Source organism: Terrisporobacter othiniensis (genome assembly GCF_000808015.1).
In the GTDB taxonomy this organism is placed as follows: domain Bacteria; phylum Bacillota; class Clostridia; order Peptostreptococcales; family Peptostreptococcaceae; genus Terrisporobacter; species Terrisporobacter muris.
Window position 1 is genome coordinate 1 of the sequence record NZ_JWHR01000047.1, and the last position, 57,671, is coordinate 57,671.

General features: G+C 28.4%; 55 protein-coding genes, 1 pseudogene, 1 riboswitch and 1 other annotated feature (1 of these 58 running past the window's edge). Of the genes and pseudogenes, 7 read left to right on the forward strand and 49 right to left on the reverse strand.

The features are described from left to right. Positions 1 to 333 (forward strand): annotated as a pseudogene (locus tag QX51_RS21150) (IS3 family transposase); the annotation flags it as partial. Positions 334 to 422: 89 nt separating this feature from the next. Here the strand turns inward: QX51_RS21150 and QX51_RS04145 are convergent. Continuing rightward, positions 423 to 698: a hypothetical protein gene (locus QX51_RS04145; protein ID WP_039678653.1), complete on the reverse strand. Its 276-nt coding sequence runs from the start codon at positions 696 to 698 to the stop codon at positions 423 to 425. Positions 699 to 1,279: 581 nt separating this feature from the next. Between QX51_RS04145 and QX51_RS04150 the strand changes: the two genes are divergently transcribed. Further along, positions 1,280 to 1,918, forward strand: a complete 639-nt coding sequence (locus tag QX51_RS04150) for a DUF488 domain-containing protein (RefSeq protein WP_277613756.1) — start codon at positions 1,280 to 1,282, stop codon at positions 1,916 to 1,918. A gap of 93 nt (positions 1,919 to 2,011) precedes the next feature. Here QX51_RS04150 and hpt read toward each other — a convergent pair whose 3' ends face one another. The 7 genes from hpt to QX51_RS04180 form a co-directional block, all read right to left on the reverse strand. Then, positions 2,012 to 2,551 (reverse strand): hypoxanthine phosphoribosyltransferase, encoded by a 540-nt coding sequence (gene hpt, locus QX51_RS04155; protein ID WP_039678654.1) that lies wholly within the window; start codon positions 2,549 to 2,551, stop codon positions 2,012 to 2,014. Between the two features lie 69 nt (positions 2,552 to 2,620). Further along, positions 2,621 to 3,934 (reverse strand): L-cysteine desulfidase family protein, encoded by a 1,314-nt coding sequence (locus tag QX51_RS04160; RefSeq protein WP_039678655.1) that lies wholly within the window; start codon positions 3,932 to 3,934, stop codon positions 2,621 to 2,623. A gap of 213 nt (positions 3,935 to 4,147) precedes the next feature. Continuing rightward, a complete protein-coding gene (locus QX51_RS04165; protein ID WP_039678656.1) occupies positions 4,148 to 5,920 on the reverse strand; it encodes a sigma-54 interaction domain-containing protein in 1,773 nt (590 codons plus the stop codon). After that, positions 5,920 to 6,069, reverse strand: coding sequence for a hypothetical protein (locus QX51_RS20850; RefSeq protein ID WP_200886378.1), 150 nt, complete (start codon positions 6,067 to 6,069; stop codon positions 5,920 to 5,922). The genes QX51_RS04165 and QX51_RS20850 overlap by 1 nt, the downstream gene beginning before the upstream one ends. A 96-nt stretch (positions 6,070 to 6,165) precedes the next feature. Beyond that, positions 6,166 to 6,735 carry a class I SAM-dependent methyltransferase gene (locus QX51_RS04170; protein ID WP_039678657.1) on the reverse strand — a complete coding sequence of 190 codons (570 nt, stop codon included), beginning with the start codon at positions 6,733 to 6,735 and terminating at the stop codon, positions 6,166 to 6,168. Between the two features lie 103 nt (positions 6,736 to 6,838). Then, entirely contained in the window at positions 6,839 to 7,477 is a 639-nt protein-coding gene (locus QX51_RS04175; protein ID WP_052232871.1) for a single-stranded DNA-binding protein, read from the reverse strand. A gap of 86 nt (positions 7,478 to 7,563) precedes the next feature. Then, the gene (locus tag QX51_RS04180; RefSeq protein WP_039678659.1) at positions 7,564 to 8,334 is read right to left on the reverse strand and encodes a polysaccharide deacetylase family protein; all 771 of its coding nucleotides are present in this window, start codon (positions 8,332 to 8,334) and stop codon (positions 7,564 to 7,566) included. A gap of 257 nt (positions 8,335 to 8,591) precedes the next feature. Between QX51_RS04180 and QX51_RS04185 the strand changes: the two genes are divergently transcribed. Continuing rightward, the gene (locus tag QX51_RS04185) at positions 8,592 to 8,798 is read left to right on the forward strand and encodes an alpha/beta-type small acid-soluble spore protein (RefSeq protein WP_039678660.1); all 207 of its coding nucleotides are present in this window, start codon (positions 8,592 to 8,594) and stop codon (positions 8,796 to 8,798) included. Between the two features lie 140 nt (positions 8,799 to 8,938). After that, complete coding sequence (locus QX51_RS04190) at positions 8,939 to 9,475, forward strand: DUF4364 family protein (RefSeq protein ID WP_039678661.1); 537 nt, start codon at positions 8,939 to 8,941, stop codon at positions 9,473 to 9,475. Positions 9,476 to 9,478: 3 nt separating this feature from the next. On the opposite strand, the gene QX51_RS04195 is transcribed toward QX51_RS04190, so the two are convergent. Further along, on the reverse strand, positions 9,479 to 10,345 hold the full coding sequence (locus tag QX51_RS04195; RefSeq protein ID WP_039678662.1) for a YncE family protein: 867 nt from the start codon (positions 10,343 to 10,345) through the stop codon (positions 9,479 to 9,481). A 139-nt stretch (positions 10,346 to 10,484) separates the two neighbouring features. On the opposite strand from QX51_RS04195, the gene QX51_RS04200 reads away from it, so the two are divergent. After that, positions 10,485 to 10,730, forward strand: coding sequence for a TIGR03905 family TSCPD domain-containing protein (locus tag QX51_RS04200; RefSeq protein ID WP_039678663.1), 246 nt, complete (start codon positions 10,485 to 10,487; stop codon positions 10,728 to 10,730). Positions 10,731 to 10,815: 85 nt separating this feature from the next. On the opposite strand, the gene QX51_RS04205 is transcribed toward QX51_RS04200, so the two are convergent. The 19 genes from QX51_RS04205 to QX51_RS04290 all read right to left on the reverse strand — a co-directional run bounded on the left by QX51_RS04205 (position 10,816) and on the right by QX51_RS04290 (position 33,021). Further along, positions 10,816 to 12,105 carry a bifunctional folylpolyglutamate synthase/dihydrofolate synthase gene (locus QX51_RS04205; RefSeq protein WP_039678664.1) on the reverse strand — a complete coding sequence of 430 codons (1,290 nt, stop codon included), beginning with the start codon at positions 12,103 to 12,105 and terminating at the stop codon, positions 10,816 to 10,818. A gap of 242 nt (positions 12,106 to 12,347) precedes the next feature. Continuing rightward, complete coding sequence (locus QX51_RS04210) at positions 12,348 to 15,011, reverse strand: valine--tRNA ligase (protein WP_139045087.1); 2,664 nt, start codon at positions 15,009 to 15,011, stop codon at positions 12,348 to 12,350. Positions 15,012 to 15,139: 128 nt separating this feature from the next. Beyond that, positions 15,140 to 15,364: a binding site (T-box leader), on the reverse strand. Between the two features lie 85 nt (positions 15,365 to 15,449). Then, positions 15,450 to 16,094 carry a polysaccharide deacetylase family protein gene (locus QX51_RS04215; RefSeq protein ID WP_242842689.1) on the reverse strand — a complete coding sequence of 215 codons (645 nt, stop codon included), beginning with the start codon at positions 16,092 to 16,094 and terminating at the stop codon, positions 15,450 to 15,452. A 122-nt stretch (positions 16,095 to 16,216) separates the two neighbouring features. Further along, positions 16,217 to 17,092, reverse strand: a complete 876-nt coding sequence (locus QX51_RS04220) for an FUSC family protein (RefSeq protein ID WP_039678666.1) — start codon at positions 17,090 to 17,092, stop codon at positions 16,217 to 16,219. A 45-nt stretch (positions 17,093 to 17,137) separates the two neighbouring features. After that, positions 17,138 to 17,476 carry a hypothetical protein gene (locus tag QX51_RS04225; protein WP_039678667.1) on the reverse strand — a complete coding sequence of 113 codons (339 nt, stop codon included), beginning with the start codon at positions 17,474 to 17,476 and terminating at the stop codon, positions 17,138 to 17,140. 93 nt (positions 17,477 to 17,569) lie between these two features. After that, positions 17,570 to 18,226, reverse strand: coding sequence for a phosphate signaling complex protein PhoU (phoU, locus tag QX51_RS04230; protein ID WP_039678668.1), 657 nt, complete (start codon positions 18,224 to 18,226; stop codon positions 17,570 to 17,572). A gap of 30 nt (positions 18,227 to 18,256) precedes the next feature. Next, positions 18,257 to 19,021, reverse strand: coding sequence for a phosphate ABC transporter ATP-binding protein PstB (gene pstB / locus QX51_RS04235; protein ID WP_039678669.1), 765 nt, complete (start codon positions 19,019 to 19,021; stop codon positions 18,257 to 18,259). Between the two features lie 28 nt (positions 19,022 to 19,049). Beyond that, positions 19,050 to 19,874, reverse strand: coding sequence for a phosphate ABC transporter permease PstA (gene pstA, locus QX51_RS04240; protein WP_039678670.1), 825 nt, complete (start codon positions 19,872 to 19,874; stop codon positions 19,050 to 19,052). A 1-nt stretch (position 19,875) separates the two neighbouring features. Further along, on the reverse strand, positions 19,876 to 20,802 hold the full coding sequence (pstC, locus tag QX51_RS04245) for a phosphate ABC transporter permease subunit PstC (RefSeq protein ID WP_330376035.1): 927 nt from the start codon (positions 20,800 to 20,802) through the stop codon (positions 19,876 to 19,878). Positions 20,803 to 21,117: 315 nt separating this feature from the next. Continuing rightward, positions 21,118 to 21,594, reverse strand: a complete 477-nt coding sequence (locus QX51_RS04250) for a glutathione peroxidase (protein WP_039678671.1) — start codon at positions 21,592 to 21,594, stop codon at positions 21,118 to 21,120. A gap of 175 nt (positions 21,595 to 21,769) precedes the next feature. Beyond that, positions 21,770 to 25,015 carry a sensor histidine kinase gene (locus QX51_RS04255; protein ID WP_039678672.1) on the reverse strand — a complete coding sequence of 1,082 codons (3,246 nt, stop codon included), beginning with the start codon at positions 25,013 to 25,015 and terminating at the stop codon, positions 21,770 to 21,772. Between the two features lie 233 nt (positions 25,016 to 25,248). Then, positions 25,249 to 25,821 carry a xanthine phosphoribosyltransferase gene (locus tag QX51_RS04260; protein ID WP_039678673.1) on the reverse strand — a complete coding sequence of 191 codons (573 nt, stop codon included), beginning with the start codon at positions 25,819 to 25,821 and terminating at the stop codon, positions 25,249 to 25,251. A 1-nt stretch (position 25,822) separates the two neighbouring features. Next, a complete protein-coding gene (locus tag QX51_RS04265; RefSeq protein WP_039678674.1) occupies positions 25,823 to 27,172 on the reverse strand; it encodes a nucleobase:cation symporter-2 family protein in 1,350 nt (449 codons plus the stop codon). 142 nt (positions 27,173 to 27,314) lie between these two features. After that, a riboswitch (purine riboswitch) is annotated at positions 27,315 to 27,417 on the reverse strand. Positions 27,418 to 27,562: 145 nt separating this feature from the next. After that, the gene (locus QX51_RS04270; protein WP_039678675.1) at positions 27,563 to 28,393 is read right to left on the reverse strand and encodes a phosphate ABC transporter substrate-binding protein; all 831 of its coding nucleotides are present in this window, start codon (positions 28,391 to 28,393) and stop codon (positions 27,563 to 27,565) included. A 282-nt stretch (positions 28,394 to 28,675) separates the two neighbouring features. Next, a complete protein-coding gene (gene pepF, locus QX51_RS04275; RefSeq protein ID WP_039678676.1) occupies positions 28,676 to 30,454 on the reverse strand; it encodes an oligoendopeptidase F in 1,779 nt (592 codons plus the stop codon). Between the two features lie 97 nt (positions 30,455 to 30,551). Next, positions 30,552 to 31,223, reverse strand: a complete 672-nt coding sequence (locus tag QX51_RS04280) for an MgtC/SapB family protein (protein ID WP_039678677.1) — start codon at positions 31,221 to 31,223, stop codon at positions 30,552 to 30,554. 95 nt (positions 31,224 to 31,318) lie between these two features. Next, entirely contained in the window at positions 31,319 to 31,999 is a 681-nt protein-coding gene (locus tag QX51_RS04285) for a mechanosensitive ion channel family protein (protein WP_161791898.1), read from the reverse strand. Between the two features lie 284 nt (positions 32,000 to 32,283). Continuing rightward, positions 32,284 to 32,454, reverse strand: coding sequence for an aspartyl-phosphate phosphatase Spo0E family protein (locus QX51_RS19855; protein ID WP_074080148.1), 171 nt, complete (start codon positions 32,452 to 32,454; stop codon positions 32,284 to 32,286). Between the two features lie 39 nt (positions 32,455 to 32,493). Then, positions 32,494 to 33,021: a Gx transporter family protein gene (locus QX51_RS04290; RefSeq protein WP_039678678.1), complete on the reverse strand. Its 528-nt coding sequence runs from the start codon at positions 33,019 to 33,021 to the stop codon at positions 32,494 to 32,496. A 182-nt stretch (positions 33,022 to 33,203) separates the two neighbouring features. On the opposite strand from QX51_RS04290, the gene QX51_RS04295 reads away from it, so the two are divergent. Next, positions 33,204 to 33,437: a FeoA family protein gene (locus QX51_RS04295; RefSeq protein WP_039678679.1), complete on the forward strand. Its 234-nt coding sequence runs from the start codon at positions 33,204 to 33,206 to the stop codon at positions 33,435 to 33,437. Then, positions 33,438 to 35,354, forward strand: a complete 1,917-nt coding sequence (feoB, locus tag QX51_RS04300; protein WP_039678680.1) for a ferrous iron transport protein B — start codon at positions 33,438 to 33,440, stop codon at positions 35,352 to 35,354. Between the two features lie 47 nt (positions 35,355 to 35,401). Here the strand turns inward: feoB and QX51_RS04305 are convergent, their stop codons facing one another. The 21 genes from QX51_RS04305 to QX51_RS04405 form a co-directional block, all read right to left on the reverse strand. Further along, positions 35,402 to 36,244, reverse strand: coding sequence for a TylF/MycF/NovP-related O-methyltransferase (locus tag QX51_RS04305; RefSeq protein ID WP_039678681.1), 843 nt, complete (start codon positions 36,242 to 36,244; stop codon positions 35,402 to 35,404). Between the two features lie 163 nt (positions 36,245 to 36,407). Continuing rightward, positions 36,408 to 37,499 (reverse strand): serine protease HtrA, encoded by a 1,092-nt coding sequence (htrA, locus tag QX51_RS04310; RefSeq protein ID WP_039678682.1) that lies wholly within the window; start codon positions 37,497 to 37,499, stop codon positions 36,408 to 36,410. Positions 37,500 to 37,658: 159 nt separating this feature from the next. Continuing rightward, positions 37,659 to 39,005: a glucose-6-phosphate isomerase gene (locus tag QX51_RS04315; protein ID WP_039678683.1), complete on the reverse strand. Its 1,347-nt coding sequence runs from the start codon at positions 39,003 to 39,005 to the stop codon at positions 37,659 to 37,661. 185 nt (positions 39,006 to 39,190) lie between these two features. Further along, entirely contained in the window at positions 39,191 to 40,813 is a 1,623-nt protein-coding gene (locus QX51_RS04320) for a Na/Pi cotransporter family protein (RefSeq protein WP_039678684.1), read from the reverse strand. A 161-nt stretch (positions 40,814 to 40,974) separates the two neighbouring features. After that, a complete protein-coding gene (locus tag QX51_RS04325; RefSeq protein ID WP_039678685.1) occupies positions 40,975 to 42,576 on the reverse strand; it encodes an NAD(P)/FAD-dependent oxidoreductase in 1,602 nt (533 codons plus the stop codon). A gap of 174 nt (positions 42,577 to 42,750) precedes the next feature. Next, on the reverse strand, positions 42,751 to 43,128 hold the full coding sequence (locus tag QX51_RS04330) for a hypothetical protein (protein ID WP_039678686.1): 378 nt from the start codon (positions 43,126 to 43,128) through the stop codon (positions 42,751 to 42,753). Positions 43,129 to 43,296: 168 nt separating this feature from the next. Then, complete coding sequence (locus tag QX51_RS21155; protein WP_039678687.1) at positions 43,297 to 44,328, reverse strand: YecA family protein; 1,032 nt, start codon at positions 44,326 to 44,328, stop codon at positions 43,297 to 43,299. A gap of 267 nt (positions 44,329 to 44,595) precedes the next feature. Continuing rightward, the gene (locus QX51_RS04340) at positions 44,596 to 45,057 is read right to left on the reverse strand and encodes a hypothetical protein (RefSeq protein ID WP_039678688.1); all 462 of its coding nucleotides are present in this window, start codon (positions 45,055 to 45,057) and stop codon (positions 44,596 to 44,598) included. Then, a complete protein-coding gene (locus QX51_RS04345; protein ID WP_039678689.1) occupies positions 45,057 to 45,494 on the reverse strand; it encodes a hypothetical protein in 438 nt (145 codons plus the stop codon). The genes QX51_RS04340 and QX51_RS04345 overlap by 1 nt, the downstream gene beginning before the upstream one ends. Continuing rightward, a complete protein-coding gene (locus QX51_RS04350) occupies positions 45,495 to 46,001 on the reverse strand; it encodes a hypothetical protein (protein WP_039678690.1) in 507 nt (168 codons plus the stop codon). It abuts the gene before it with no gap. A gap of 24 nt (positions 46,002 to 46,025) precedes the next feature. Next, a complete protein-coding gene (locus QX51_RS04355; protein ID WP_039678691.1) occupies positions 46,026 to 46,220 on the reverse strand; it encodes a hypothetical protein in 195 nt (64 codons plus the stop codon). 155 nt (positions 46,221 to 46,375) lie between these two features. Beyond that, on the reverse strand, positions 46,376 to 46,726 hold the full coding sequence (locus tag QX51_RS04360) for a competence type IV pilus major pilin ComGC (RefSeq protein WP_039678692.1): 351 nt from the start codon (positions 46,724 to 46,726) through the stop codon (positions 46,376 to 46,378). A gap of 17 nt (positions 46,727 to 46,743) precedes the next feature. Beyond that, on the reverse strand, positions 46,744 to 47,922 hold the full coding sequence (locus tag QX51_RS04365) for a type II secretion system F family protein (protein WP_052232874.1): 1,179 nt from the start codon (positions 47,920 to 47,922) through the stop codon (positions 46,744 to 46,746). 12 nt (positions 47,923 to 47,934) lie between these two features. Beyond that, complete coding sequence (locus QX51_RS04370; protein ID WP_039678693.1) at positions 47,935 to 49,320, reverse strand: GspE/PulE family protein; 1,386 nt, start codon at positions 49,318 to 49,320, stop codon at positions 47,935 to 47,937. A gap of 147 nt (positions 49,321 to 49,467) precedes the next feature. Further along, on the reverse strand, positions 49,468 to 50,544 hold the full coding sequence (locus QX51_RS04375; protein ID WP_039678694.1) for a PRK06851 family protein: 1,077 nt from the start codon (positions 50,542 to 50,544) through the stop codon (positions 49,468 to 49,470). 140 nt (positions 50,545 to 50,684) lie between these two features. After that, the gene (gene yihA / locus QX51_RS04380) at positions 50,685 to 51,296 is read right to left on the reverse strand and encodes a ribosome biogenesis GTP-binding protein YihA/YsxC (protein WP_039678695.1); all 612 of its coding nucleotides are present in this window, start codon (positions 51,294 to 51,296) and stop codon (positions 50,685 to 50,687) included. Further along, positions 51,286 to 53,643 (reverse strand): endopeptidase La, encoded by a 2,358-nt coding sequence (gene lon, locus QX51_RS04385; RefSeq protein ID WP_039678696.1) that lies wholly within the window; start codon positions 53,641 to 53,643, stop codon positions 51,286 to 51,288. The genes yihA and lon overlap by 11 nt, the downstream gene beginning before the upstream one ends. A gap of 276 nt (positions 53,644 to 53,919) precedes the next feature. Next, positions 53,920 to 55,167, reverse strand: a complete 1,248-nt coding sequence (gene clpX / locus QX51_RS04390) for an ATP-dependent Clp protease ATP-binding subunit ClpX (RefSeq protein WP_039678697.1) — start codon at positions 55,165 to 55,167, stop codon at positions 53,920 to 53,922. A 16-nt stretch (positions 55,168 to 55,183) separates the two neighbouring features. Continuing rightward, positions 55,184 to 55,771, reverse strand: coding sequence for an ATP-dependent Clp endopeptidase proteolytic subunit ClpP (gene clpP, locus QX51_RS04395; RefSeq protein ID WP_039678698.1), 588 nt, complete (start codon positions 55,769 to 55,771; stop codon positions 55,184 to 55,186). Between the two features lie 66 nt (positions 55,772 to 55,837). Further along, entirely contained in the window at positions 55,838 to 57,133 is a 1,296-nt protein-coding gene (gene tig / locus QX51_RS04400) for a trigger factor (RefSeq protein ID WP_039678699.1), read from the reverse strand. Positions 57,134 to 57,264: 131 nt separating this feature from the next. After that, on the reverse strand, positions 57,265 to 57,671 hold the 3' portion of the coding sequence (locus QX51_RS04405) for a metallophosphoesterase (protein WP_039678700.1). It continues 82 nt past the right edge of the window; 407 of the gene's 489 nt are visible here — the last part of the coding sequence; its start codon lies beyond the right edge, outside the window; its stop codon occupies positions 57,265 to 57,267.

The window sequence follows — 57,671 nt, forward strand, 5'->3', positions numbered from 1 at the left end:
TTTGGAGTAATAATAAATAGAAAGAAAATCCAAAGAATAATGCGCAAATATAATATTATTTGTCCAATACGTAAATCTAATCCTTATAAACGTATAGCTAAGGCAACTAAAGAGCATAGGGTTGTTCTAAATAAATTAAATAGAGAATTCAAGTAAAATATACCACGGAAATTATTGTTAATAGATATCACGTATATGCCTTATGGCAATGGAAAAATGGCATATTTATCTACGATAAAAGATTCATCAACTAATGAAATATTATCACATTATTTATCAAAAAGTTTAGCTATAAAAATTGCTACTAAAACTATTGATATATTACTACTTTCTTGATACCACTTATAAACCTCATTCAATTTATCATTCATATCAGCATAATTTAATATAAGTTGTTCTAAAGCCTTGTTATTTACTTGATCTCACCGTACTACTATTTTACTACTTTCTTGTTTTTGTGTATTTGTGGTGATTATTTCTTTATCTTTTGGCTTAACTATTTCAATAGTATTTTCATACTGATTACTTCCCTTATTTAATTCATATCCCACTTTTTTAAATCTATTTGATACAGTTTTTCTCGAACTAATTATATTTTCATTATCTAATTTTGATAAGCTATATCCTTCTTTAAGTTTTTTATTTACAAATGCTATTTGATCCATAATATCTAGTTTATTAAATATATCCTTATCCATTTTATCACCTCAAATAAATTATAAACTACTTTTTTATTACTTTTGTAGTAATTAATATATAGATCTACTTTTATGTAAATCCTTATCTCTCACCCTTTGTAAAATTTGACACTTTATCTTTAAACTTGTTATCTGATATATCTGGTATTTCCATATCCCCCTCAAATCCAGATGTATCTTCCTTAGAATATTCATGTAATTCGTATTCATACTCAAAATCTTTTAATGATTTTTAACTTTATCCATAGAAATTTATTTAAATGGTTTATTTATCAATTCACCAAAATAATCTTCTAGACTAACATCTCCTTTTGCTGTGCATCCAGTCACAGACATTATAATTACCAACCCCATAATTATAATTTTTTCATCTTCTGTCCCACTCGTCTTTTGCTTACCATATTTTAGCTATAAATTATCTTATCATATTGCTCAAATATAATATATATTGCCAAAGTATAATTCAAAATATTTTTATATTAATTTAATTAATGGATTATAAGTTAGTTTTTAATTTCAAATAAATATATTTTAAATATTTCATAAGAAAATTAGGGTATTATATTTATATAATCAAACATATGAAGGAAGTGATTGAAATAGAAATATATACACTAGGTCACTCTAATTACCCTTTTGATAAATTAATAAAAATTCTACAAAAATATAACATAAATTGTGTTGTTGATATAAGGGCTATTCCTTATTCCAAGTACAATACCCAATATAACAAAGAATTATTCCAGGAAAATCTAAAAAAACTTGGTTACACATACATTTATATGGCTGACGAATTTGGAGCCAAGAGAAAAACTAGAAAAAGTTATAACAAGGAAGGCTATGCTGACTTTGAAAAAGTTATTTTAGAAGATGATTTTAAAAAAGGTGTACAGAGATTGAAAGTAGGTTGTGACAAAGGATACAAAATAGTTCTACTTGCCGCCATGCAAGATCCTATTAGATGCCCTCGAGCTATATTAGTCGGTAAACAGCTGGTAAAAGAAGGCTTTAATGTAAAGCATATAATGCACGAAGGTAACTTAAAATCACAAACTGATTTGGAAGAACTTTTGTTAGAAAAATACTTTGATAAGAGAAATCAACTTACAATAGATGCTTTATTAGGTAATGATATGAGTAAAGATGATATGATTAATGAAAGTTACAAACTAGCTAATAAAGAAATTGGGTATAGAATAGAAAAGTTAAATGATAAGTAAACAATCTAATCATTATTTATATAAATCTTTTTAAAACAAATTTATACAAAATTCAAGGAGGATAACAAAAATGTTACCCCCCCTTTCATCTTATTATCTATCTTGATCTGTTACTGCAAATACATATGGTATATTTCTATAATAATCGCCATAGTTTAATCCGTATCCTACAACGAATTTATCTTCTATTGTAAATCCACAGTAATCAGGCACTAAGTCTACTTCTCTTCTACTTGGTTTATCCAGTAATACACAACATTTTATGCTTGCTGGGCTTTTAGATCCTAAATGATTCATAACATGAGCCATAGTATGAGCTGAATCTGTTATATCATCAACAACTAATACATCATATCCCTCTAAATCAGATTTTATGTCATTTACTATTTGAACTCTTCCTGAAGAAGCTGTTCCATGTCCGTAACTTGAAGTTGTCATAAATTCTATTCTTACTGGTATATCTAGTGCTCTAACTAAATCAGAGCAGAAAATGAAGCTACCTTTTAATAGAGATACAACCATTAATTTTTTACCTTGGTAATCTTTTGAAAGTTCTTCTCCTAATTCTTTTATTCTATTTTTTAATTGTTCTTCCGAGCATAGAACTTCCCATACTTTTTTATCAATATCCATTGATTAACCTCCTAAATAAATGATGATATTTCCATTTTATAAAAGATTAACTTCTTTTGCAAGATAGTTTTAATCAACCTTGTTCATATCATTCATTACATTTAATATTATTTCGTCTGTTATTTGCATTCCTTTATCACTAACTCTACCTAAATTTTGTATAGATTGTTCAACTTGTGTTCCAACTATACCATTAAGTGGTGGTACTGCGTATCCTTGTTTTGCTATAACAGCACTTTGAACTGCTGCTGATGCTGCTGAAGATAATTTTAGTGCACAACCTGCTTTTGCTCCATCACAAATCATACCACTTAAGTCAGCTATCATATTTTCTATAGCACCATATATATGATTAATATTTCCATCCATTAACCAAGATATACCTGCACTAGCTCCTGTTGATGCTGCCACACCACAGCCACAAACTGCTGAAAGTCTTCCTGTATAGTTTTTAACATAAGCAGTTACTAAATGAGATATAGCAAGAGCTTTTGCCATTCTTTCATCACTTTGTGGGTATTTTAAGCCGTAAGCAACAATTGGAAGTATCGCTGTTAATCCATGGTTTCCAGATCCATTTGAACTCATAACAGGAAGTTTTGCTCCACCCATTCTTGCATCAGATGCTGCAGCTGTTAAAAGCATAGCCTCTGTCATTATTCCATCTCCTAATAATCCTTCTTCCATAGATTCTTTTATACCTCTACCAACACCTATACCGATTTCATTTTCTAATCCGTATTTTGCCATATCCATATTCATAGTTACACCATCTAATAAGAATTTAATATCTTCTAAATTCATATTCTCAACGTTTTTAACTATTTCTTGTATAGTTATAGTATCCATTATATTTTCTTTTTTCTCTATAGTTTGTACTTCAGCTTTTTCTGCGAATCCATCAGCTTCATCTAATAATACTAAATCGTTTGCTTGTAAGAATACAAAGTTATCATGTTTAGTTTTTATTATAACTCTTGATGTATTGTTTTTTCCTTCTAATCTTACTTCTATAACAACCTTTTCCTTAGTATCTAAAGGCTCTATACTTATTGGATTTTCATCCACATATTTTTCTGATTCTTTAACTTGCTCATCACTTAATCCTTCTAATAAAGTTAATCCGTCCTCAGACTTTCCTCCAACAAATCCCATAGCAACAGCTATTTTTAATCCTAATCTGTTAGTTCCTGGTATTCCAACGCACATTGCATTTTTGTAAACATTTGGGCTAACTAATACTTTATGTTTTACTATTTCTTCTCCTAATAGTTCTTTTGCTTTTGCACAAGCTAATGCTACGGCAACTGGCTCTGTACATCCTACTGCTGGTTTTACTTCAGCCTTTAATATATCAACTAAATTCGTTCTTAAATCTCTCATTTTATAATCCTCCTAGTAATTTAAAATAAATTATTATTTTTGTATTGCTCTCAAAATATAATATAGCAAATTTTGTGCCAACTTTTTAATATTTTATAAATAAAAAAATGAGATTAACAAGCCAAATTTATATACTTTTATAAGTTATTTAATTGCTAAGAATTATATAAATCTCAAAACCGCGAAAAAAAATCTCAAAATGAGATTTTAGTATCATTTTGAGATTAAATTATATTTTTCAAGTTTTCTATATAAAGTAGCCCTCGATATTCCCAATGCCTTTGCTACTAATTCCTTATCTTTTTTATAATGTTTATATTTATTAAAAGCCTTTCTTATTTCTTCTTTTTCTAAATCTTCTAGCGTTCTTATTTCCTCTTCTTTATGTGATTTTTCATCATAATATATGGCTTTTATATTATTAGGTATAATATCTAATGTTAATAAAGATGAAGTTGACATATTTATACTATATTCAATTATATTTTGTAGCTCTCTAACATTACCTGGCCATGTATAATCAACCAAAGTCTTGCTAGCATCATCTTCTATACCAATTACATCCTTGTTTAGCTTATGAGCATATTCTTTTATCATATAATCTATTAATAAAGGAATATCATTTTTACGTTCTCTTAAAGTTGGTAAAGTTATTGGTATTACTTTTAATCTATAATATAAATCTTCTCTAAATTTTCCGTTTTTAACTAAATCTTCTAGGTTTTTATTAGTAGCTGCAATAACTCTAACATCAATAAATATATTGGACTTTCCTCCAATTTTGTCTAGCTCTCTTTCTTGCAGCACTCTTAGAAGCTTTCCTTGCAAATGAAGACTCATATCTCCTATTTCATCTAGAAATATAGTACCTTTATGAGCCAACTCAAATTTACCTAGTTTTCCACCTTTTTTAGCTCCTGTAAAAGCTCCTTCCTCATACCCAAATAATTCACTTTCCAATAAATTGTCTGGTATAGCTGCACAATTCACTGCCACAAAAGGATAGTCTGTTCTATCGCTATGATTATGAATAGCCCTAGCGAAAAGTTCCTTCCCTGTTCCACTTTCACCTGTTATAAGTACAGTAGAATTAGACTTAGCTGCAATTAATGCCTTTTGTTTTGTATGCTCCATTATTTCACTATTTCCAATAATATTATCTAATGTGATTTTATAATCCTTATTAATTTTATTGTAGTTTTTTATTGCTTCTTTATTTTCAATGAAATCAATAACATACCCTTTTAATTTATTTTTAACTACTATTTCACTAATATTATATATTCCTTTTAAGTTTCTTCCTTGTTTCTTATAATAAAAAATACCAGTTTTATATTTTTCAAAATCTAAGGTTGATGGTTTTTTTATAAAATCTAATAATTGAAAAATATTTCCATTTTCTAATTCTTCATCCTCTATATTAAAAATATCTCTAAATTTCACATTGTACTTATCAATATTACCTCTAGTATCTATTGATACTACAGCTTTATTCATACCATTTAGCAATATCTCCAGCTTCTTCTTTTCTAGTTCTAACTCTTCTGTTTTATTTTGAGCTTTTAATTTATTAGATATTAGGTCAGCCATTTTGCCTAAAAAGTTTGTTAAATCTTTTGCGTTATTTGTTATTATGGAAGATTGCTCCTCGTTAAATGCTATAAGACCCACTACCCCATAAGCATAGCCATCTAGAGTGATTGGGCAGCATACCTCTGCATACTCTTTACAATTACCATTATTAGAACATTCTTTACAAATATCATTTTGCTCTGAATCATCGATATAAATTAATACTTGCTCTTCTAAACATTTTTTAAAAGCCGAATATCCATTTACTCTTTCATCTATTTTATCTAAATAAATTCCTGTTCCAGCTATTCTTATTAAATTTTCATCAACTATCGTAACATCAATGTCTAAAACCGAAAGCATAGCTTCAGCTATGTTTTGAATATCATTTTTTATATCTTTTAAGCCATTCATTATAATCTATCCTTCGTTTTTTTTATATTTAGTAAAGATCTTATGTCTTTTAGAATAACATATATTCTATTTAGTGTTATTTGTATAGTTATAAGAATTACAAATAACATTACAGCTCCTACAATTGTAAAATTAATACCTAATTCCACTCTTATCTCTCCTTATTATAATTTTTTCTTAATATATAATAAAAGACTAGGTTAACCTAGTCTTTTATTATATTATTTAATTATATTCTAACTCTTTTACTTTTTTTTTCCTATATAAATGTATCTTTTATTTTCTATTTCTTTTAGGGTTCCTTCAAATTTAAATTTTTTAAATATGTTTTGTATTTCACTAGGATAATTATAGTGTATATTATCTCCACAAATTCTATGTTTAAAATACTTTAATTTAACCTTTATATCCTTTAAATTTAAATCTTCAACTATTACTTCTCCATTACATTTAAGTACCCTGCTGATTTCCTTTACAGATTTATCACAATCCGCTGTATGATTTAAATAATCTAATACTATAATCTTATCAAAATAGTTATCATTGAAAGGCATATATTCTAATTGACCACTTACTACTGTACAATTTTCATTCATTACATGAGAAAAGCAAATCTCTTCTCTACGATTATGTTCTAAGATAGTCACCTGAACACCAAAGGCTCTAATTCTCTTACCTAGTTCTCCAACTTCCCCAACTAGTAAAACTCTACTACCAATATTATGTTTTATATTATTTAAAAATGATAGAACCTCTTCAGAGAATTCAAGTAATCCCGAACATGATTCGTATTTATGATATAGTAAACTTTCCACGTTATCCTCCCTATAAAGCATTTCGTATAATTCCAGTCATTATTAGATTATAATAAATCCTAATTAAGTATTCAATACATTATAATATTATTTATTATATAATTTATTCCTCATCTTCCAAATCAACTTTTTTTATCTTTGATACAGATACTTCATAGGCTGTTCTTTTAATTGAATTACCCCCTTCTAACTTTTTATCATAGACTCTACTTTGTACTCTTCCCCACATTTGAATTCTGTCCCCTACATTAAGATTTTTTGCAAATTTTGCATTCCTTCCCCATACTATTGATGGAATATAGTCCGACTTGTTATAAGGTCGATTAATTGCAACTAGTAGGTCTGTTATTTCTCTTCCAAGTGGTGTTTTTCTATATATAGGTGATTTACATATATATCCATCTAAGAATATACTATTAGGATCCTTTGTATCAATCTCTGATATAGCTTTCATTTCTCGAACAAATACTGTCAAAACAAGTTTATTTTTATTATCAACATTTTTATTATAAGATCTTAGTTGGCCAACAACACTTACCAATTTCTCATTCTCAACATCTATTTCTTGTAATAATCGTTCTGAGATAGTCATTGGAAGAACATCATAAGAATTACTTAGCCTATTAATTTTTATTTTTGTGCTGTAAAACTTTTCTCCAAAGATTTCATGGCTGAATTCTAATTCATCTTCTAGTTCACCTTTTAAATTTACAACATTTGTATCGTCCTTAACAATTATCATATTATTTATCCCCCCAAAATGGTTAATTATAACTTTATCTTTTCTTCTACAATAAATATATTTATAGTATTTACTTTTTATTACATTTAATCATCTTCCTGAAAACTTTGCTCTCCAAAAGAGTTAATTTTGTAATTATTTTTGTAAATTAGATTAGAAACTGTGACCATTGAGTAATCTTTCTTTTCTAAATTAGTTAAAGCATCTTCTAAATATGTACTAACATCCCTAACATTTGCATGAAATAATATGATTGAACCATAAGAAGTATTTTTACTTACTCTATCTACTACATGCACTGGACCAATATTTTTCCAATCGCCAGAATCCACATCCCATTTTATTGTGTAATATCCTAAAGATTTACAGGTATTCATGGTTTCTTTATCTACTTTTCCAAAAGGTGGTCTGAATAAATTAGTTTTTTCGCCTGTTAGATCTTCTATCTTGTTACCTGTTGATATTATTTCTTCTATTTTTTGTTTGTTTGATATGTCTGGAAAAGAACTATGTGTGTTTGAATGATTTCCAATTTCATGCCCTCTATTATGTATTTCCTTAACTAATTCTTCATTGTCATCAACCCAACTACCCACTAAAAAAAATGTAGCTTTTGCATTGTGCTTGTCTAATATGTCTAGTATTTCTTCAATATTCTCACTTCCCCAAGCAACATCAAAAGTTAATGCAACTTTTTTATCCTTTGTGTAAACTCTATTTATAGGTGTTTCATATCCTTGAAAAGCAGAGCATAGATTTTTTATTCCTAATACAAAACAACCTATAATAAATAAGGCTCCGAAGAACAATACTATACTTAAAACAAAAGCCTTTGTTCTTTTATATGCTGAGTTCATTTTTTACCTCCTATATAAAATACTCCTACAATATATTTATTTAAAAAAACAAAAAAAAATTACAAAAGCATTTACTAAAATTCGTCACTCTTTTATACAAGTTGGTGAAATTAATATGTATACTAATTCCGATTTTTTTGCTAAATTCGACTTTTTTGGATATATTTTTCAGAATATATATCTTGTATTTGGAGAAATTATAAGTAACATCAAATGATGTTAAAAAAATATATTTCAACTCAAGGAGGAATTTTACTATGTCAAATTCTAACAACAGACAAGTCGTACCTGAGGCAAGAGCTGCATTAAATCAAATGAAATTAGAAATAGCTGGCGAATTAGGAATGTCTAATTACGAAAATATTGACAAAGGTAATTTAACTGCAAGACAAAACGGTTATGTAGGTGGATATATGACTAAAAAGTTAGTTGAAATGGCTGAAAAGCAAATGGCAGGTAAATAGTTTTTATAAAAAAACAAGTAATATAAGGCTACCTAATTAGGTAGCCTTTATCATATATTTTTTTATTTTAAATACCACTTTTATTTTTTTATAATTTAGTTTAATATAGTAATATAAATAGTTTAGTGGAGGATAATAATATGTTTGAAAACTCAACTGAAGAGTTGGCATATCATAAACTTTTAATTTTATACATTTTGGACAAAATAAACATGGATTTAACTAACTCACAGATGACACAAGTTGTTTTAGAAACAGAAATGATGAATTACTTTTCATTCCAACAAATATTATCACAACTTATGGATTCTAAGTTTATAAAGCCATACAAAGACTCTGGCAGAGAGTACTATTGTCTAACACAAAAAGGCCTTGAAACATTAGAGTACTTTTTAAATAGAATACCAGAATCTTATGCAGTCAAAATTGACGAATACATAAAAAATAATAAAGAAAGTTTATTAGCTGATACTCAGGTTAAATCTAGTTTTGTAAAACAAAGTGAAAATGAGTTTATTGTTAATTTGAGAGTTATTGAAAACCAAAGTAACTTAATAGATTTAAATTTAAATGTTTCATCAGAAAAACAAGCAAAACAAATATGCAATAATTGGAATAACAATGCTTCTAATATGTATGCAGAGGTTATTAATTTATTGATCCGAGATATACACTAGGGCCTACATACAAATAATTGTTGTAGGCTCTTTTCCTACTTTTATTTCCTTGATTAATTGATTTGTAGAAGTATCATATACTTTTACTGAGTTTTTCTGAGTATCTGATATGAACAATCTTTCTTCATTTGGGGAGATTTCTAATCCCTGAGGTATACCATCTATATCTATATTGCCAATATACTTTCCTAAACTATAATCTAATATTTTTATATTTTTATATCCCAAATCTGCTACATATACCCTTTTATCCTTATAATTGAAAGATATCTGTACTGGAAGTAAAAATTCATCAAAAACTTTTTTTGTCATCAAAGTATCTTCATCAATAATCACTACTTTTCCATCTAAGGTTGATACGTAAATCTCGCTCTTATACTTATCTAATTGTACATGCCATGATTTAAAATCTATATCTATTTTACTTTCTATAACTTTATTAATAATATCAATACATGTAATTGAATCCATACAAGGAACATATAATTTTTTTCTAGGTAAATCAAAGCAAAAACCGTGAGGCATGTCATCCACGCAAATCATACCTATGGGGTCTAACGTATTTTTATCCATAAAATAAATGCTATTCGAATCCTCATTGGCAATAAACACTTCTTCCTCAAACATAGCTATTTGAGTTAAACTTCCTCCAATTGATGAAGAGTCTATTATTTTTTCCTCATTCATGTCTAAAACATACAAGATACCATTACTAGAACTGGGCAAATACATTTTATTATTGTCTTTATCTATACAAAAGTGATGTGGATATATATTTTCGTCTAGTTTAATTTCTTTCTCTAAAGTTAGAGTCTCATAGTCTATTATGCTAATGCTTTTTGATAGATAGTTTGAAACATACAGCTTCATAGATTATCCTCCCTTCTATGTTTTCTATACTATAATAATATATTAGATAAAATATATAATTATTCTATTATAGTTGCTTTATATTATTTCTATTGTTATCATATTCATTGGAATATTTTTTAACAAGGAGTGTAAGTATATGAAAATAGAATTTAAAACTAGCGGTGTTTGTTGCCGTCAAATAACTTTAGAAGTTGATGAAAATAATATAATACAAGAGGCTAACTTTGAAGGTGGATGTAATGGAAACTTATCAGGTATAAGCAAATTGATAGTTGGTCAAGATGCTAAGGATGTAGCTAAAAAGTTAGAAGGAACTACTTGTGGTTCTAAGAATACTTCATGTCCAGATCAATTATCAAAAGCAATAATTGAAGCATTATAAAGTTTAATAAGTTTGAGGCATATCTTGGTTAAAACAGTAAAAAAGGTGGTAAAAAACCACCTTTTTTATATTTTAAACCTAATTTTTATTTAACTAATTGTCTAACATGACCTATCATATATAAAGAACCAGCGGAAATTATTACATCATCTTCTTTAGCATTTTTTAATGCATATTTCACGGCATCTTCTATTTTAGGAATCGCAGTTACATCATTAACGTGTTTTTCTATCTTTTCTTTTAATTCATTACAGCTTATAGCTCTATCACTATCTGGAGTAGTTGTAATAACTTTATCAAACTTATCTATAAGTATTTCAAGAACACTGTCAATGTCCTTATCTTTTAGCATTCCTATTAATAAGATCATTTTTTTTCCTTTAAAGTGCTTTTCTAAGGCTTTAGATAAAGATCTAGCTCCATCTTCATTATGAGCTCCATCTATTATAAATATAGGATTATCCTTAATCTTTTCGATTCTACCTGGCCATCTAGTATTTAAGAACGCTCTTCTCATAGCTTCATTACTAATTTCCACCTGTCTCTCATCTCTTAATACCTTTATTACTGTTAAAGCCAACACAGCATTATTTACTTGATGCTCTCCTATTAGGCTTATTTCCATATTTTCAAATTTTTCATCTAATATTTTACAATCAAATACTTGTGAGTTTACATCAGATTTTTTAATTACTAAATGTTCAAAATCAGCTTCTATATATTTAGTATTTTTTTCTTTACATACATCTTTTATAACTTCTTCTGCTTCTGGCTTTTGTTTGTAAACAACAGCAATACTATCTTCTTTTATTATTCCTGCTTTTTCATAAGCTATTTTGCCTAAGGTATCTCCTAGAATTCCTATATGATCTAAGCTAAGAGAAACTATTACACTCGCTAGGGGTGATTTGATTACATTTGTAGCATCATATCTTCCTCCTAAACCAACTTCAAGCACTACATAGTCTGCTTGTTGCTCCCAGTAATAGTAAAATGCCATGGCAGTTTCTATTTCAAACTCAGTAGGATATGCAAAGCCATCTGATGCCATTTGCTCTATTTTTTCTTTCATTATAGTAATTATTCTTGCAACATCTTCCTCTGGTATGTTATTTCCATTAAGTCTTATTCTTTCTGTAAAAGTTTCCAAATATGGAGATGTATAAAGACCCACCTTATATCCTTGCTCTTTTAATGTATTTGAGATAAAAGAACATACAGAACCTTTTCCATTCGTTCCAGCCACATGCACAAATTTAAGCTTGTCCTGTGGATTTCCTAATAGTTCTAATAATTTAAAAGAGTTTTCTAAGCCTAATCTCATTCCAAACTTATGTGATTGTTCGATAAACTCTAATGCCTCCTGGTAATTCATTTTCTTTCCCCCTCGACTAAATTTAAGTGTTTATATATAATTCTTCCTTATTTTTTTCAAAATTTAAGTATCTATAGTTTATTATAATACATTTTGAGGTTTATCACATGATTTGAAATAAATTTAAAAGGTCATGTCTATAAAAATTTTACAGACATGACCTTCTTTATATTATTTTAAGCAAAGGAGTTAGCTGAAACGCTAGCAAAGCTAATTCATTGGCGCCATAATCTCGCTAGAGATTATTTTATTTTTGATTCTATATTTTCAAGTCTTTCAAGAACTGATTTCATCATCTCTTCGAATTTCTCTTTTTTGGCTTTCTCTTCGTTAACTAAACTTTCTGGTGCTTTAGCTAAGAAACCTTGGTTAGAAAGTTTTCCATTAACTCTTTTTATTTCGCCTTCTAATTTAGCTTTTTCTTTAGTTAGCCTTTCTTTTTCTTTTTCGAAGTCAACCAATTCATCAAGTGGTATAAATATTTTAGCTCCATTTATAACAACTGATACAGCGTCTTCTGGTATGTTATTTTCATTGTCAGCTATTTCTACCATTGAAGCTGATGCTAAAGTTACAAAGTACTCTTTAGTAGATTCTACTGCTGATTTTTTTTCTTCAGTTGGAACTATTATTACTTTAGCTTTCTTAGATGGTGGAACATCCATTTCAGCTCTAGCATTTCTTATATTTCTTATGCCATCCATAGCAAGTTCCATCATTTCTTCTTCACTTGCCATGTTATCTTCTTCTTTGTAGTGAGGCCAGTTAGCTATAACTATGCTTCCTTCTACAGTTGGAAGATAAGTATATATTTCTTCTGTTATGAAAGGCATATATGGGTGTAATAATTTTAATATAGTTTCAAGAACATAGGTTAATGTGTATAGAGCAGCTTTCTTAGCTTCTACATCATCTCCATATAATCTTGGTTTAACTATTTCTATATACCAGTCACAGTACTCTGTCCATGCAAAGTCATAGATTTTTTGTGCTGCTATACCTAAGTCAAACTTGTCCATGTTGTCTATAACTTCTTTAACAACATTGTTAGCTCTAGATATTATCCATTTATCTGCTATTGTTAAGTTAGCTTCTACAGATTCTCTAGTTACTCCATTCATTATTTCTTCATCTATGTTCATGAATACGAATCTAGATGCATTCCATAACTTATTAGCAAAGTTTCTAGCTGCTTCAACTCTTTCCATGTAGAATCTCATATCATTTCCTGGAGAGTTTCCTGTTACTAACATGAATCTTAAAGCATCAGCTCCGTATTGGTCTATTACTTCAAGTGGATCTATACCATTTCCTAAAGACTTACTCATTTTTCTACCTTGAGAGTCTCTAACAAGTCCATGTATTAATACGTGGTCAAATGGTTTTTCGTTCATACAGAACATTCCTGCAAATGCCATTCTTACAACCCAGAAGAATATTATATCGTATCCAGTAACAAGTACATTAGTTGGATAGTAGTATTCTAATTCTTCAGTGTTATGAGGCCATCCTAATGTTGAGAAAGGCCATAAAGCAGATGAGAACCAAGTATCTAGTACGTCTTCATCTTGTTTTAAGTCAGAGCATCCACATTTACATGCTTCTGGTTTTTCTTTAGCTACTATAACTTCACCACATTCTTGACAGTAGTAAGCAGGTATTTGGTGACCCCACCATAACTGTCTAGATATACACCAGTCTCTTATATTTTCTAACCATTGTAAATATGTTTTGTCATATCTTTCTGGTACAAATTCTAATTCTTTTGATTTTAATATATCTATAGCAGGTTTAGCTAATTCATCCATTTTAACAAACCATTGCTCAGAAAGTCTTGGCTCTATTACAGTATGACATCTGTAGCAAGTACCAACTGCATGTGGATGGTCTTTTATAGCTATAACATATCCTGCTTCTTCTAAATCTTTCATTAATTGTTTTCTACATTCGTATCTGTCCATACCTTGGTATTTACCAGCAAGTTCATTCATAGTTCCATCTTCGTTCATAACGTTGATTTCTTCTAAGTTATGTCTTTGACCAACACCAAAATCGTTAGGGTCGTGAGCTGGAGTCATTTTAACTGCTCCTGAACCGAAATCTTTATCTACATAGTCATCAGCAACTATTGGAAGTTCTCTTCCTACTAATGGAAGTATTGCAGTTTTTCCTACTAAGTGAGCATATCTCTCATCTTCTGGGTTAACAGCTATACCTGTATCTCCAAGCATAGTTTCTGGTCTAGTTGTAGCTATTTCTAAAAATTCATCACTATCTTTTAAGAAGTATTTTATGTGATAGAAGTTTCCATCTTTCTCTTCATGCTCAACTTCAGCATCAGATAAAGTAGTTTTACAGTCTGGACACCAGTTTATTATTCTGTTTCCTCTATATATTTGACCTTTTTCATAAAGTTTTACAAAGAAGTCAGTAACAGCTTCGTTACATCCTTTATCCATTGTAAATCTTTCTCTATCCCAGTCACAAGAGTTTCCTAATTGTTTCATTTGTTCTACTATTATTCCACCAAACTCTTCTTTCCAGTCCATAGCTCTTTTTAGGAATTCTTCTCTTCCTATTTCATACTTAGTTTTTCCTTCTTGCTCTTTTATTCTCTCAACAACCTTAACTTCTGTTGCTATAGAAGCATGGTCTGTTCCTGGTTGCCATAGAGCTTCATAACCATCCATACGTTTCCATCTTATAAGAACATCTTGTAAAGTATGGTCAAGAGCATGTCCCATGTGTAATTGTCCTGTTATATTTGGTGGGGGTAAAACTATGCAGAATGGTTTTTTATCTGGATTTGGACTTGACTTAAAGTAACCTTTTTCTAACCATTCAGCATAAAGTCTTTTTTCAAAATCTTTTGGATCATAAGTTTTCGATAAGTTTTTTATTGCCATTGTTTCTTCCTCCTTATATTGTTTATTTCTTATTTTTCAAATTAATTGGTATTTATGATTATAAAATTTATCCTAAAACAGATAAAATATAATTTTAATTAAATATAAAAAGAGCCTTTCATCCTATAAATAAGGACGAAAAGCTCGCGTTACCACCTTAATTCCATAATAGATATGATTATATACTATGGCTCTTAATAGATTTTAACGATTCTCACCGTCTAAACTTACTATTAGTTCAGCTTAGAAACTCCAAAGCTACCTTCTGTAGATATTGACTAAGAAAACCTTCCAGCTATGAGTTTTCCTCTCTTTTAGTATATTTACATACTCCTCTTTTTCACAGTTTTTATATGAAATTATTATTAATATTTATTATAACTAATTTTTAGGATTATTGTCAATTTAATTATATATTATTCTACACCTTATAAAAGGTTACCAAAAGTTCTTTGGCTTTAAATCTTCAGTTATAGGTCTTATGTCATATCCTCTTTCTTTTAATATAGCTATAATATTGTTTAAGCAATCTACTGTTCTTTGGTTTTCGTGTAACAATATTACTATTTCATCAGTTTCTCTTGCATAGTACAATATATTACTTACTATTTGGTCTTGTGATGATTTCCAGTCCTCTGTATCAATAGTCCAATCCCAAACTAAAAAGCCTTCATCAATAAATTTTTTATAGATACTTTCTAGCATATATGGTTTACTACCAAATGGTATTCTTACTAACCTTGATGTTTCGCCTGTTATCTTATAGAATGTTCTCTTACAAGTTCTAAACTCTTCTATAGCTGAATCTTCTGTTTTATATAATTCATTTATATCGTGAGTAACTCCATGGAATCCAGTTCCATGACCTTCAGAATTCATTCTCCTAACAACATTTTTAAATACTATCATATTGTCATTTACCATAAAGAATGTTCCTTTGACATCATTCTTATCTAATATATCAATTATTTGACTAGTATATTTAGACGGCCCATCATCAAATGTGATATATGCAACTTTCTCACTTTCTGCACCATTAACCACATCACTATTAACTAATAAAACACTTGCTGTAATTAACATAAAAAAAATAAATGATTTTATTATTATGTTTTTCCTTTTTCTTGTCATTTATAATCACTTCTTCAAATTATATTTTATACAGTCATTGTTTCCTTTATGTCATACTTTTATACGACTTAAAATTAATTATCTAAACCTATTAATTCTTCTAATAATTTTGTTTTTTCTATCACTTTACTTAAGTGAAAGTTAAATACAGGACTATCACTTTCTTTAACTTTCAATAAAATTGTTTCATTTTTATAAAGCTTCCTTAATTTTTTATAATTATCTTTAGTCAAAAATAATTCTTTCTCTAATAATTCTATGGACTTCATGTGGAAATATATTTGTCTACATAAGTCTAAAGATTTGTCTATAATATCCAGATTAAAATTTCCCTTACTATAGTTTAATTCATCTATAAGCTTTGAATAGAATACCTCTGATGTTTTTATATTATTTTCAATATAATCAATTTTTAAATCTTTCTTACCAATAGCTATATTTTTTAAACTTTCCTTACATTGTAATTTTATCTTTTTAAACTCATTCATAGTATTGTCATAATAATTTGGTCTTGCCACACTATAATTAATAATAAGCCCCATAATAACACCTACAGATGTATCTATTACCCTTTGGATAGAATATACTAGTGGCGCACTATTAATATATCCCAAGTATAAAGAGAAAAATGTAACACTAGATACTACTAAAGAAGATAACTTAAATACTTCGCAGAATTTTATAACTATCATAATTCCTATTCCACATAAAATCGGGTTTGCTGGGGATATTAATACAAGTAAAAATCCTACTATTCCCCCTATTAATGTCCCCAATACTCTTTGTGACCCCATTTTAAAAGATGTCTTTATTGTATCTTGCATAGTCACTACACAAGCTGTAGCACAGTAGAACATATTGTCCACAGCAAATCTAGTTAATATACAGCACAACATTACTGCTATTCCTGTCTTCATAGTCCTCATGCCTATAATATTTCGTAACCGCATTTTGTTCCTCCACCAATGTCATTTGTCCTTCTTAGTATAATATATTTAGTAGTAACATGGATAGTTTTTTAACAATTTTCTATTATCTAACAGCGTATTAATAAGAAGTATTGATATTAAATCTTTTATCGTCCTAGTCAAATCATCATTGCAAAAGTGCATATAATAAATTTGACCTTCATTCATATCTTTATAAACTTGTTCTTTATAACCTAAGTAAATTTTATCAACTAAATCATCAAAATTATCTCTACTTGGAAAAGGTAGCAATATACTTTGTGAAGTTTCTCTAAGTACCTTTTTTATTTCAACATTAATATCATTATAAATTTTAGGATAATAATTTATAGCCAAACCCCTACAATATTCATAGTAGTTGCTCATTTAATCACCTCATACATTTTTATTAAAATTAGCTACTATAAATATATGCTTAAAAAAAATAAAACTGCTTTAAACAGTTTTATTTTTTAAAATCTATCCAATTTCTATCATCTCACCATTTTTTGCATAGATAATTTTTTCACATATATTAGTTATATGATCTCCAATCCTTTCGAGATATCTTCCTATAAATACTAATCTCATTCCTTGATTAATATTTTCATCTGGATTATTATGCATAACTTGTAAACAATCTTGTCTTACTCTTTCATATAATTCATCTATTTCGTTATCTTTTTGTGCTATTTCATAAGCTAAATTTGCATTATCATCACTTAATGCATCCCATAAATCTTTAAGCATTTCACAGCAAATTTCTTTCATTATGGGTATGTCTATTAACTCTTTTATAAATACCTCTTCTCCAATTTCTAAACTTTCTCTACATATATTAGCTGCATAGTCACCTATTCTTTCTAATTCTGTAGATATATCACAAAGAGCATAAATATATCTTAAGTCCCTAGCTAAAGGTTGCTTTAATGCCATAAGTTCTATACTTCTATCTCTTATATACTCCCTTAATATATCAATATCATCATCTTCTCTAATTACTTTTTTTGTATTTTTCATGTCTTTTTTTATCATGTATTCTACTGATAAATCCACAGACTCCTGACACTTTTCAATCATTCTTAAAGTATATTCTTTAAGAGATTGTATACTTACATCTAAATTAGTAATAACCATTATTTGCCCCTCTTTCTTAAATAATTAATCTTAACCAAATCTTCCTGTAATATAATCCTCTGTTCTCTTATCAGATGGTACAGTGAATATTTCTTTAGTATTATTATACTCTATTAATTCACCATTTAAAAAGAAACCTGTTTCATCTGATATACGTGCTGCTTGTTGCATATTATGAGTAACTATTACAATGGTATAATCTTTTTTTAATTCAAAGATTAAGTCTTCAACTTTTGCTGTAGATATAGGGTCAAGAGCTGAAGTTGGTTCATCCATTAAGATTACATCTGGCTTCATAGCTATAGTTCTAGCTATACATACTCTTTGTTGCTGTCCACCAGATAAACCAAGGGCTGGAGATTTTAACCTATCTTTTACTTCATCCCAGATAGCTGCTCCTTTTAAACTTTCTTCTACTATTTTGTCTAAGCTTTTTTTATCTTTTATTCCATGCACTCTAGGTCCATAGGCTACGTTATCATAAATACTCATTGGAAATAAGTTTGGTTTTTGAAATACCATTCCTATTTTTGTTCTTAATTTTATTACATCATTATTTTTATAAATATCTTCTCCGTCAACTTTTACAATTCCTTTTATCTTCACATCATCTATCAAATCATTCATTCTGTTTAAAGTTCTTAAAAAAGTTGATTTTCCACATCCAGATGGACCTATTAATGCTGTTACTTTATTTGATTTAATATCCATATTAATTTTAATTAAAGCCTGCTTTTCTCCATAAAATAAATCTAAATCTCTAACACTTAATTTATTTGAATTATTCATACTCATATTATTATCTCCTTTTATATCATAACAACTATACATTACCCTTACTTAATTTTTTAGCAATTAGCTTTGTACTCGTATTTAAAATTAAGACTATTACAATTAATACTATACCTACACTAGCTGCTCCGCTTATATCACCCATTTCCTTTGTTAAAAGATATGAATGAACAGTCAATGTTCTCGCACTGTCAAATATACTTGTTGGCATACTAGCAACTGTTCCTGCTGTTAATAATATAGCTGCTGATTCACCAATTACACGTCCTATTGATAATATAACTCCTGATAATATCCCTGGAAGCGCACTTGGTAATATAACCTTATATAAAGTTTGGAACTGTGTAGCTCCCATGGCCAAAGATCCTTCTCTAAATTCATTTGGCACAGTTTTTAATGCTTCTTCTGTTGTTCTTATAATTACAGGAAGTATTATTATAGCTACTGTCAAAGCCCCTGCTATTATTGAATATTGCATTTTTAATGTTACAACAAAGAATATTCCTCCAAACAAACCATAAATTATTGATGGTATCCCTGCTAAACATTCTGTTGCAAATCTTATTATCTCAACTACTTTACCTTTTTTCGCATATTCATGAAGATATATAGCTGATAAGATTCCTATTGGTGTTGCTATTACGATAGAAACTAGTACCATATACACAGTACTTACTATCATTGGTAAAATTCCACCATCTCCTGATGCTGAGTAATCACTAAATATATAACTTAAATTAATTCCTTTGATTCCATTAACAAATATAAACCCTACTATTAACACTAATAATCCAACTGTTACGAAAGATGATAGATATAATAGAAAGCTTAAAAAATTATCTTTAAATTTTCTCATCTTACTGCTCTCCCTTACTAGTAAGTTTTCTTAATACTAAGTTAAGTATTAATATAAACATGAATAATACAACTCCAGTAGCAAATAGCATTTCTTGATGAGTTCCATATGCATATCCCATCTCAAGCGCTATGTTCGTAGTTAAAGGTCTTACACTATCTACAATAGAAGTTGGTATAACAGGTGAGTTTCCTGCAACCAATATAACTGCCATTGTTTCTCCTATCGCTCTACCTATCCCTAGTACTACTGCTGCTAATATTCCTGATTTTGCTGCTGGTAAAACAACCTTAAAAATAGTTTCTATTTTTGATGCTCCAAGAGCTAGCGATCCTTCTTTATAAGCTTTAGGCACTGCTTTTATTGCTGTTTGTGAAACTGATATTATCGTCGGTAACATCATTATTGATAAAACTAATATTACAGCTAATAAACTTTGACCTTTTGGCAAGTTTAATAGTTTTTGAATATTTGGTACTATAAATGCTAATCCAAATAATCCATATAATACAGAAGGTATTCCGGCAAGTAATTCTACTGCTGGTGATACAATTTTTTGCACAGGTTTTGGTGCAATTTCAGCTAAAAATACTGCTGTAAATATTCCTATTGGAACTCCTATTATTAAAGAACCTATTGTAGCTGCTGTGGAAGCTACTATCATCGGTGCCACACCAAATTTATTTGAATTAGGTAACCAATCTGTTCCCGTTAAAAAATCTACAAATGAATAACCTTTAAATAGGAATGGTGTTAAACCTTTATAAAATACGAATCCTATAATCAGTAATAAACTTATTACTGATATCCATGCACTTATCATAAATACGTTTTTTGATATATTCTCTATTAAATATTTTCTATTGTTGTTTTTATTTTTATTTTTGGCGACGATTTGATTTTTTCCTGTTATATGTTGATTAATCAAAACATTTCCCCCTTATTAATTTATTTATTTTTATTGTTCTTTGTATTCCTACAATTCAATGATACAAGTCGAAAGTTAAAATTATATTAGATTTAAGTTAAGTATATGTAAAATATATAATATTTTATTATTTTGTAGGAACACATCATTTTTTGTCGAGTGATTTGTTAAGAATTTGCAAACAATTTTTATCTATGGTTAATTTTTCAATTTTCTTATATAAACAACATATTTTCTCATTGGTACTTCAAATAATAGAAATCAATTAAAAAATCACTAGCATTCATTAGAATACTAGTGATTTTTATTCATTATTTATTTTAATATTTTTTCTATATCATTCTTTATTTTTGATGGTAATACAGTAGGTGCATATCTTTTAATCATTTTTCCTTCACTATCAATTAAGAATTTAGTAAAATTCCATTTTATTTGCTTTCCAAGTATACCTTTTGTTTCATTTTTTAAATATTTATAAAGCGGATGTTCATTCTCACCGTTTACATATATTTTTTGGAACATAGTAAATGTTACACCATAGTTCAATTGGCAAAATTCATGTATATCCTCATTGCTCCCAGAATCCTGGTTGGCAAACTGATTACAAGGAAAACCTAATATTTCAAGTCCCATATCTCTATATTCTTGATATATTTCTTCTAAATCTTTAAATTGAGGCGTTAATCCACATTTGCTTGCAGTATTTACTACTAAAACTACTTTTCCTTTGTATTGATCCATACTTACTTCTTGTCCATTAATTCTTAGTGCCGAAAAATCATAAAATTTCATATTATTATTCTCTCTTTCACATTGCTTATTTGTAGTTTTGTTTTAATTATAATTTATATAAATTTAATTTAACTCTATCATCCTCTTTATCAAATTTTTCATTAATAAAACAATAAAAATGAGCTATAGTACAACTTTTTTAATTCATTGTACCATAGCTCTATATCTAACTAGGTTATATATTTTTATTAGCCTCTATATTTTCTAATATATCAGGAAGTATTATTGTAAACTTACTACCCTTATTAAGTTCACTTTCAAGTCTAATATCTCCACCGTGAAGTTCTGCTATATACTTAACAAGAGTAAGGCCTATACCACTACTACTTACATTTATAGGTCCAGTACCCTCAACTTGAGAGAATCGTTTAAATATAAACTCCTGATCCTCTTTCGATATTCCTATCCCTGTATCTTCTACAGTTATCTCAATATTATTTTCAACTTCTTTAATATATACTCTAATTTCTCCACCTTCTCCTGTAAATTTAATTGCATTCGCTAACAAGTTAACTATACATCTTTGTATTTCAGTTTCATCACAAGATATTGTTTTTTCTTCTATATCTGGATCAATTATAAGGATTAAACCGTTTTCCTCAATAAATTTACTCATATTAAGTGCAGCTTCTTCCACAATATATACTATATCATTATTTTTTTTATGGATTTTATATTTTCCTGTCTCTATCTTTGAACTATCTATAATATCATTTATTATTTTTAATAAATTATCACAATTTTTACTTATGATATTCATATACTGATTTATCTTTTCATATGTAAGATTACTACCAAAAGAATTTATTAACTGTATTGTTGATACTATAATATTTATTGGAGTTCTAAGTTCATGAGATAAGTTTACAAAGTAGTTATTTTTAAATTTTTCATGCTCTATTATTTCCTTGCTTAGCTTTTTATTTTCTTCTAATTGCTTATTTAATTTCATTGTTTTTTGATCTACTAAATGCTGTAATATCTTAACGTAATTAAATATGTAAATGAATAATGCTAATGTCATAAATATATAAATTAAATAAGCTAAAGGTGTTTTCCATATGGGATTTTTTACCCTTATATTCATACTTATTCCTTTAGTTAATTCACCATGGGCACCTCTGGCTCTTATCTTTAAAGTATACTTTCCTGATTCTAATGATTTAAAGTCTATACGGCTGCGAGAATCAGCATATTGCCAGTCTGAGTCAATCCCTTCAAGCATATATTCATAAGTTATATGATTTATATTCTCATAATTAGGTAAGAAGTAATTAATAGATAAATCTTTATCCTTATATCCTAAAATCAATTCATTTCCGTCATAAAAAACTTTATCTTCTCCGATAAAAATATCACCAATTACTACTTCATTATCAATCTTTTTATAATTTTTTATATCATCTGGATCAAAGTATGTATAACCATCTGTGCTACCAAATATCATATTTCCATTTTCAAGTTTCAAGCTTGAGTTTAAGTTAAATTGAAACCCATATAAACCATCCTTTTGGGTAAAATTAATAAAATCTTGCTTTTTCACATCAAACTTATTCAAACCTTTATTAGTGCTTATCCAAATATTACCATTATCACTAATAAGAATTGAATTTATAAAGTTATTTGTTAGACCTTCAGCTGTAGTATAGGATGTAAATCTATTAGCTTTTATATCAAATTTGCTAAGACCTATATTACTACCTATCCATAAATTACCTTTATTATCAAATATCATGCAATTTATATAATTATTAATTAAAGAATTCTTATTTGAAGGATCATTAGTATATCTTTCTATAACTCCCTTATCCTTATGAAACTTTATTAATCCAACATCAATTCCACCTAACCAAATAATATTTTCATCTTTATAGTCCTGTAATATATATTTTATACGCCCTGGGTTTATTCCAAGTTCCTTCATATATTCACTATAATATACACGCTTTCCATCATCTATTTCAGTGCAATAAAAATCTTTTGCAGTTGCTACCCATATATATTTTCCATTTTCATATAAATAATTTAATTCTCCATTATAACCATCTTCAACTAGTACTTCTTCATAAGTATTTTCCTCTGTATCAATATACTTTATTTCCTTATTCGTTACGATAACAATATATTTATCATGTATATTATACAAACTTTTTATATATCTATTACTTAAATTAAAGTCACTCTCTTCATACATTCTTTTTACTAAATTTCCATTTTCTGAATCATATATATATATTCCATTAAACTTAGTAGCTACCCATATATAATTATTCTGTTGCACTATAGATACTATATCTTTACCTTGTTCTTTGTTAACATAGTTAAGTGGAATATCATCATTTAATATATTAGCTCCTTTATCAGTTCCAATCCACATTGTTTCATTAGAATCTTCATAAAAACATGTTATAACATTGCTAGAAATAGAGTTTTTTAAATTTGAATTCTTCTTGATTTTTTCAATCTTATATTCGTCTGCTTGGATTTTTACTACTCCAGAACTGCTAGATAGCCACGCGTTATTTTTGCTATCATTAAATATAAAATTATTATTAAGCTCTATTTCGCTATATCCAGTATCATAAACATTAGATATTTTTTTCTTATTTATATCATATTCTTTAATAACGTCATCAATTATCCATACAAAACCCTTTTCATATTCTTTTTTATTATATACAATAATACCTTCTTTAGTTGATATCCACACATTACCTGAATTATCTCTTGATATACGATAAATAAATAGATCATTTGTATATAGTTCATTTTTATTTCTATTTACTTTAAAATTCTTATATATTACATTTATTCCATGTTTTGTACCAACCCATAATGTTCCATTTTCACCCTCCTCTAAGTCTGTTATAGACGAATTGGTTAATGAGTTTGAGTCATTCTTATCATGATAAAAAGCTTCAGCTTTTTCACTTGCAATATCTATTCTAATCAAACCATCTTCTGTACCTACCCACATAATATTTTCATCATAATTACTTTTCAATAAAGAGGTGATTTTTAAGCTACCTAAATTATATTTATCATTTTCCAAATCCTTCATTCTAACAATACTATCTGTATCTGCGACTAAAAAGTCTAATCCATAATCAGTAGCTATCCATAGGTTCCCATCGGAGTCTTCTTCTACATCAGTTATATAAGTTGAACTTAAAGTATTTTTATCTTCAGTTTTACAATTATATATTTTTATATTTTCACCATCATATCTATTCAGACCATCCTTTGTTCCTATCCACATATATCCCTTACTATCTTGAAATATGGATGTTACATATTCATTTGAAAGCCCTTCATCAATAGATATACTTTCAAATTTTGAATCACTTAATATTTCTGCATATGATTTTATAGGGATTAAAATATTAAGTAAAATAAGAATTATTATTATTTTTAATTTCATATCTTACTACCTCTCATTAACAAATATATAATATATTTTAATTTGACGTCATATTTATATGTTAGTATACTTAATGCAATGATTTCAATAATTTTAGATATTTTGATTATAATATCAATTTTATCTACTCTTATTAAAATCTATTTCATGATTTTTAATTGCAAATAAAAATCACACCTATTAATTATCAAAATTTACTTCTGATAAAATTAAGGTGTGATTCTTACTTAATTCTAATCTAAAAACTCTATTAAATTTTCTCCAAGCTTACCTATTCTAGCTAAAGAGTAAACATCATATCCCTTTTCTTCTAACTTTCCTCTTCCAACTTGGAAAGATTTTTCTATAACAATTCCTATTCCAGCAACAGTTGCTCCAGCTTCTTCTACTAATCTAGCAGCTCCTAAAGCCGCCTCCCCATTAGCAAGAAAGTCATCTATTATAAGAACTTTATCATCAGCATTTATATATTTTTTTGATAAAGTTAATTCATAATCCATAACTTTTGTAAATGAGTGTACTGTTGTTTGATAAACTTCCCCATTTAATATTTTTGATTGTTGTTTTTTAAGTGTTACCATTGGCAGCTCCATTTGAAGAGCAGTCATAGCAGTTGGAGCTATTCCTGAACTTTCTATTGTAAGTATTCTAGTTATTCCATGATTTTTAAAGTATTCTTTGAAATAAGTTCCCATATTATACATTAATTTTGCATCCACTTGATGATTTAAAAATGAATCTACCTTTAATACTGTTTCACTTAATGCTCTTCCATCTTTTAGTATTCTCTCTTTTAACTCTCTCATTTTACATTGCCTCACTATCTAATTCTTTATTTATATTTTTTTCTTGTTTATCTTCTCTAAGTATTATATTTAAAACTAAAGCAACTATTGTACCAGTTGATATTCCTGAAGAAAACACCATTTGTAATCCTTCTGGTAATTGTGATATAAAGTCTGGTCTAAAAGTAACTCCAAGACCCAGCCCTATAGATGTTGCTATTATTAATAAATTTCTATCATTTATTTCTACTTTACTTAATGTTTTTATTCCTGCTGCTGCAACAGTTCCAAACATTACTATCCCAACCCCCCCAAGAACTGGTTGTGGTATTCCATTTATTAACGCTGCAAATTGAGGGAATAAACCAAGTATAACTAATAGTATACCTGCCATTATTGCCACATGCTTACTTGCCACTTTTGTTAATGGTATTAGACCTACATTTTGACTGAAGGATGTATTTGGGAATGATCCAACAACTCCACCAACGATACTCCCCACACCATCAGCCAATACTCCTGACCCAACTCTTTTATCATCCATGTCAACATCAGATACTTCACCTATTGCTTTTAAGCATCCTACTGTTTCTATTGTTGTAACAAAATATGCTGGTAAAAATGCAATCAAAGCTTTTAAATCAAAAACTACACCGTATTGGAATATTTGTGGTATAGCTATAAAGTTTGCTTGTGTAACTGCTGAAAAATCAACTTTTCCAAGTGGTATACAAATTATGTATCCTACAACCATCCCTATAAGTATCGATGCACTACTTAGAATTCCTTTTCCATATCTGTTTAAAAGCAAAGTAATCATCATAACAAGCATTGCTATTGATACATTTGTTAAGCTACCATAATCAGCCGCTCCTACTCCTCCAGCAGCCCAATCCATTGATACAGGCAGCAAAGTAAGACCTATTAAACAAACTACTGTACCAGTTACTATTGGTGGGAATAACTTCATTAAAGGCTTTATAAAATAACTTAAAATAATTTCAAAAAATGCACCTAAAATTGTTGCTCCAATTATTCCTGGTAATCCCAATACAGAACCTACTGATATGGACGGTGATACAAATGTAAAATCTGTACCCATGATACATGCAACTTTTGATCCTACTCTTCCTACTCCTCTTGCTTGAATTATTGTAGCTATACCTGCAGCTAATATTGAAGCACTAATTACTGCCATGGATGTAGCTGGATCAAATCCTAATGAACTGGATATTACTAAGGGAACGACTATAATTCCTCCAAAAGCTGCAAATATATGCTGAAATCCTAAAAGGATCTTTGTAGCCAAGGCAGGATTATCTTCAACCCCATACTTTAAATTGTTTAATTGTTTTATGTTTGATGAATTCATAACACTCTCTCCCATAGTTTTATTTTTGTGTGTATGACTCAGTTTCTAATAGTTTTTAGGAATTAAAAAACACCTCGATACAAATATCGAGGTGTTTATCCAAAATAAATATAAATCAATCTTAGCTAGTTTATACTTATATATTCTTTAAACTATACCTCGTAGTCTACTAATTTAAGGTTAGCAGGTAGAAACTTACGGACCATATTACCGTCAAATATACGAGTCATTTATTTTTATCTTATTGTACCACATCTACTTTTTTTGTAAATACTTTTTATACAATTAAACATATTTATTCATTAAATGTAAAAAGCCTAGCTGATTTCAACTAGGCTTTTTTGTAACTTAAGGTTTATTTAAATATAATAATCAATTATAGAATCTTGCTTATTTAGTAGGAGCTTTTATGAATCCTTCTTCAGCTATTATATTTTGTCCTTCTTCACTCATTATGAAATCAACGAATGCTTTTGCATTATCAGTCATAGCATCTTTTTTGTTTATTACTAAGAAAGGTCTTGATATTGGGTATTTTCCAGCAACAACATTATCATCATTAGCCTCTACACCATCTATTTTTAAATCATTCAAAGTATCATCTAAATATCCAAATGATATGTATGCTATAGCATTTTCATTTCCTTCTACTGTTGATTTTACATTTCCAGAACCATCACTTATTGTAGCATCTTTAGTTAATTCTTCAGATTCAAATCCTAATATATCTTGGAATCCATCTCTAGTTCCAGAACCTTCTTCTCTTGATATTACTACTATTGAAGCATCTTCTCCACCAACTTCTTTCCAGTTAGTTATTTTTCCTGTAAATATATCTTTAACTTGATCGATTGTTAAGTCTTTCACTTTATTTGCTGTGTTTGTTACAACTGCTATACCGTCAATAGCTATTTGAGTTCCTTCTACATCTGCAGTTTCTTCATCTTTTAAATCCCTTGAAGACATCCCTAAATCAGAAGTTCCATCTATTGTATTTTTTATCCCTGCTGATGAACCAGGTTGTTGTACTTCTATTTTAACATCGTTATTCTTTTGATATGCTTCTGCTAGAACCTCCATTGTTGGTCCTACTGAAGTAGATCCTGATATAGTTATTTTAGCAGTGTCCCCCTCTGAAGAACCTCCTGAACCACACCCTACTGCAAGTCCACTTACCATTACTGCCCCACATAATAATGCAATTATTTTCTTTTTAAACATCTTAATAATCTCCTTCCAAATACCAAAATCTTTTATTTTATTATTTTTTGTTCTCTCGATTTGATTTATCTTACAACTTAATAATACAGAACAAGTGTTAAGAGAGTATTAAGTATACATTAAAGGGGTGTAAAGTTTGTTAAATCCATATTAACTTTACACAATTTAATATTCTACAATAAAATTCGATTTCCTTATATGACTACAATGTATATTTTTTCCATAAACAAAGGAGCTATTTATACATACATTATATAAAAATAGCTCCTTTGTTTATTAACATTATAATTCTTTTTCTAGATCGTCTACTAAATCTTTAAACACATGTAAAGCTTTATCAACAGACTCTTTTTTCTCCATATCCACACCAGCTTTTCTTAGTTGGTTTAATGGGAAATCTGAACCACCACTCTTTAAGAATTCTTTGTATCTTGCTACTGCACTTTCACCTTCTTCAAGTATTTGTTTACTTAAAGCAGATGCTGCTGAGAATCCTGTAGCATATTTATATACATAAAAATTGCTATAGAAATGAGGTATTCTTGCCCATTCTAGCCCTATATCTTCATTTACTTCGCAAGATTCACCATAGTATTGTTTATTTAAGTCATAATAAATATTTGTGAATTCTTCTGCTGTTAAAGGCTCTCCACCCTCAACTTTTTCATGACATATTTTTTCAAACTCAGCAAACATTGTTTGTCTATACACAGTAGTTCTAAATTGCTCTAAGTAATAATTTAATAAATACACTCTTTCTTCTTTTGAACTGGCATTTTTTAATAAGTAATTTATTAATAATAGCTCATTTAATGTAGATGCAACTTCCGCCACAAAGATTTTATATCCCGAATACAAATATGGTTGATTATTTTTTGAATAATAACTATGCATTGAGTGGCCCATTTCATGTATTAAAGTAAATAATGAGTTTAAGTCATCTTTGTAGCTAAGTAATATATATGATTTAGAATCGTAGCTACCCCAAGAATAAGCTCCACCTTGTTTTCCTTCATTATCGTATACATCTATCCAACCTTCAGCAAATGCTTTTTTTACATTTTCTAAATACTCTTCACCTAAAGGTTTTAAGGCTTCTAATATAATTTCTTGTGCCTTTTCATAAGGTATTTCCATATCAAAGTTTTCAGTTAATGGCACATATAAATCATACATATTTATTTTGTCTAGTCCTAAAAATGTCTTTTTAAGATCCATGTATTTATTTAGAGAGTCTAAATTCTCGTGAACAGCTGCAATTAAGTTGTCGTAAACTTCCACACTAACATCGTCTTGGAATAATGAACCTTGTAGCGCAGATTCATACTTTCTTGTTTTAGCATAGAATATTTCGCTTTTTATACCACCATATAAAGTCGATGCAAAAGTATTCTTAAATTGACCATAAATAGAATACATTGCTTCAAATGCATCTTTTCTTACTCGTTGGTCTTTGCTTTTTAGGAATAAGCTAAAGTTTGAGTGCGTTACTTTGACTTTTTCGCCTTTTTCATCTTCTATTTCTGGAAATTGTAGATCAGCAAAAGATAACATATCATATATATTTTCTGGTACACCTGATAAATCAGATACTGCAGCTAATAATTCTTCTTCTCTTTCATTTAAAGTATGTGGTTTTAATCTTAAAATTTCATCTACATGTTTTTTATAATTAGATAACTTTTCACTTTTTAAGTAATTTTCTAATTTTTCATTATCCATAGCAATTATTTCTGGCACCATATATGAAGTTGCCATTGATAATTCTGTAGATAACATATCTGTTTTAGTTGCATTTCCTTGATTCTTATTTATTCTAGTATCTTCATGACTTTTCATATGAGTATACACATATAAATTTTGAAGTATTCTAGATGCTTCTTCTGATATGTTTAAAGCTTTATATAAGTTTTCTTCGCTATCAGCTAAAGTTCCCTTGTATTTCTTAACTTCTTCAATTAAATCTTTTACCTTTTTTATGTCCTTTTCTATAGATGATTCATCTGGGTACATTTCATCTATTGTCCATTTAAATTTATTTTCTATTGTACTTCTTTCCATCTTTTCACTCCTTAATAAATTATTTATCTAATAAACTTCTTTATTTATATATATTTATATTAGTATTTCCAAAATAAAATCGCAAACTACATTAAACTTACTTTATATATTCCATATTAATAACATGATTAATATTTTTCAGTTCTATAATTAACTCATCTAATATTAATCTCTTATCATATTCAATCAAAAGCACAATTTCCCATATTCCTTCTGATTTAGTTATTATTTGAAAGTTTTTTATGGCTATTTCAGATGATTTAATAGTATTAAATACAGTAGATGTCACATCTAAGTTTGTTATAGTTGCTTTTAGTACTGTTTGACTTCGTTTAGATATTACTTTATCAAAATTTTTCAATATATACAGTGTTGTCATCACTAAAATCCATGCCGAAATTCCAAGCACATATTGACCATATCCTATTGCAATCCCAATACATGCAGTAGTCCATATACCTGCTGCTGTTGTTAATCCTCTTATTCCATTGGAATTTTTTAATATAGCTCCTGCACCCAAAAAACCTATCCCAGATAATACTTGCGCAGGTAACCTTGCTGGATCCATATTTGTAATGCTACCATATTGGGTAAATAGTTCTAGAGCTATAATAGATGTAATACATGATCCAATAGATACTAAAATATGTGTTCTAAAACCCGCAAATTGATTAGACTTTTCTCTTTCATAACCAGTAAAACCACCTACTATAACAGCTAATAAGAGTTTTATGATTACTTCCTCATTTTTTAAAATTATGTCCCCCATTTTATCCCCCTTAGAATCATATATTCATATTATATAAGTATTTCATATATTTATTAGTATAGTATATGTTTTTATTCTCTATTCGTAATTACAATCTATAATTCTTCATTTATATTATCTTCATTTGCTAAGATGTTTATATTTGTTGGATATCCAATCTTAATATTATTTTTCTTAAATACTATTAAGACTTGTAATTTAGCTTCTCTCAATATAGCAAAATATTTTTCTGATGTAACTACGCCTGTAATTGTGTATTTTGCACCTATTGATATTTTTTCTATATCTGTTATTCCATAAACTTTAAATCCTAGATTGCTAGATGGTCTTAACTTAACAAGGTACTCTTTATAGTTTTCATTCATTATATTACATACTTCTTGTAATGAATCTAAAACTTTTATCGGATCCTCCTCATAAGAAACTCTAACATGAACAATAACTCTCATCACATCCTTACTATAGTTTCTTATACTGTTAATATTACCATTTGGAATAGTAATTCTTTTTAAATCCCAATCTCTGAGACTAACACTTCTTATGCCAATTTCTTCTACACTACCTCTAAACTCTTCATTTATTACAATAAAATCTCCTACCTGAATTTGCTTTTCAAATAGAATAAAAAATCCATTAAAAATGTCTTTTAGTATACTTTGGGATGCGACTCCTGCCACAATTCCAACTATGCTTGCTCCAGTAACTAATGAACCAAATGCAGTTGCATCAACAATTTCAAACTCTCTAAGTATTAGTATGACGCTTAAAAATAGCATTATATAGTAAGACACAGAGCATAGCACACTACAAAGGGTGTCCTCATACCTCTCATCAAACTTTGTAATTTTAAATAAACCTTTTAAAAAAAATTGTATAATTTTTAACAAAATACATGCGATTATTATGATAAAAATGCTACGAATTAATTTAGAAAAAAACATTTAATCACCTTTAATTATAATAAACTCATAAATAAAATTTGCTTTCTTATTTACATTTATACTTTAGTATACTCATAATTCTCATTTAAAATCACAAAATACATACAAAAAAACCCACATTATTGTGGGTCACTTGCTTGCTTTATATATTCATTTATTAACATATCTATTTTCTGACTTGATTCAACTAGCTCATCTCTGAATATTTCAGGGTACTCTATATATGTATTTATTAATTCCCTTACTTCTTCAATTTCTTTCTTCAGTGCTTCTAATTCACTTTTATCCATAAAAACCACCACTATCAATATGTATTTTATTTAATTCTATCAAAAATTGTTATTCTTTGTCAACAACCTCTCGGAAAATATTGTCAATTTAGGATAACAATACTTTGATACTAATCCTACAAACATCCCTGTAATTAAAGATGCTATAAGCATAAATGGTAAATACCCTACCATATTAATACTTTGTACTATTATACTTGCTACTAATAACTGTCCTATATTATGTCCTATGGCTCCTATAATACTCACTCCTATAAGTGAAAAACCCTTTATCTTACTAGCTAAATACATACAGATTAAACTTAAATATGCTCCTCCAGCACTAAATAATAAGTATGAAATAGGTCCAGCAAAAATAGAAGATAATATAATTCTAACAGTTAATACTATACATGTATCTTTTACACCTAAGATTATCAATGATATAAGCGTTATTATATTTGATAAACCTAATTTAGCACCTGGAAAGATCGCTATAAGTGGGTTAGGTATGTAAGTTTCAATTATATATAATACTAAGCTATATGACACCATCAAACCTAGAAAAGTCATCTTTTTAGTTTTCATTCATTTTCATCTCCATTTTTTAACCTAATATTATAATACAATATATAGTTTAAAACCTCTATATTTTAATTTTTTTTATATAAGTTTTAAAAATCTAATGTTAAAATTATGATTATATTGACATTTTGACTAAATATAGTTATAATTTAATTGATAATGAAACTCATTAGGAGGTGTTAATGATGACTGTTTACGACTTAAAAGTTGGCCAAAGCGGTACAATTCATAATATAGATGGTGACGAACGATTAGCAAAAAGACTTCTTGCTTTAGGATGTATTGCTAATACTGAAATAGAAATAAAAAAAATTGCTCCACTAGGAGATCCAATAATAGTTAATTTTAGAGGACTTAACTTAGCCTTAAGAAAATCTGATGCAAAAAATATATACTTAAAAGATAGTGAGGTGGTTTAGTTGATTAATGTAGCTTTATTCGGTAATCCTAACGTTGGTAAAACTACTGTATTTAACTTATTAACAGGTTCTAACCAATATGTGGGTAACTGGCCTGGGGTAACAATCGAGAAAAAAGAAGGCTTTTTAGATGATAATATAAAAATAGTAGATTTACCAGGTATTTATGCCATGGATACTTTCTCTAATGAAGAAAAAGTATCTAAAGAATTTTTAGAAAAAGGAAATGTTGATGTAATAATAAATGTGGTAGATGCTTCTAATCTTGATAGAAACTTATACCTTACTACTCAACTTATGAAATATAATAAACCAATAGTTATTTTACTTAATATGGTTGACTTGGCTGAGGCTAAAGGAATAAAACTAGATTATGATAAATTAGCTGAAAATCTTAATGTTACTATACTGCCTATAGTTGCAAAGAAAAAAACTGGTTTAGAAAATATTAAGTCTGTAATTGAAAATGCTTCAAAATCTATGATTAATTACTCTATAGATTTTGGTGATGAAACTCAAACTTATAAAAAATTAGAAGAAATTATATCTAATGCTACTATAGTTCCTCCAACTAATAAGAAATCAATAAGTGATCGTATAGATGATATTATACTAAATCCTATACTTGCTTATCCAATTTTTATAGGAATATTATTGCTATTATTTAAATTTACTTTTGATTGGGTAGGTGGACCTTTACAAGAATGGCTTGGAGGAGCAATAGAGACTTATGTTATGGCTCCAGTTGACAGTATGTTAGCTAATTCAAGTGTATGGTTTAAATCTCTTATAGTTGATGGTGTACTTGGTGGTGTAGCTGGTACTTTACCATTCTTCCCTCTAATCTTCACTTTATTCTTCGGAATATCATTATTTGAAGATAGCGGATATATGTCAAGAGCAGCTTTCTTAATGGACAGAATAATGTATAGAGTTGGTTTATCTGGTAAAGCATTTATCCCTATGGTTATGGGACTTGGATGTTCTTCTCCAGCAATAATGGCAACTAGAACCTTAGAAAGTGAAAAAGATAGAAAGATAACAGCATTAATTTCTCCACTTATGACTTGTGGTGCTAAATTGCCTATATATGCTCTATTCGTAAAAATCTTCTTCTCTAGACATGAAGCTTTAGTTACTACTGGTTTATATTTACTAGGAATAGTTGTAGCAATCTTAGTTGCTTTAGTATTAAACAAAACAGTATACAAAACACAAGCAGAACCTTTCGTTCTTGAATTGCCAGAATATAGAGTTCCTACTTTATCATCTTTATTAAAAAATACTTGGAGTAAATCTAAAGGATTCTTAATAAGAGTTGTGACTGTAATGTTTGCCATGTCAGTAGTTATATGGTTCTTATCATCATTTAACTTACATGGATTTACTGAAGATATGAATACCAGCTTCTTATCAAGTTTCGGAAAAATAATTGCTCCTTTATTTGCTCCTTTAGGATTTAGTGACTGGAGAATTTCAGTTTCTATACTTACTGGACTTGGTGCTAAAGAAATAGTTGTAAATACAATGTCAGTTTTATTTGGTAATGATTTAGCTCAAGTTTTACCTACTGTATTCACTGGAGTTACAGCACTTTCATTCTTAGCATTCTCTGCACTATATACACCATGTATAGCAGCACTTGCTACTATGAGAAAAGAATACGGAAATAAAATGATGATAATATCATTATCTTATCAATTTGCCCTTGCTTGGGTAGTTGCATTTATTGTTACTACAGTTGGTAACTTAATAGTTGGTAGTAGTACTTCTGTAGAGTATATAATAGGTGGTTTAATAGTTTTAATCGCTGCATTTATTCTATTTAAAATGTTCACTAAAAAATCAAGCGGATGTAGTTCTTGCTCGTCTTGTCCATCAAGTGGATCATGTCATGCAAAAGCTACAAACGAATAATATAAAAAATTGCTATATTCTAATGAGTATAGCAATTTTTTTATTAACTATTTTATTAATACTGCCGAGCCATGCATATCGCATAGTGGTACTAGGAAAGCATTATTTTCTATGCAAAATTCTTTTACTGCATCTTTCACACCTGGAAACTGAGTACTGTTATAGTCATGTATTATGATCATTCCACCTTTTACAAGCTTAGGGTAGAATACTTTCAACCCTTCATAAGTAGGTTTATACAAGTCTGTATCTAAGCTAACAAAACAAAAACTTGGTAGCTCTTCTTTTACACTCTCAGGAAAATATCCTTTAATAAATATTGCTTGCTCTTTGTATGGCAACTGATTTTTTACTAATTCCATATTAGTATCTGAGAAATCTCCTACCTTAGCTTTTGAATATCCATGACTGTTTTCTATACTCACATCTTCGCTATTAAAACCTTCAAAAGTATCAAAAAGATATAATTTTTTGTTTGGAAATAATCTATTGATTTCCGATGCAAATTTCCCCTTATATACACCTAGCTCGGCAACTTCTCCCTCTAGCTTCTGTTCATTTATCTCAGATGCTATCAATCTCAAAGATGCTAATCTTATATCTATGTATGATTTAAAATCATTAATATTAAATATAATTCCTTTATAATCTAATAATTTTAGTTGTAATTGAATTTCTTCAGATGTTTCTTTATTTAAAACTGTAATAACAATAATATCAGGCATCATTTTTACAGATTCTTTAGCAGAATATATCTTTTTATTACCTTTATATTTTCCACATAAATCTGGATTATTATCTATAAAACCTAATAATTCTAAACCTCCATTTATCCAGTTTGATATCATACTACCAGCTTGCCCTGCCCCAAATATCATTATTTTTTTCATATACTTTTCCTCTTCTTCCTTTTTATATTTATATAATAAATAGTAATAATTTAAACTCTAAATCTCAATATAAATTAAAATTATATATTATCTAAATTCACATTTTTTAAATATTATTTTGGATATAAAAATAGTGAGGATATTGCTCCTCACTATTTTTATATTAAAAACTTACATTTAATTTTACTTCTTTACCATCTCTATTTACTACTAAAGTAGTCTTGTCACCACTTTTATATTCATATAAACGTTTAGTTAAATCAGACATGCTTGTTAGTTTTGTATCTCCTAATTTAACAATTATATCTCCTGCTTTAACGCCAGCTTTTTTAGCTGGAGAATCGTCTACTACTTCTCCAACAAATATACCTTCATCAGTAGCTACCTTCTGTCCTTGAGATTGAGCATAAGCTGCATAAGTTGATGCATCATATCCTTTTATACCAAGTGTTACTTTTTCATAGCTTCCATTTTTAATTACTGATTCTATAATTTCTTTTGCTTGATTAATTGGAATAGCAAACCCTAAACTTTCACCTTCAGATGTCTTTGCTGTATTTATTCCTATAACTTGGCCTTTTTCATTTAATAACGGTCCACCACTATTACCAGAGTTTATACTCGCATCTGTTTGAATAAGCCCCGTCATAGTTGCACTTTCAGTTTTTATGGTTCTATCTAGTCCACTGATTATACCTTGTGTAACTGTTCTTTGCAATTCTAATCCAAGTGGATTACCTATAGCTATAGATATGTCTCCTATTGAAACTTTATCACTATCTCCAAGTTCTGCTGGAGTAAGGCCAGTTTTATTTACTTTTACTACGGCTAAATCTAATTGTGAGTCATACCAAACAACATTACCATCAATACTTGAACCATCATTAAATAGTACATTTACTTTTTTTGCTTCTCCATCAGAAATAACATGAGAATTTGTAAGTATGTATCCATTTGAGTCTACTACTATACCTGTTCCCACACCTTCTGATTCAGTTGGAATAGAAAACATATTATTTGAGCTCATTACAGTTGTAGTAATACCTACTACAGATGGCATAGCCTTTTCTGTTACTGCTTGATACACATTTGTACTTTTTCCAGCGCTATTAATATTGATACTTTGTGATGTAGCGCCTCCATTTGATGATGAAGTTAAATTATTTTTTAATAAAACTACCGTTAAAAATGAACTAAGTACTGAACATATTACTGCTACAATAACTACTAATCCTATCCCTTTTTTTCTAGACATTTTTTCTCCTCCTAACAAAATGAATATATTATTATTTTATTTATATTATTTATTATTAACTTTTAATCTCTTAAACATAAAAAAGAAATCATCACAATCGATATAAATCTCTTATGATGATTTCATTATAATATTTTATTCTTAATTAAACCTTAATTTCTAAAGTCTTTTTTCTAATTCTTCTTTTTCTTTTTCAAATCCTGGCTTGCCTAATAAAGCAAACATATTTTTCTTGTATGCTTCAACACCTGGTTGGTCAAATGGATTTACTCCTAATAAATATCCACTTATCCCACAAGCTTTTTCAAAGAAGTATACTAAGTATCCAAAATTGTACTCATCTAATGTAGGTATGTTGATTAATAAGTTTGGAACTTGACCATCAGTATGAGCAAGTAAAGTTCCTTGGAATGCTTTTTCATTTACAAAATCTAAAGTTTTTCCACTTAAATAGTTAAGTCCATCTAAATCATTTTCTGCTGATTTTAATTCTATGGCTCTTCTTGGTTTTTCCACATTTAAAACTGTTTCAAATAAGATTCTCTTACCATCTTGAACGTATTGTCCCATTGAATGTAAATCAGTTGAAAAATCTACTGCTGCTGGGAATATACCTTTTTGGTCTTTTCCTTCAGATTCTCCATATAATTGTTTCCACCACTCACTTACAAAATGTAAACTTGGCTCATAGTTTACTAGTAATTCTATATCTTTGCCTTTTCTATGTAAAACATTTCTAACAGCTGCATATTGATAGCAATCATTTTCTGCTAAGTTAGCTGTAGAGTAATTTTCGCGAGCATCATTAGCACCTTGCATCATTGCATCTATATCAAGACCTGCTGTAGCTATTGGCAATAAACCAACTGGCGTTAACACTGAGAATCTGCCTCCAACATCATCCGGTATTACAAAAGTTTCATATCCTTCTTCATCAGAAACTTGTTTCAATGCACCTTTACTTGCATCTGTAGTTGCATATATTCTTTTTGCAGCTTCTTCTTTTCCGTATTTATTTTCTAAGAATTCTTTTAATACTCTAAAAGCTATAGCTGGTTCAGTAGTAGTTCCTGATTTAGATATAACGTTTAATGATACATCTTTATCTTTTATTATATCTAATAAGTCCATTAAATAAGTTGAACTTATATTGTTCCCTGCATAATATATTTCTGGAGTCTTTCTTTCTTCTTTATTTAAATTATTTCTAAATGAATGACCTAGACATTCTATGGCAGCTCTAGCCCCTAAGTATGAACCACCTATTCCTATTACTATCAATACATCAGAATCTGATTGTATCTTTTCAGCAGCTTTTTTTATTCTTGCAAACTCTTCTTTATCATAGTTATTAGGAAGGTCTATCCAACCTAAGAAATCATTACCTAAACCTGTTTTGTTATGAAGCATTTCGTGTGCAACATCAACATAAGGTTGTAATGCATCTACCTCTTCCTTAGCAAAAAAACCTAAGGCTTTACTATAGTTAAAATTAATTTTGTTCATAATTTTACTCCCTCTTTTTATAGTATTTATATCATAAAATTATATCATAAAATAGGTTTACCTTCTTGTTAAAAAATTGTTTAATTCATATTATTTTTTTCTCGCATTAGTTAATTTTTAACCTTCTATACAAAAATATAAAAAACCTTAGAAATAATTACTATCTCTAAGGCTTTATTGGTTATCTATTTTTCATTTACACTTTGTGCTATAACTTGTTGAGCTATATTTACAGCATGATCTGAAACTCTCTCTAAATTAGTTATTATTTCTAAGTAAATAATACCATTGTCTATACTACACATATTATTATTTAATCTTCTCATGTGATTTACTCTACATGATTTTTCCATAATATCTACTTGTTCTTCCATTTTTATTACTTTACAAGCAAGGTCTACATCTGATGTTCTCATAGATTCTAATGCATAAGTATAAGTTGATAAAACTTTGTTATACATATCATTTAATTCATTTTTTGCATGATCTGAAAATACAACATCATTAGCTATACTATTTTCACCTAATTCTGCTAAGTTTTCAGCATGGTCACCTATTCTTTCTATGTCATTTACTGTGTTAAACAATGAATCTATCACTTCTCTTGATTCTTCATTTAAAGGTGCCTTAGATAATTTTAGTAAGTAGCTTAATATAGTTTTTTGTAATTCATTTATTGTTTTTTCTTTTTTTAATGTGTTAGATAAATCTTTTTGAGATTTTTCCATTATACCTCTCATTGCACAGTCTAAACTTTGTTTTGATTTCTCACCCATTCTTAATGTTTCTTTCTCAACATTTAGTAAAGCTATTGAAGGTGTTTCAATCATTCTATCATCTATAAATTTTACAACTTTTACATCATCGTCTTCTAAATGTGAGTCTGGAATTAATCTAGTTGCTAATTTTATTATCATTTTATTAAATGGTAATAATATTAATGTTGATGCTATATTGAATATTGTATGAACATTAGCAATTTGTCTTGCAACATTATTTGGATCTATATAAGTTACTCCAGCAACAACTATTTTATTTAAGAATAATAAGAATATTACTGTTCCAAGTATATTAAATATTAAGTGTATAAGTGCTGCTCTTTTTGCGCTTATGCTTGCACCTATACTTGATAATAAAGATGTTACACAAGTTCCTATATTTTGACCATATAATATTGGTAAAGCACTATTAAGTGGTATTAACCCTTGTGATGCTAAAACAACTAGCATACCCATTGATGCACTTGAGCTTTGTATTATTGCTGTTATACCAAATCCTAGTAATAATCCTAAGATTGGATATTTACCAAAAGTAAGTAATGCATTTGTAAATCCTTGGTATTCTGATAATGGTTGCACAGCTTCTTTCATGAAGTCCATGCCTGTAAATAATATACCAAATCCTATTAAAACTTCTGCAATATGTTTAGTTTTTGGCTTTCCACCGAATAAATAAAGAATTATACCTATTCCTAAAGCTACAGGAGCTAGTCCATTCATATCTATAGATACTAATTGAGCTGTTACTGTTGTCCCTATATTAGCACCCATTATAACTCCTACTGCCTGTGGCAATGTCATTATACCAGCATTAACAAAACCAACTACCATTACTGTAGTGGCACTTGATGATTGGATTACAGCTGTTACTAATGTCCCAACAAGAACTCCCATAAATATATTACTCGTCAGAAGTTCTATAATCTTTTTCAGCTTACTTCCAGCTGCCTTTTCTAGGGCTTCTCCCATAAGATTCATTCCAAATAAGAATAATCCTAATCCACCCATAATACCGATGATTATTTCCAATTGTATTCCTCCTTAGTTACATTTAATCATTGACTATTATATTCTGCTTTTAATCCTAAATAAAAAATCTTTTACTACTATGTATTTATGATTTAACGCATAAACATTATATCATAAATTTTCGTTAAATTTTTTTATCAATTCGACTATAATTGTTAAAATTATTTAACAATTGGACAATATTTTTCAATGATCTTTTCTGCACATTTTATACCATCAACTGCAGCTGTAACTATTCCTCCTGCATAACCAGCACCTTCCCCACATGGGTATAGATTTTTAGTACTTACTGATTGCAAAGTTTCTTCGTCTCTTACTATTCTTACTGGAGCAGATGACCTTGTTTCTACACCTGTTAACACAGCATCATACATTGCAAATCCATTCAATTTTCTATCAAGAGATAATAAAGCTTCCTTCATTGTGTTTGTAACAAACTCAGGTAAACAGTCCCTTAAATCAGCTCCTGTTACGCCTGGCTTATATGATGGCTCAACCTTTCCTATATCTGTAGTAATCTTGTCATTTAAAAAATCTCCTACTAATTGCATAGGTGCATTATAACTTTTACCACCTAATTCATAAGCTAGTTTTTCATATTTTCTTTGGAATTCAATCCCTGCTAAAGGATGACTATTGCCAAAGTCTTCTGGTGTAACATTAACTAAAAATGCACTATTTGCATTTACCTTGTCCCTAGCATGTTCACTCATACCATTTGTCACTACTTCAAATTCATTTGATGCAGATGCTATTACAGTACCTCCAGGACACATACAGAAGGAATATGCTGTTCTTCCGTTAGATGTATGCTCTATTAGTCTATAATCCGCTGCTCCAAGCCTTGGATGATTATAGAATTCTTTATATTGAGATTTATTTATTAATTCTTGAGGATGTTCTATTCTAGCTCCAATAGCAAATGGTTTTTGAATAATTTTTACACCTTTGCTATATAACATCTCATAAGAATCTCTCGCACTATGACCAACAGCAAATATTACATTGTCACATTCTACTCTTTCTTTATCATTAACTATTACTGCTTTTATACTGTCATTTTCTACTTCTATATCTGTAACTTGAGTATTAAATCTTACTTCCCCACCAAGTCTTTTTATTTCTTCTCTTATATTTTTTACAACATTTTTAAGTATGTCAGTTCCCACATGTGGTTTATGAGAGTACAGTATATCATCAGGTGAACCAAAGTTTACAAGCTCTTCTAAAACCTTTCTACATCTGATATCCTTTATTCTTGTTGTAAGTTTACCATCTGAAAAAGTACCTGCTCCACCTTCTCCAAATTGTACGTTTGAGTTATTTTTAAATACTCTATTGTTCCAGAAATTATTTATATCTTTTGTTCTCTCATCCACATCTAATCCTCTTTCAATTAATAGTGGATTATATCCTCTTTGTGCTAAAAGTAGGGCTGCAAATAAACCTGCTGGACCACTTCCTACAACAACTGGTCTATTGTTTATTTTATTACTTCCATGTTGAACGCCCACATAATGAGGTTGTTTTACTTCAACTATATCCTTTAGACATTTTTTTAATAACTTTTGTTCATTTTTAAGTTCAACATCTACAGTATAAACAAAATCTATTTTTCCTTTTTTCCTTGCATCTATAGACTCCTTAAAAATATGATATTTTATCAATTCATTTTCTTTTATTTTTAATTTATTTAATACTAACTTTAGTATTTTTGACTTATCCTCATCAATACTAATTTTTATATTCGATACTCTTAACATTTTTTTCTCCTTTATGGTACTTCTATATTTTATATTACCTATTATATTTACCACTAAAAAAAATACCTAGACATAAATTTTCACATATTACTCAAAAAAAATCAAAAGCCAGGAATTTACCAAAGCCTTTGATTTTTCATAAAATTATTATTTATTTTTAGCTGTTAAATACTATTAGTCTCTTTTAGTAATAAGACCTCTTATAACTTTCATATTGTTAAATACCTTTTCTAAGAAATCTTCAGCTTCATCATTGTCTAATAATGTTATTTCTAATTGATCTCCTTGTGGTATATCTTTCATTTCACAGTATTTCTTTGCTGTATCTAATAATTCATCTTTCTTTTCTGAAGATAAATCAAAGTCTTTATAGTCAATTATTATGTATTGTTTTACTTTTTGTTCTTTACCTTCATTGTATCCTATTTCTATATGATAAATTACAGCATATAAATTGCTAGGACTTTCCTCACCATTATATACAGGTACTGCTGGATTCGATTTTATAAAGTTAGTTGATACTGCAATTCCATTTCCTAAACTAAGACTCATATTTTTACCTCTTTCTCTATTATATATGTATTATTTTATCACCTTTTAGATATATTAAAACCTTTTTTTATAACTTTTTATATTTTAAATACAAAAAATACTATTAAATGTAAAATTTAATAGTATTTTCTTATAAATATAATAAATTTTAATAATAATAAATTTATTTTATGATGCTCTTAATTCTTTATATCTTTTTCCTAAGGTACGAGGACTTATTTCATATTTTTCAGATACTTGAGCTTGAGTTATAATTTCTCCTGCATCTTTCTTAATATAGTATTCTATTGCTGCAGCCCATCCATTTTCATTACCTTTTATTGATTTGTTAGATTTAAGAAAGCCCTTCCATAAATCCAATCCTTTTTGTAAATATTTATCTTCTATATTACTTTTTAATACATCATATATATTTACATCTAAATTATTGTCTACTTTAGTTTCAGTCATATTTTTTATGTTAGTATTTAATGAATTTACAACATACGATTCATCATTTAATAATATTTGTTGTGCAAATTTATAAATTAGCTCACTATTATAAATTACAAATTCTTTTATATTCTTTAACTTTTTATTATTGTTAGCCTTATAAGATTGTTTAATGCTATCAAGTATTATACTTACATTTTTATTTGATACCTTTATGCATTCATCAACCATTATATTCATACCTTGTACATTTATTGGCCTTCCTATTATACTTTCACCAACTTTTAAGTTTTTAAACGCATCAATATCTTCCACTATTATTTTATTATCATTAAAATAGTCTCTAATTATTGATTTTGTAGTTCCTATATCTTCAATTTTAAATATGCTTACATTAGATTTCATCATTGATGATAATATATTTCTTTGATTTTTATTTAAAGTTAATTTATTATCGTTTATAAACATATTGGTTATTGTATTTCCCTTATCATTTCTATAATCATGCATAAAATATGTATTATATTGCTTATCTAGCATACAGTTACTTTCTTGTGAAATATGAAATTTCTTTAAGCATTCCTCTCTATATTTATGGAAACTTGATGATTTCGAATACTCACATATTTTATTTTCCATATTTTTATACAAACCTTTTGCATATAATGTTTTATTTCTTGTAAATTCTATTAGCTGATTTTTTTGTAAGCAACATTTTTTATACTTCTTTCCACTACCACAAGGACATAGTTCATTTCTACCTATCAAGTTATCTTCACTCCTTCACTATTTTTTAAGCACGGCCATATATACTTGATTTTATATTAGAATTTATCTTTCATTTATATTGCTAGTTATTATTATCAATTTGCTTTTTCCATAGTTTCATATAATAATTTGGACTTCCATACTTTAATAATAATTTTCTAGAAATTAGACTATTATCCTTCTAAATTTATTAACAATCGTACTACCATTTTCATTATAAATTTTCATAAAACTCCAATTCATAAATCATTACCTTATCTTATTACTTTATATGACTTTAATTGTCATTATGCAATCTACATAATTCTTCTCATTTCCCTTTTCATTTTTAGGATTTTTTATATCCATATTTTCAATTTTATAATTTAGATTCAAGCCATTTAAAACGCTTTCTATTCCTTTAATTTTATCCAAGTTTCCTGATACACTTAGTTCAATGGATGAGTATGGCTTATTATTTTCATCTACTTCATCAAACTTGTTTATAAAATTAATATCTAAACTTGAATCCATTTTATCAATTATCTTAATTACTATGTCATCGCTTAAATCCATCGTTTCATCGTAACAATCACCTTTATATTCTGGTTCTACTTCTGTCAGTTTAGTTCTCTCCTGCTCCAAAGCATTAATTTTAGTGTTCATAGTATAAGAAGTACCTATACTGACTACCACAAATGTCATTATGGCAATGCATACCTTTTTTAATTCCTTTTTATTCTTGAACATTATTCAAAGCCTCCTATCTCATATATTGCATGAAAATATAACTTATTATTTTTATTTTCTACATTAGTTACAGAAAAATTTTTTATATTATCCATAGATTTTAATTTATCTAGTATTTCTAAACTCTTACATTTGCCCTCTATACTTACTTTATTATTTTCAACAGACAGCCTTTCAACATTTGAAAAGCCTAATAGATTATATATTTCATTTGTATCATTTACCAATGTACTTTTTTTCTTTTCAACCGCTTGCTCTACATTTGATTGCACAATTGTTTTAGTATTATTTATATCTTCTTTCAAGTTATTAATAGATTTTATGCTTGTATAACTTTGAAAAATTAATAAGTATATTAATATTATTACAGTACACTTAAAATATTTTTCTTCTCGCTCCTCTTCTTTAAAAAAATTAATTAATGCCTTTTTTCTCATCTATATTATCATCCCCCATGCTGGTAAATGATCTAATGTCATATCTATAACCTCTTCATCATTTTTTAAAATCAATCTATCTTTAATATTTAATTTTTTAATTTCTAGGCTATTTATAAAGCCATCGCTTATTCCGTAATAATATGTATTTTCATCATAAGAAGATTTATTTATGGAATATTGAGTATTATTTTTTTCCACAACATAAGATTCAATAATTTTTTTATCAAAAACTGTATTTAAAATCATATCTTGACCTCTATTTTCTATTATAGTTACTTTATCATCATTACTATTTGATAAATCAATTACTCTTAAATCTATAAGCTTTTGTAAAATATCAAAATTAATATATAGATATTTTTTCTTTATTTTTAAATTTTCACTTATAGATTTGCAAATATCTACATATTTCTTTGGAAATAAGATTCCTTGCACTGACCCCTTTCCCTTAGTATTAATATTTTCTTTATATTTTATTACATAATTTTGTAAATTTAATGGCATGTATCCACCTATTTCATATTTAATTTACTGAATAATTTCTTTTTTATTTTTAGATTTTATATTTTGTATATTTCTAATAATAACTTCGCTATTTTGTATATTGAAGTATATATTTTTTAATCTTTGATTGGATATTTCTTTTGTTAATTTTGTGATTTCATCTATATATGTATTTTTTTCTTCATTATTTAAGTCATTGCTTCCCATTTCATAGCTCATTTTATTCTCTATATTGCACTTATTTCTATTTTTTCTTATTAATAATATTTCTGTAGTTTTATTATTAATATTTACAATAAGATACTCCTTTATAAAATCACCTCCACAAAATTATTATTTATTCTATCTTAAATTGGCTAAGGTGTAACCACAGTTTAATTAGGCTTTGGATAAAATGTTTCAGTCCCTATCTTAACTGTTACAGAATCTCCTTGTGCTGTTACAATAAATTCATTGCCTTTTACCGATTTTGAAATTGGTACAAATTGAATATATCCATCACTTTGTAAATCACTTGGTTCAACTGACGTATTCCCATCACTTATAGATATCATTGCAGCTGTTGCTAAATTAGCAGCTGTAGCATAATCAGCATTTTTCTTGGCATTTTCTTGAACCTTTGAATATTTTGTTACTGCAATACTAGATAAAATTCCGATTATAGTAATAACTATTACCATTTCAATTAGGGTAAACCCTCTTCTTTTCTTTTTTAGTATAATCATTTTAGTTACCTCCATTTTTAAATAGCTGATACAGCATCGAACATTGGTATCATCATTGATATGACTACTATTCCGACTAGAACTCCTATAAGTAAGGTGATAAAATTTTCAAAGTATTTAGTTCCAATTTCAAGTTTTGAATCTAGTTCATTTTCATAATAATCTGTAACTGTATCCAGTACTGTATCTAGCCGACCACTTTCTTCTCCTATTGCTATCATTGATAGTAATAGTGATGGTAATTCTTCAACAGTTTTTAAAGAATCACCTATACTGTTACCTTTTTTAATAAACTCATTTGCTTTGCATATTTTTTCATATATATACTCATTACTCATTACTCTTGATGAGATTTCAATAGAATCTACAATTTGTACTCCACTCGATATTAAAATTGATAAAGCTTTTATGAATTTGTTACTAATAATTAATTTCATATATGTGTTTACAACTGGAAGTTTAAATACAAGCTTATTTATCATTTCATTAAACTTGTTACTACTTTTCTTAAGATATATTAATCCACCTATTAAAAGTAAGTTTCCTATCATAATTAAGAGCAAATCATCTCTAAGTAAATGTGATAAGCATATTAGTATTTTCGTTAAACCTGGTGTTTTTATATTGTTATCTGCATAAATATCTTCAAAATTAGGGATTAAAAAGATTAGTATAAATACAAAAGATATAATCATGGTGATTATCAATATGGCTGGATAAATTAATATACTAGTAATCTTATTTTTTAATTTATTTTCTTTATCATAATAAGTAGCTAGCTTGTCCATAACATCATCTAAATTACCACTTAATTCTCCAGCTGCTATCATACTTATATAAAAATTTGAGAATGCCTTAGTATTTTCAAAAGATGACTTTATTGAGTTGCCTTTTTCAATATCTCCAAGTATTTCTTTTAACACAACTCTCACTTTGTCATTAGACTCATCTATTAGGATTCTTAAAATTTTGGATATTTCACATCCTGATTTTAAAAGAATGCTCATTTCTTTAGAGAAAACTTTTACGTCCTTATTTTTTAGTTTCCTACATTTAAAGAAAGACTTTCTTTCCTTAATGTCAACTACTTTAAATTTGTTCTTATCAGCATAAGAATATATTTCGTCTTCAGTATCGATATTTAATTTTAAAATTCTTCTGTTATTTTCCTCATCATAAACTATACATTTGTACATTATTATTTACTCCTAATTAATAATTTCGTTGTTTACAATACATTCTTCTAATGTTGTTATTTTATTTTTAATCAGAGTAGAGTAACTATCCTCAAAAGTAATCATTCCATTTTTGATAGCTATGTCTTTTAAATCCTTTGCTTCTTTATTTTGTTGAATTCCATTTCGTATTTCATCATCAATTGTCAATATCTCATAGGCTACAGTTCGGCCATTATATCCTGTATATGAACATTCTTCACATCCAATAGGTATGGCAGTAGATATTGATTTCTTTTCATTTTGTTTAATAACAACTTCATTACTACAGTTTTCACATACCTTTCTAACTAACCTTTGTGATATAACTCCAATCAAAGATGCATTTAATAAATATGGCGGAATTTCCATGTCTATTAACCTTGCTATTGATGAAATTGCATCGTTAGTATGAAGAGTACTTATAACTAAATGTCCTGTAATAGCCGCTCTTACAGCTATTTTTGCTGTTTCTATGTCTCTAATTTCACCAACCATAATAATATCTGGATCCTGTCTTAAAATCGCTTTTAATCCCTTTTCAAAAGTAAGTCCTATTTTATGATTTACTTGTATTTGATTTATTCCTTCCATTTTGTATTCAACAGGGTCTTCAATAGTCATTATATTATTGCTAGTATTTCTCAAATCTTTTAAAATTGAATACACTGTAGTAGTTTTTCCACTTCCTGTTGGTCCTGTAACCAGTAATATTCCGGTCTTTTTATTTATTATTTCTTTAATTTTTTCTACAGATTCTTTAGAAAATCCTAGTTCATACTTTGTTTTAAGAAAAGAATCTCTACTTAAAAGTCTAAGTACAATTTTTTCACCATAAGTAGTTGGGACTGTTGATATTCTAATATCTACTACTGAATCCTTAATTTTCACATCTATTCGTCCATCTTGAGGTAATCTTTTTTCTGTAATATCCATATTAGCTTTATATTTTATTACAGCTGCAAGAGATGGATATAAATCTAATCCTAGATTCAACATTTCTTTCATCTTACCATCTACTCTAATTCGAATTTTCAATAAATCACTAAAAGGTTCAATATGTATATCACTAGATTTTTCCTTTAAAGCCTTTTGTAGAATGTCATGAAGCAAATAATTAGCATAATCGTCGTTTACATCAATTGCATCTCCATAGCATAATTCAATATTTTCTAAAATCTCTTCTCTTGATACTTGTTTTAGAATTATATTTTTACCTGTAACTAGATTTAAATCTTGCATAGCATATATGTTTTCTTCTTCAATTCCTACTACTAAGGAGTCTTCATTTAGCTCTATAGGAAATAAATTATATTTCCTTGCAAGCTTTTCTGGTACTAATATGGATAAATCCGTTTCTAATGCTATAATTTTAATCACCTCGATTACTATAAAATATATACTATGATTATCAACACTTATTTTATTATTTATACAGATATAAACTCTTATTTTATGCAAAATAATAAAAGCTATGATATTAAAATAAAATTTTATTCATTCTTTATCATAGCTTTCTTGTTTTAATTATTTATTTTCATATTTTAGTATTTTTTTTACCAATTGAGATTTCAATTCATCAACCTTATCAAAATCCATATTTGGGATATAATAATTTTCAATTACGTCATGATTTAATTTAGCCTTTTTTAAATTAGAGATAGCATAATTGATTAATTCATCTAATACTCTTTCGTCTATTTCTAATTCTTCCTTATAATCAATTAATTTTTCTTTATTTATAAATTCACTTAAATTGATTGCTTCTTGGTTTTTAAATAAAGAACTTGTAGTTATTGCTATTCCTAAATCTGTAATCATGATTGACTCTATTTTTTCTGGTATAAGAGGATAATGGAATACTTCTACATGTAGCCCTTTCAATACAGCTTTATCATATATTCTCTTTAAGAAAGTAGTCTTACCATAACCTATTTTTCCATCTAGGTAATAAACTTTTTCAGCATCTTGAAGTAAACTATCTGCATAATCTATATGACCTATTGGAGTTATAGCTGTTCCAAATAAATGTCTAGTACCAGAAAATTCTTCTTTATTTTCTATTCCTTTAAATATTTTATCTATAAATTCATCTGTAAATTTATTAAGTTTGCCAAAATTCATTGTATCACTATTTTTACTTTCTATATCATAGAAAATTGGTTCTGCAGCTTTTAAATATTTAAATGCTCTTTGGAAACATGCTCCTATCTCTTTGTTACACTGCACTATTTCCATCTTATTCTTTTCTAAGTTATCCATATTCCAAAAATCACCGAAATTAACTATCTCATCTATAGCCCCTGGTATTTTAGGATCAACAATATGTGGTGCCGTAGCATCTAGCAACACAACTTTTAATTTTTTTATTACAACAGCATCTAGCGAACTTGGATCAGATGAACAAGGGAATACTTCTACATCGTATCCTTTTTCTACAAAATCACGTGCTACCTTTTTCATTAAAGATGATTTTCCAACTCCAGGACCACCTTTTAAACAAAATACTCTATTTATATCCTTTGGAATTATATAATCAAAATAAGAATAAAAACCATTACTTGTATTTGCCCCTGGAAATATCTTCCTAACTTTACCTTTCATATTCATGCCCCCTAAAATATTCTACTTATTAAGATATTAATTATGGCTTGCTTTTGTTACTAAATATAATATTTTTATTTGAAATCAAAAAACTGTATTGAAATCATAAATATAATTTCAATACAGTTCCTATTTGTATATTAATCTACAGTTATTTCATAACCATGCTCTTCATATTGGGCGATTATCTCATTCCATACATCTTCCACTCCAGTTTTCTTTGAAGAAGAAAGAGGTATTACTTTTTCGTCTTTCATAAGGCCTAATTTTTTTCTTATTATGCTTATGTGTTTTTGGTATTGACCTCTAGATATTTTATCTGCTTTTGTTGCTATAACAACACAGTTATATCCAAAGTGTTTTATCCATTCATACATCATAACATCGTCATTTGTAGGCTCATGTCTTATATCTACAAGTAAGAAAATAGCACATAATTCTTGTCTATCTTGTAAATATCTTTCCATGATAACTCCCCACTTATCCTTTTCTGATTTTGATACCTTAGCGTAACCATAACCAGGAAGGTCAACGAAGTAAAACTCTTCATTTATTTTATAAAAGTTTATTGTTCTTGTTTTACCAGGAGTTTGACTTGTTCTTGCAAAGTTTCTTCTATTTAATAAAGCATTTGTTGCCGAAGATTTTCCTACATTTGATCTTCCAACTAAAGCTATTTCTGGTAGTCCTTCTGTTGGATATTGATCTTTTTTTATTGCACTTACTACTATTTCTGAACTTCTAATTTTCATTTTTCTCACCATCTTTTACTAAAGCATGTTCTAAAACTTGATCCATATGGTCAACAAGAACAATTTCTAGTTTTTCTTTTACATTTTCAGGTATTTCATCTAATTGAGCATCACATTCTCTTGGTATTAAAACTTTTTTAATGCCAGCTCTATGTGCCGCAAGTACCTTTTCCTTAACTCCACCTACGACCATTACTCTACCTCTAAGAGTTATTTCACCAGTCATAGCTACATCACATCTAACAGGAATTTTAGTTAATGCAGAAATTACTGCAGTAGCCATAGTTACCCCTGCAGATGGACCATCTTTTGGAGTTGCTCCTTCTGGACAATGTATATGGATATCTTCTGTTTTGTAGAATTCTTGGTCTATATCAAATTTATCTGCTATGGATCTTATATAAGATATTCCTGTTTGAGCAGATTCCTTCATTACATCACCAAGTGAACCAGTTAGTACAACTTGTCCTTTTCCTTTTAGTACATTTACTTCTACAGGAAGTGTAACCCCACCTACTGAAGTCCATGCAAGACCTGTTACTATACCTATTTCAGGTTTTGTCCCAGCTAAATCGTATAGATGTTTATCTCTTCCCAGATATTCTTCTAAATCCTTTGGAGTTACTATAACACCTTCTAAAGATGAGTCTTCTACGAATTTTTTAGCAATTTTTCTACAAACCTTACCTATAGTTCGCTCTAAAGTTCTCACTCCTGCTTCTCTTGTATAGTAATTAATTATGTCCCTCATTGCTTCTTCTTCAATTGTTACAAAACCTTCTTTTAATCCATTTTCTTCGATTTGTTTTGGTAATAAGTATTTTTGAGCTATATTAAGCTTTTCTTCTTCAATATAACCTGATACTTCTATTATTTCCATTCTATCAAGTAATGGACCTGGTATTGTACTTAAACTATTTGCTGTAGTTACAAATAGTATCTTTGATAAATCAAAAGGTACTTCTAAGTAATGGTCAACAAATGTTTTGTTTTGTTCTGGGTCTAAAACTTCAAGCATCGCTGAAGATGGATCTCCCTTATAATCTGCTGCCATTTTATCTATTTCATCTAATAAGAATACTGGATTCTTAGTTTGAGCTTCTTTTATACCATTAATTATTCTACCTGGTATAGAACCTACATAAGTTCTTCTATGACCTCTTATTTCAGCTTCATCTCTTACTCCACCTAAAGATATTCTTACGAATTTTTTCCCTAAAGCTTCTGCTATAGATTTTGCAATAGATGTTTTACCTACACCTGGAGGTCCAACTAAACAAACTATTGGTCCTTTTAATGATTTAGATAATTTTCTTATAGCTAAGTATTCTAATATTCTATCCTTAACTTTTTCTAATCCATAATGTTGTTCATCTAAAATCTCTTTAGCATTTTTTAAGTCTAATTTATCTCTAGTTTCTTTGTTCCATGGCAGTGAGAATATAGTATCTAAATATGTTCTACTAACTGATGAATCTGGAGACTGAGGAGATGTTCTAGAAAACTTATTGATTTCTTTTTCTATCTTTTCCTTTGTTTCCTTAGGAGCTTTGATTTTTCTTAGCTTTTCTTTGTATTCTTCAACTTCAGAAGTTAAGTCTTCATCTTCTCCTAATTCTTTTTGGATAGCTTTTAACTGTTCTCTAAGATAATATTCCTTTTGAACCTTATTCATTTGTTTCTTAACTCTTAGAGTTATTTTCTTTTCTATTTTTAGTATATCTATTTCTTCTAATAAAATTTTATATAGTAACTCTAATCTTTTAACTATATTAAACTCTTCAAGAATTTCTTGCTTTTGATCTGCTTTTAAGAAAATATTTGATGCAATAGTATCTATAAATCTATCTACATTTTCTATATCAGCAAGAGATACTAGTATTTCTGGAGAAACTCTATTACCTATGTTTATGTATTCTTCAAATGCATCAAAAACATTTCTTACAAATGCTTCTACTTCTATATCTTCATCAGCATTTTCTTGATCATATATTATTTCTTCTACTAATGCTTTAAAGTATCCATCTTCTTCGTTTATTTCTTTAACTTTACCTCTAGATACACCCTCTACCAAAACACGAACTGTATCTCCAGGTAACTTGATAACTTGTTTAACTTTGCAAATAGTTCCAACATGATAGAAATCTTCTGTTGTAGGTTCATCTACTTCTGCTTCTATTTGTGAAGTTAAGAATACTAATTCATCCTCTAACATGGCTTGATCTAGTGCTTTTAAAGACATTTCTCTACCTATGTCAAAGTTTAATATCATATATGGAAATATTGCTAATCCTCTTAAAGGTATCAATGGTAACTCATGGTCAATTTTTGTATAATTTTGTTCCATCATTATCACTCCTTAAAGTGCTATTTTCTTTGCTTTTTATATTATATATTTATGTATGTTAATTTTCAATATAAATCAACATAGCAATATGCATAATTTAGGTTAATTTTATTATGCTATATTAATAAAATAATAATTCATTTATAAATATTTATTTTGTTCATATCTTAGGCTATATATAAAATACATATTAATTTAGCATAATAAAACTAAATTTAATAATCCCATAATATTATAAAAGGAGCTTATTAATATATAAGCTCCTTTTTATATTAATTATGCACTTTCTTCTTTATCTTTAAGAACCATAATTGGTTGTGTTTCATCAGCAACAGATTCTTTCGTAACTATTACTTTCTTGATATCTTCTCTTGATGGAATTTCATACATAGTCTCCATCATAACACTCTCAACTATACTTCTAAGACCTCTAGCCCCAGTGTTTCTATCTATAGCCTTTTTAGCTATAGCTCTTAGAGCATCTTCATCGAATTCTAAGTCAACATTATCTAGTTCAAATAATTTTTTATACTGCTTAACTAGAGCATTCTTAGGTTCTTGTAGAATTTGCATTAAAGCATCTTCATCCAATAACTCTAATGTAGCAACTACAGGTATTCTACCTATAAATTCAGGTATTATACCAAACTTAAGTAAGTCTTCAGGAAGAACTTTAGCATATATCTTTCCTAAATCTGTATCATTCTTACTTTCAATCTTAGCACCAAATCCTACTGTTTTTTCTGTTCCACGTCTTTGAATTATTTTTTCTATGCCATCAAAGGCACCACCTAAAATAAATAATACATTAGTTGTATCTATTTTTAGGAATTCTTGATGAGGATGTTTTCTTCCTCCTTGTGGCGGAACATTAGCCACAGTTCCTTCTAGAATTTTTAAAAGAGCTTGCTGAACGCCTTCTCCACTTACATCCCTTGTAATAGATGGGTTTTCTGACTTTCTAGCAATTTTATCTATTTCATCAATATAGATTATTCCTCTTTCTGCTTTTTCTATGTCAAAATCAGCTGCTTGAATAAGTTTTAATAAAATATTTTCAACATCTTCACCTACATATCCTGCTTCAGTTAAAGAAGTTGCATCAGCCATTGCAAATGGCACATTTAGTGTTCTAGCTAAAGTTTGAGCAAGTAATGTCTTCCCAGAACCTGTTGGTCCAAGTAAAAGGATGTTACTCTTTTGTATTTCTATATCTTTAGTTGTAGATTTTTTACTATATATTCTTTTATAGTGGTTATAAACTGCAACTGATAATATTTTTTTAGCTCTTTCTTGACCAATTACATAGTCATTAAGAATCTCCATCATTTCTTTAGGCTTTGGTAGAGATGTAGTATCCTCTTCCATAGTTTCTTCAATTTCTTCTTGAATGATTTCATCACAAAGTTCCACACATTCGTCACATATATAAACGTTAGGACCTGCAATTAATCTTCTTACTTGATCTTGTGTTTTCCCGCAGAATGAACATTTCAGTTGTCTTTTTTCTTCGTATTTTGACATAACAAGCACCTCTTTCCTAACTATGGGCCTTTTCAATGACTTCGTCAACTAGCCCATATTCCTTGGCTTCCATCGCACTCATAAAGTTGTCACGTTCAGTGTCAGCCTTCACCTTCTCCAATGGTTGACCTGTTCTCTCAGAAAGAATTTGATTTAATCTTTCTTTTATTTGTAAAATCCATTTGGCATGAATTTCTATATCTGTTGCTTGACCTTTTGCACCACCTAATGGTTGATGTATCATTATTGTACTATTTGGTAGAGCATATCTCTTACCTTTTGCACCAGCATTTAATAGAAATGCACCCATAGATGCTGCCATACCTATACATATTGTACTTACATCAGGTTTAATATATTGCATAGTATCATATATAGCCATACCTGCTGTAACACTTCCACCTGGTGAATTTATATATAGATGTATGTCTTTATCTGGATCTTCCGCCTCTAAGAAAAGTAGTTGGGCTACTACAAGACCAGCAGTTACATCATTTACTTCGTCACCTAAAAATATTATTCTATCTTTTAATAATCTAGAATATATATCATAGGCTCTTTCTCCTCTTCCTGTTTGTTCTACTACTGTAGGTACTAATGCCATAAATCATACCCCCTCTGAATGTTTAATATATAATTTACAGTAGCCCGGGGGGACTACTGTAAAGAACTAAGCTATTTTAGCACTATCAACTAATAAATCTATAGTTTTTCTTATTTTTAATTGACCTTCCATGTCTTTTAAGTCATTTGGTCTTAAAGCTTCTTTAACTTGCTCAACAGTCATGTTATAAGCAGCTGCCATTTTTTCAACTTCAGCATTAACTTCTTCTTCAGAAACCTCAACACCTTCAGCTTTAGCTATTGCTTCTATTACTAATGAAGTTTTAACATTTTTTACAGCTTCTTCTCTTCTGTTAGTAGTGAATTCAGCTTTAAATTCTTCCATAGTTTTACCAGTCATTTGTAAGAATTGCTCCATTCCAAATCCTTGGTATTGTAATTGGTAGTTAAGTTCCATTAATTGATTTTCTATTTCATTTTTAATCATAGCTTCTGGAACTTCTACTGTTGTATTTTCAACAACTTTTTCTATAACTCTGTTTCTTAATTCATTTTTAGCAGCTTCTGCAGCATCAGCTTCAGCTTTAGCTCTTACGTCAGCTGTTAATTCTTCTAAAGTATTGAATTCAGTAGTATCAGCAGCAAACTCATCGTTTAACTCTGGTAATTCTTTAACTTTAACATCATTTACTTTAACTTTGAAAACAACTGGCTTTCCAGCTAAGTTTTCAGCATGGTATTCTTCTGGGAAAGTAACATTAACTTCTACTTCTTCTCCAACTTTTTTACCAACTAATTGCTCTTCGAATCCTGGTATGAATGATCCTGAACCTATAACTAAGTCATAGTTTTCACCCTTTCCACCTTCGAAAGCAACTTCTCCGTCAAATCCTTCGAAATCTATGTTAGCAGTATCTCCATTAGCTATTTCTCTTTCAACAGATACTAATCTTGATGCTTTTTCTCTCATTTCTTCTAATTTAGCAGTAACAACGTCTTCGTTTACAGTTTCTTCAACTTTTTCTACTTCAACACCTTTGTACTCACCTAATTCAAAAGTTGGTTTAACTTCTACATCAACTAATATAACTAATCCGTTATCCTTGCTTATTTCTTCTATATCTATTGATGGCATATCGATTGGATCTATTTTTAATTCATCTATAGCTGATGGGTATACCTCTGGGAATAGTATATCTATAGCATCAGAATAAAATACACCTTTTCCGTAGTTAGTTTCTATTATTTTTCTAGGTGCTTTACCTTTTCTGAATCCTGGTATGTTGTATTTCCCTTTATTCTTATTGTAAGCCTTAACTATTGCTGATTCAAATTTATCGTTATCTACAGTTAATTTAAAACTTACTTTATTGCCTTCTGTTTTAATTAATTCTACTTTCATTAACTTTATCCTCCTAAATATCTTATGTAATGATTTTTATAAATTATAATTCTAATTTATAGGTAACTCTTTAATTATATCATACAAGGTTTTTTATTTACAAGTGTTCCCTTAATTTCAACACTTCTTGTTTATATTTTTATTTCTTCATATGAAATATTATTATCTATTGTTAATATTCCAAAAGCTTTATTGCTACCACCTCTTGGATATGCAAGGCTACCTGGATTTATAAAAGTAATATTATCTATTGTTTCATATATAGGAATATGAGTGTGTCCAAACACTACAAAGTCAATATTATTATCTTTTGCAAATCTATATAATGAGTTAATACCAATTTTCACATTATGATAATGACCATGACATACAAAAAAATTCTTATTATTAACTGAAAATTTTAATTCATTATCTCCATCTATACTATATGAATAGCAATCATATGAATCACAATTCCCTTTTACACATTTAACATTCACATCAGTTGCATAATATATGTATTCTGCATCATTAATATAATCACCAGCATGAATAATTA

What these genes read in the sequence shown, in the direction of transcription:
- QX51_RS04185 (WP_039678660.1), top strand. Translation starts at nt 8,592, where the DNA reads ATGTCAAATTCTAACAACAGACAAGTCGTACCTGAGGCAAGAGCTGCA.
- hpt (WP_039678654.1), bottom strand. Translation starts at nt 2,551, where the DNA reads ATGGATATTGATAAAAAAGTATGGGAAGTTCTATGCTCGGAAGAACAA.
- QX51_RS04175 (WP_052232871.1), bottom strand. Translation starts at nt 7,477, where the DNA reads ATGATAATTGTTAAGGACGATACAAATGTTGTAAATTTAAAAGGTGAA.
- htrA (WP_039678682.1), bottom strand. Translation starts at nt 37,499, where the DNA reads ATGTCTAGAAAAAAAGGGATAGGATTAGTAGTTATTGTAGCAGTAATA.
- QX51_RS04190 (WP_039678661.1), top strand. Translation starts at nt 8,939, where the DNA reads ATGTTTGAAAACTCAACTGAAGAGTTGGCATATCATAAACTTTTAATT.
- QX51_RS04295 (WP_039678679.1), top strand. Translation starts at nt 33,204, where the DNA reads ATGACTGTTTACGACTTAAAAGTTGGCCAAAGCGGTACAATTCATAAT.
- QX51_RS04210 (WP_139045087.1), bottom strand. Translation starts at nt 15,011, where the DNA reads ATGGCAATAAAAAACTTATCGAAAACTTATGATCCAAAAGATTTTGAA.
- QX51_RS04160 (WP_039678655.1), bottom strand. Translation starts at nt 3,934, where the DNA reads ATGAGAGATTTAAGAACGAATTTAGTTGATATATTAAAGGCTGAAGTA.
- QX51_RS04180 (WP_039678659.1), bottom strand. Translation starts at nt 8,334, where the DNA reads ATGAACTCAGCATATAAAAGAACAAAGGCTTTTGTTTTAAGTATAGTA.
- QX51_RS04145 (WP_039678653.1), bottom strand. Translation starts at nt 698, where the DNA reads ATGGATAAGGATATATTTAATAAACTAGATATTATGGATCAAATAGCA.
- QX51_RS04340 (WP_039678688.1), bottom strand. Translation starts at nt 45,057, where the DNA reads ATGTTCAAGAATAAAAAGGAATTAAAAAAGGTATGCATTGCCATAATG.
- pstB (WP_039678669.1), bottom strand. Translation starts at nt 19,021, where the DNA reads ATGAGTATGAATAATTCAAATAAATTAAGTGTTAGAGATTTAGATTTA.
- QX51_RS04350 (WP_039678690.1), bottom strand. Translation starts at nt 46,001, where the DNA reads ATGCCATTAAATTTACAAAATTATGTAATAAAATATAAAGAAAATATT.
- lon (WP_039678696.1), bottom strand. Translation starts at nt 53,643, where the DNA reads ATGGAACAAAATTATACAAAAATTGACCATGAGTTACCATTGATACCT.
- QX51_RS04195 (WP_039678662.1), bottom strand. Translation starts at nt 10,345, where the DNA reads ATGAAGCTGTATGTTTCAAACTATCTATCAAAAAGCATTAGCATAATA.
- QX51_RS04215 (WP_242842689.1), bottom strand. Translation starts at nt 16,094, where the DNA reads ATGTTAATTACAGCAAGTGTTTTATTAGTTAATAGTGATGTGGTTAAT.
- pstA (WP_039678670.1), bottom strand. Translation starts at nt 19,874, where the DNA reads ATGAGAAAATTTAAAGATAATTTTTTAAGCTTTCTATTATATCTATCA.
- QX51_RS04205 (WP_039678664.1), bottom strand. Translation starts at nt 12,105, where the DNA reads ATGAATTACCAGGAGGCATTAGAGTTTATCGAACAATCACATAAGTTT.
- QX51_RS04375 (WP_039678694.1), bottom strand. Translation starts at nt 50,544, where the DNA reads ATGAAAGGTAAAGTTAGGAAGATATTTCCAGGGGCAAATACAAGTAAT.
- QX51_RS04150 (WP_277613756.1), top strand. Translation starts at nt 1,280, where the DNA reads ATGAAGGAAGTGATTGAAATAGAAATATATACACTAGGTCACTCTAAT.
- QX51_RS04330 (WP_039678686.1), bottom strand. Translation starts at nt 43,128, where the DNA reads ATGAGTCTTAGTTTAGGAAATGGAATTGCAGTATCAACTAACTTTATA.
- clpX (WP_039678697.1), bottom strand. Translation starts at nt 55,167, where the DNA reads ATGTCAAAATACGAAGAAAAAAGACAACTGAAATGTTCATTCTGCGGG.
- QX51_RS04265 (WP_039678674.1), bottom strand. Translation starts at nt 27,172, where the DNA reads ATGAATTCATCAAACATAAAACAATTAAACAATTTAAAGTATGGGGTT.
- clpP (WP_039678698.1), bottom strand. Translation starts at nt 55,771, where the DNA reads ATGGCATTAGTACCTACAGTAGTAGAACAAACAGGAAGAGGAGAAAGA.
- QX51_RS04200 (WP_039678663.1), top strand. Translation starts at nt 10,485, where the DNA reads ATGAAAATAGAATTTAAAACTAGCGGTGTTTGTTGCCGTCAAATAACT.
- QX51_RS04355 (WP_039678691.1), bottom strand. Translation starts at nt 46,220, where the DNA reads ATGAGCTATGAAATGGGAAGCAATGACTTAAATAATGAAGAAAAAAAT.
- QX51_RS04280 (WP_039678677.1), bottom strand. Translation starts at nt 31,223, where the DNA reads ATGGGGGACATAATTTTAAAAAATGAGGAAGTAATCATAAAACTCTTA.
- pepF (WP_039678676.1), bottom strand. Translation starts at nt 30,454, where the DNA reads ATGGAAAGAAGTACAATAGAAAATAAATTTAAATGGACAATAGATGAA.
- QX51_RS04270 (WP_039678675.1), bottom strand. Translation starts at nt 28,393, where the DNA reads ATGTTTAAAAAGAAAATAATTGCATTATTATGTGGGGCAGTAATGGTA.
- QX51_RS04165 (WP_039678656.1), bottom strand. Translation starts at nt 5,920, where the DNA reads ATGAATGGCTTAAAAGATATAAAAAATGATATTCAAAACATAGCTGAA.
- QX51_RS04365 (WP_052232874.1), bottom strand. Translation starts at nt 47,922, where the DNA reads ATGTACAAATGTATAGTTTATGATGAGGAAAATAACAGAAGAATTTTA.
- yihA (WP_039678695.1), bottom strand. Translation starts at nt 51,296, where the DNA reads ATGAAAATTAGAAGTTCAGAAATAGTAGTAAGTGCAATAAAAAAAGAT.
- QX51_RS04255 (WP_039678672.1), bottom strand. Translation starts at nt 25,015, where the DNA reads ATGAAATTAAAAATAATAATAATTCTTATTTTACTTAATATTTTAATC.
- phoU (WP_039678668.1), bottom strand. Translation starts at nt 18,226, where the DNA reads ATGGTTATTACTAATTTAGATGTAAGTATACAATCTCTTAAAGAATAT.
- QX51_RS04345 (WP_039678689.1), bottom strand. Translation starts at nt 45,494, where the DNA reads ATGAGAAAAAAGGCATTAATTAATTTTTTTAAAGAAGAGGAGCGAGAA.
- QX51_RS04305 (WP_039678681.1), bottom strand. Translation starts at nt 36,244, where the DNA reads ATGAAAAAAATAATGATATTTGGGGCAGGGCAAGCTGGTAGTATGATA.
- QX51_RS04290 (WP_039678678.1), bottom strand. Translation starts at nt 33,021, where the DNA reads ATGAAAACTAAAAAGATGACTTTTCTAGGTTTGATGGTGTCATATAGC.
- QX51_RS04250 (WP_039678671.1), bottom strand. Translation starts at nt 21,594, where the DNA reads ATGAAATTTTATGATTTTTCGGCACTAAGAATTAATGGACAAGAAGTA.
- QX51_RS04260 (WP_039678673.1), bottom strand. Translation starts at nt 25,821, where the DNA reads ATGAGAGAGTTAAAAGAGAGAATACTAAAAGATGGAAGAGCATTAAGT.
- QX51_RS04315 (WP_039678683.1), bottom strand. Translation starts at nt 39,005, where the DNA reads ATGAACAAAATTAATTTTAACTATAGTAAAGCCTTAGGTTTTTTTGCT.
- QX51_RS19855 (WP_074080148.1), bottom strand. Translation starts at nt 32,454, where the DNA reads ATGGATAAAAGTGAATTAGAAGCACTGAAGAAAGAAATTGAAGAAGTA.
- QX51_RS04220 (WP_039678666.1), bottom strand. Translation starts at nt 17,092, where the DNA reads ATGCGGTTACGAAATATTATAGGCATGAGGACTATGAAGACAGGAATA.
- tig (WP_039678699.1), bottom strand. Translation starts at nt 57,133, where the DNA reads ATGAAAGTAGAATTAATTAAAACAGAAGGCAATAAAGTAAGTTTTAAA.
- QX51_RS04360 (WP_039678692.1), bottom strand. Translation starts at nt 46,726, where the DNA reads ATGATTATACTAAAAAAGAAAAGAAGAGGGTTTACCCTAATTGAAATG.
- QX51_RS04285 (WP_161791898.1), bottom strand. Translation starts at nt 31,999, where the DNA reads ATGCTATTTTTAAGCGTCATACTAATACTTAGAGAGTTTGAAATTGTT.
- QX51_RS04225 (WP_039678667.1), bottom strand. Translation starts at nt 17,476, where the DNA reads ATGAGCAACTACTATGAATATTGTAGGGGTTTGGCTATAAATTATTAT.
- QX51_RS04325 (WP_039678685.1), bottom strand. Translation starts at nt 42,576, where the DNA reads ATGTTAAGAGTATCGAATATAAAAATTAGTATTGATGAGGATAAGTCA.